The organism is Thermobacillus xylanilyticus, from assembly GCF_907165215.1.
GTDB classification, from domain to species: Bacteria; Bacillota; Bacilli; order Paenibacillales; family Paenibacillaceae; genus Thermobacillus; species Thermobacillus xylanilyticus.
In genome coordinates, this window is the sequence record NZ_CAJRAY010000091.1 from 1,767 (window position 1) to 49,228 (window position 47,462).

At 62.6% G+C, this 47,462-nt stretch carries 44 protein-coding genes; 34 read left to right on the forward strand and 10 right to left on the reverse strand.

Annotation, left to right across the window (positions count from 1 at the left end):
* The 4 genes from KJQ12_RS17070 to tnpA all read left to right on the forward strand — a co-directional run.
* The coding region (locus KJQ12_RS17070; RefSeq protein WP_244860664.1) for a His/Gly/Thr/Pro-type tRNA ligase C-terminal domain-containing protein at positions 1 to 356 on the forward strand (356 nt) is incomplete at its 5' end.
* A 57-nt stretch (positions 357 to 413) separates the two neighbouring features.
* Complete coding sequence (aspS, locus tag KJQ12_RS17075) at positions 414 to 2,237, forward strand: aspartate--tRNA ligase (protein WP_213486341.1); 1,824 nt, start codon at positions 414 to 416, stop codon at positions 2,235 to 2,237.
* Between the two features lie 18 nt (positions 2,238 to 2,255).
* Positions 2,256 to 3,011 (forward strand): tRNA threonylcarbamoyladenosine dehydratase, encoded by a 756-nt coding sequence (locus KJQ12_RS17080; protein ID WP_015255347.1) that lies wholly within the window; start codon positions 2,256 to 2,258, stop codon positions 3,009 to 3,011.
* A gap of 183 nt (positions 3,012 to 3,194) precedes the next feature.
* Positions 3,195 to 3,665 carry an IS200/IS605 family transposase gene (gene tnpA / locus KJQ12_RS17085; RefSeq protein WP_213486343.1) on the forward strand — a complete coding sequence of 157 codons (471 nt, stop codon included), beginning with the start codon at positions 3,195 to 3,197 and terminating at the stop codon, positions 3,663 to 3,665.
* Between the two features lie 171 nt (positions 3,666 to 3,836).
* Here tnpA and KJQ12_RS17090 read toward each other — a convergent pair whose 3' ends face one another.
* Complete coding sequence (locus KJQ12_RS17090; RefSeq protein ID WP_213486345.1) at positions 3,837 to 4,394, reverse strand: GNAT family N-acetyltransferase; 558 nt, start codon at positions 4,392 to 4,394, stop codon at positions 3,837 to 3,839.
* Between the two features lie 284 nt (positions 4,395 to 4,678).
* On the opposite strand from KJQ12_RS17090, the gene KJQ12_RS17095 reads away from it, so the two are divergent.
* Together KJQ12_RS17095 and KJQ12_RS17100 are read left to right on the forward strand one after the other, a co-directional pair.
* The gene (locus KJQ12_RS17095) at positions 4,679 to 5,995 is read left to right on the forward strand and encodes a replication-associated recombination protein A (protein WP_213486348.1); all 1,317 of its coding nucleotides are present in this window, start codon (positions 4,679 to 4,681) and stop codon (positions 5,993 to 5,995) included.
* 237 nt (positions 5,996 to 6,232) lie between these two features.
* Positions 6,233 to 7,585 carry a hemolysin family protein gene (locus KJQ12_RS17100; RefSeq protein WP_213486350.1) on the forward strand — a complete coding sequence of 451 codons (1,353 nt, stop codon included), beginning with the start codon at positions 6,233 to 6,235 and terminating at the stop codon, positions 7,583 to 7,585.
* 90 nt (positions 7,586 to 7,675) lie between these two features.
* Here the strand turns inward: KJQ12_RS17100 and mnmA are convergent, their stop codons facing one another.
* Complete coding sequence (mnmA, locus tag KJQ12_RS17105; RefSeq protein ID WP_425315988.1) at positions 7,676 to 8,812, reverse strand: tRNA 2-thiouridine(34) synthase MnmA; 1,137 nt, start codon at positions 8,810 to 8,812, stop codon at positions 7,676 to 7,678.
* 165 nt (positions 8,813 to 8,977) lie between these two features.
* Here mnmA and cymR point away from each other — a divergent pair, with 165 nt between their 5' ends.
* The 15 genes from cymR (at position 8,978) to KJQ12_RS17180 (ending at position 25,064) form a co-directional block, all read left to right on the forward strand.
* Complete coding sequence (gene cymR, locus KJQ12_RS17110) at positions 8,978 to 9,397, forward strand: cysteine metabolism transcriptional regulator CymR (protein WP_213486352.1); 420 nt, start codon at positions 8,978 to 8,980, stop codon at positions 9,395 to 9,397.
* A gap of 45 nt (positions 9,398 to 9,442) precedes the next feature.
* On the forward strand, positions 9,443 to 10,594 hold the full coding sequence (locus tag KJQ12_RS17115; RefSeq protein WP_213486355.1) for a cysteine desulfurase family protein: 1,152 nt from the start codon (positions 9,443 to 9,445) through the stop codon (positions 10,592 to 10,594).
* 16 nt (positions 10,595 to 10,610) lie between these two features.
* Complete coding sequence (locus tag KJQ12_RS17120) at positions 10,611 to 11,144, forward strand: PRC-barrel domain-containing protein (protein ID WP_213486357.1); 534 nt, start codon at positions 10,611 to 10,613, stop codon at positions 11,142 to 11,144.
* Positions 11,145 to 11,161: 17 nt separating this feature from the next.
* Complete coding sequence (locus KJQ12_RS17125; RefSeq protein ID WP_015255339.1) at positions 11,162 to 11,362, forward strand: hypothetical protein; 201 nt, start codon at positions 11,162 to 11,164, stop codon at positions 11,360 to 11,362.
* 227 nt (positions 11,363 to 11,589) lie between these two features.
* Entirely contained in the window at positions 11,590 to 12,660 is a 1,071-nt protein-coding gene (locus KJQ12_RS17130) for an AI-2E family transporter (RefSeq protein ID WP_213486360.1), read from the forward strand.
* A 350-nt stretch (positions 12,661 to 13,010) separates the two neighbouring features.
* Positions 13,011 to 15,641 (forward strand): alanine--tRNA ligase, encoded by a 2,631-nt coding sequence (alaS, locus tag KJQ12_RS17135; RefSeq protein ID WP_213486362.1) that lies wholly within the window; start codon positions 13,011 to 13,013, stop codon positions 15,639 to 15,641.
* 43 nt (positions 15,642 to 15,684) lie between these two features.
* Positions 15,685 to 15,948, forward strand: a complete 264-nt coding sequence (locus KJQ12_RS17140) for an IreB family regulatory phosphoprotein (RefSeq protein ID WP_015255336.1) — start codon at positions 15,685 to 15,687, stop codon at positions 15,946 to 15,948.
* Between the two features lie 57 nt (positions 15,949 to 16,005).
* Complete coding sequence (gene ruvX / locus KJQ12_RS17145) at positions 16,006 to 16,422, forward strand: Holliday junction resolvase RuvX (protein ID WP_015255335.1); 417 nt, start codon at positions 16,006 to 16,008, stop codon at positions 16,420 to 16,422.
* A gap of 7 nt (positions 16,423 to 16,429) precedes the next feature.
* On the forward strand, positions 16,430 to 16,735 hold the full coding sequence (locus KJQ12_RS17150) for a DUF1292 domain-containing protein (protein WP_213486364.1): 306 nt from the start codon (positions 16,430 to 16,432) through the stop codon (positions 16,733 to 16,735).
* A complete protein-coding gene (locus KJQ12_RS17155; RefSeq protein WP_213486366.1) occupies positions 16,732 to 17,046 on the forward strand; it encodes a DUF1292 domain-containing protein in 315 nt (104 codons plus the stop codon). Before KJQ12_RS17150 ends, KJQ12_RS17155 begins: the two co-directional genes overlap by 4 nt.
* 64 nt (positions 17,047 to 17,110) lie before the next feature.
* A complete protein-coding gene (gene mltG, locus KJQ12_RS17160; RefSeq protein WP_244860665.1) occupies positions 17,111 to 18,244 on the forward strand; it encodes an endolytic transglycosylase MltG in 1,134 nt (377 codons plus the stop codon).
* 65 nt (positions 18,245 to 18,309) lie between these two features.
* Positions 18,310 to 19,299, forward strand: coding sequence for a peptidase U32 family protein (locus tag KJQ12_RS17165; protein ID WP_213486472.1), 990 nt, complete (start codon positions 18,310 to 18,312; stop codon positions 19,297 to 19,299).
* A gap of 24 nt (positions 19,300 to 19,323) precedes the next feature.
* Positions 19,324 to 20,643, forward strand: a complete 1,320-nt coding sequence (locus KJQ12_RS17170; protein ID WP_244860666.1) for a peptidase U32 family protein — start codon at positions 19,324 to 19,326, stop codon at positions 20,641 to 20,643.
* Positions 20,644 to 20,934: 291 nt separating this feature from the next.
* Entirely contained in the window at positions 20,935 to 23,124 is a 2,190-nt protein-coding gene (locus KJQ12_RS17175; protein ID WP_213486369.1) for a methyl-accepting chemotaxis protein, read from the forward strand.
* 125 nt (positions 23,125 to 23,249) lie between these two features.
* Complete coding sequence (locus KJQ12_RS17180; RefSeq protein WP_213486371.1) at positions 23,250 to 25,064, forward strand: peptidoglycan D,D-transpeptidase FtsI family protein; 1,815 nt, start codon at positions 23,250 to 23,252, stop codon at positions 25,062 to 25,064.
* A 24-nt stretch (positions 25,065 to 25,088) separates the two neighbouring features.
* Here the strand turns inward: KJQ12_RS17180 and KJQ12_RS17185 are convergent, their stop codons facing one another.
* On the reverse strand, positions 25,089 to 26,213 hold the full coding sequence (locus KJQ12_RS17185) for an AI-2E family transporter (protein WP_213486374.1): 1,125 nt from the start codon (positions 26,211 to 26,213) through the stop codon (positions 25,089 to 25,091).
* Positions 26,214 to 26,385: 172 nt separating this feature from the next.
* On the opposite strand from KJQ12_RS17185, the gene KJQ12_RS17190 reads away from it, so the two are divergent.
* A complete protein-coding gene (locus KJQ12_RS17190; protein WP_213486376.1) occupies positions 26,386 to 27,801 on the forward strand; it encodes a polysaccharide deacetylase family protein in 1,416 nt (471 codons plus the stop codon).
* Between the two features lie 76 nt (positions 27,802 to 27,877).
* Here the strand turns inward: KJQ12_RS17190 and ilvD are convergent, their stop codons facing one another.
* Together ilvD and KJQ12_RS17200 are read right to left on the reverse strand one after the other, a co-directional pair.
* Positions 27,878 to 29,548, reverse strand: a complete 1,671-nt coding sequence (ilvD, locus tag KJQ12_RS17195) for a dihydroxy-acid dehydratase (RefSeq protein ID WP_213486474.1) — start codon at positions 29,546 to 29,548, stop codon at positions 27,878 to 27,880.
* A gap of 484 nt (positions 29,549 to 30,032) precedes the next feature.
* A complete protein-coding gene (locus KJQ12_RS17200; RefSeq protein ID WP_213486378.1) occupies positions 30,033 to 31,226 on the reverse strand; it encodes a GNAT family N-acetyltransferase in 1,194 nt (397 codons plus the stop codon).
* 182 nt (positions 31,227 to 31,408) lie between these two features.
* Between KJQ12_RS17200 and KJQ12_RS17205 the strand changes: the two genes are divergently transcribed.
* From KJQ12_RS17205 to KJQ12_RS17230, 6 genes are read left to right on the forward strand one after another with little or no spacing between them, the layout of a single operon-like run.
* Entirely contained in the window at positions 31,409 to 31,714 is a 306-nt protein-coding gene (locus KJQ12_RS17205; RefSeq protein ID WP_213486381.1) for an urease subunit gamma, read from the forward strand.
* 51 nt (positions 31,715 to 31,765) lie between these two features.
* The gene (locus KJQ12_RS17210) at positions 31,766 to 32,134 is read left to right on the forward strand and encodes an urease subunit beta (RefSeq protein WP_213486393.1); all 369 of its coding nucleotides are present in this window, start codon (positions 31,766 to 31,768) and stop codon (positions 32,132 to 32,134) included.
* Entirely contained in the window at positions 32,131 to 33,843 is a 1,713-nt protein-coding gene (gene ureC, locus KJQ12_RS17215; protein WP_213486394.1) for an urease subunit alpha, read from the forward strand. The genes KJQ12_RS17210 and ureC overlap by 4 nt, the downstream gene beginning before the upstream one ends.
* A gap of 15 nt (positions 33,844 to 33,858) precedes the next feature.
* Positions 33,859 to 34,617, forward strand: coding sequence for an urease accessory protein UreF (locus KJQ12_RS17220; RefSeq protein ID WP_213486396.1), 759 nt, complete (start codon positions 33,859 to 33,861; stop codon positions 34,615 to 34,617).
* A 42-nt stretch (positions 34,618 to 34,659) separates the two neighbouring features.
* Positions 34,660 to 35,346 carry an urease accessory protein UreG gene (gene ureG, locus KJQ12_RS17225; protein WP_213486398.1) on the forward strand — a complete coding sequence of 229 codons (687 nt, stop codon included), beginning with the start codon at positions 34,660 to 34,662 and terminating at the stop codon, positions 35,344 to 35,346.
* Complete coding sequence (locus KJQ12_RS17230; protein WP_213486400.1) at positions 35,318 to 36,247, forward strand: urease accessory protein UreD; 930 nt, start codon at positions 35,318 to 35,320, stop codon at positions 36,245 to 36,247. The genes ureG and KJQ12_RS17230 overlap by 29 nt, the downstream gene beginning before the upstream one ends.
* Positions 36,248 to 36,898: 651 nt before the next feature.
* Here the strand turns inward: KJQ12_RS17230 and KJQ12_RS17235 are convergent.
* From KJQ12_RS17235 to KJQ12_RS17245, 3 genes are read right to left on the reverse strand one after another with little or no spacing between them, the layout of a single operon-like run.
* On the reverse strand, positions 36,899 to 38,101 hold the full coding sequence (locus KJQ12_RS17235; protein ID WP_213486402.1) for a response regulator transcription factor: 1,203 nt from the start codon (positions 38,099 to 38,101) through the stop codon (positions 36,899 to 36,901).
* Positions 38,102 to 38,135: 34 nt separating this feature from the next.
* Complete coding sequence (locus KJQ12_RS17240; RefSeq protein ID WP_213486404.1) at positions 38,136 to 39,455, reverse strand: ABC transporter substrate-binding protein; 1,320 nt, start codon at positions 39,453 to 39,455, stop codon at positions 38,136 to 38,138.
* A gap of 1 nt (position 39,456) precedes the next feature.
* Positions 39,457 to 41,235: a sensor histidine kinase gene (locus tag KJQ12_RS17245; RefSeq protein ID WP_213486406.1), complete on the reverse strand. Its 1,779-nt coding sequence runs from the start codon at positions 41,233 to 41,235 to the stop codon at positions 39,457 to 39,459.
* Positions 41,236 to 41,463: 228 nt separating this feature from the next.
* Between KJQ12_RS17245 and KJQ12_RS17250 the strand changes: the two genes are divergently transcribed.
* On the forward strand, positions 41,464 to 41,874 hold the full coding sequence (locus tag KJQ12_RS17250; RefSeq protein WP_213486408.1) for a hypothetical protein: 411 nt from the start codon (positions 41,464 to 41,466) through the stop codon (positions 41,872 to 41,874).
* Positions 41,875 to 41,902: 28 nt separating this feature from the next.
* Here KJQ12_RS17250 and KJQ12_RS17255 read toward each other — a convergent pair whose 3' ends face one another.
* Complete coding sequence (locus tag KJQ12_RS17255; protein ID WP_213486410.1) at positions 41,903 to 42,673, reverse strand: fumarylacetoacetate hydrolase family protein; 771 nt, start codon at positions 42,671 to 42,673, stop codon at positions 41,903 to 41,905.
* Positions 42,674 to 43,281: 608 nt separating this feature from the next.
* Between KJQ12_RS17255 and KJQ12_RS17260 the strand changes: the two genes are divergently transcribed.
* Genes KJQ12_RS17260 through KJQ12_RS17270 form a run of 3 tightly spaced genes read left to right on the forward strand, consistent with a single transcriptional unit; the run spans position 43,282 to position 45,831 of the window.
* Entirely contained in the window at positions 43,282 to 44,061 is a 780-nt protein-coding gene (locus KJQ12_RS17260; RefSeq protein ID WP_213486412.1) for an ABC transporter ATP-binding protein, read from the forward strand.
* A gap of 13 nt (positions 44,062 to 44,074) precedes the next feature.
* Positions 44,075 to 45,079, forward strand: coding sequence for an ABC transporter substrate-binding protein (locus KJQ12_RS17265; RefSeq protein ID WP_213486414.1), 1,005 nt, complete (start codon positions 44,075 to 44,077; stop codon positions 45,077 to 45,079).
* A complete protein-coding gene (locus KJQ12_RS17270; RefSeq protein WP_213486416.1) occupies positions 45,076 to 45,831 on the forward strand; it encodes an ABC transporter permease in 756 nt (251 codons plus the stop codon). Before KJQ12_RS17265 ends, KJQ12_RS17270 begins: the two co-directional genes overlap by 4 nt.
* A 143-nt stretch (positions 45,832 to 45,974) precedes the next feature.
* Here KJQ12_RS17270 and KJQ12_RS17275 read toward each other — a convergent pair whose 3' ends face one another.
* Positions 45,975 to 46,430 (reverse strand): winged helix-turn-helix transcriptional regulator, encoded by a 456-nt coding sequence (locus KJQ12_RS17275; RefSeq protein WP_213486417.1) that lies wholly within the window; start codon positions 46,428 to 46,430, stop codon positions 45,975 to 45,977.
* A 142-nt stretch (positions 46,431 to 46,572) separates the two neighbouring features.
* Between KJQ12_RS17275 and KJQ12_RS17280 the strand changes: the two genes are divergently transcribed.
* Positions 46,573 to 47,097: a DUF4242 domain-containing protein gene (locus KJQ12_RS17280; RefSeq protein ID WP_213486420.1), complete on the forward strand. Its 525-nt coding sequence runs from the start codon at positions 46,573 to 46,575 to the stop codon at positions 47,095 to 47,097.
* A 49-nt stretch (positions 47,098 to 47,146) separates the two neighbouring features.
* Positions 47,147 to 47,462 (forward strand): acyl-CoA dehydrogenase family protein (locus KJQ12_RS17285; protein WP_213486421.1); only part of this gene is annotated, 316 nt, incomplete at its 3' end.

A 47,462-nucleotide genomic window follows, 5' to 3' on the forward strand; every position in this document is an offset into this window, starting at 1 on the left:
GCGTCGGCCTCGGCATCGGGCTCGAGCGGACCGTGCTGCTGCTCGAGCAGCAGCAGGAAGCGGCCGGCGAGACGATCGACGTCTATCTCATCGGGCTCGGCGATGCGGCGGAGCGGGAGACGGTCCGGCTGCTGCACGCGCTGCGCCAGGCGGGGCTCAAGGCGGAGCGCGACTACGCCGGCCGCAAGATGAAGGCGCAGCTCAAGGCGGCGGACCGGCTGAACGCCCGGTACGCGGCCATTCTCGGCGACGACGAGCTGGCGCGCGGCGAGATCGCGCTGAAAGCGATGGCGACCGGCGAGCAGCGGTTCGTGAAGCTGGACGAGCTGGCGTCCGCCGTGCGCGAAGCATTGTAATTCCGACCGTCGCAAGACGGGTTAAACCATCAAACCATGCAAAGGGAGTCGAAGAAAATGACGCTCAGAACCCATGAATGCGGCACGCTGACGAAAGCGGACGTTGGCAAAGAGGTGACGCTCAGCGGCTGGGTGCAGCGCTACCGCGACCTCGGCGGCGTCCTGTTCATCGACCTGCGCGACCGGACCGGCATCGTGCAGATCGTGTTCAATCCCGCCTTCTCGCAGGAAGCGCATGCGATCGCCGACCGCGTGCGCAGCGAGTATGTGCTCAACGTGCGGGGCGAAGTGGTGCACCGCGATCCGGAGACGTACAACCCGAACATTCCGACGGGCGAGATCGAGGTGCGCGTGAAGCACATCGAAATTCTGAACCCGGCGAAGACGCCGCCGTTTCCGATCGAGGACGGCATTGACGTCGACGAGTCGGTGCGGCTGAAATACCGCTACCTCGACCTGCGCCGGCCGGAAATGCAGCGGACGCTGATGCTGCGCTCGAAGGCGGCCAAGGTGTTCCGCGATTACCTCGACGCCAACGGATTCATCGAGATCGAAACGCCGATTCTGACGAAGAGCACGCCGGAAGGGGCGCGCGACTATCTCGTGCCGAGCCGGCTGCATCCGGAAGAATTCTACGCGCTGCCGCAGTCGCCGCAGATCTATAAGCAGCTCCTGATGGTCGGCGGGCTTGAGCGGTATTATCAAATCGCCCGCTGCTTCCGCGACGAGGACCTGCGTGCGGACCGGCAGCCGGAGTTCACCCAGGTCGACATCGAGACGTCGTTCCTGTCGCGCGATGAGCTGCTCGATCTGATGGAAGAGCTGGTCGTCAAGCTGTTCAAGGAGACGATCGGCGTCGATATTCCGCGTCCGTTCCAACGCCTCTCCTACCAGGAAGCGATGGACAAATACGGTTCCGACAAGCCGGATCTCCGGTTCGGCCTTGAAATGGTCGACATCACGGACATTGTGAGCGGCAGCGACGTGAAAGTGTTCGCTTCGGTGGCCGCGTCGGGCGGCGTCGTCAAGGCGCTGAACGCGAAAGGCTGCGCGAACTGGAGCCGCAAGGAGCTCGACGATCTGCAGCCGTTCGCGGCCCGCTACGGCGGCAAAGGGCTGGCCTGGGTGACGGTGAAGGAAGGCGAATGGCGCGGTCCGATCGTGAAATTTTTCAAACCGGAAGAAATCGCGGCGCTTACGGAGCGGCTCGGCGTGGAAGAAGGCGACCTGCTCCTGTTCTCCGCCGACAAGAAGAAGGTTGTCGCCGACGTGCTCGGCAATCTGCGCCTGATGGTCGGCAAACGGCTCGGCCTGATCGACGAGTCCGCTTTCAAGTTCGCCTGGATCGTCGACTTCCCGCTGCTCTCGTGGGACGAGGAAGCGAAGCGGTATGTGGCGCTGCACCATCCGTTCACGCGGCCGAAGGACGAGGATCTGCCGCTGTTCGACAGCGATCCCGGTGCAATCCGCGCGCAAGCCTACGATCTCGTGCTAAACGGCTATGAAGTCGGCGGCGGTTCGATGCGGATCTACAAGCGGGAAGTGCAGGAGAAAATGTTCAAGGCGCTCGGCTTCACGATGGAGGAGGCGCGCGAGAAGTTCGGCTTCCTGCTTGACGCGTTCGAATACGGCACCCCGCCGCACGGCGGCATCGCCTTCGGCCTCGACCGGCTGGTCATGCTGCTGGCGGGCCGGACGAACCTGCGCGAGACGATCGCGTTCCCGAAGACGGCGAACGCGTCCGATCCGATGATGGATGCGCCGTCGCGCGTCGAGCGCGAGCAGCTCGCGGAGCTGCACATCCGCACGGTGCCGAAGCCGGGCGCGAAGCCGCAGCAGCAATCGCAGCAGCAGGAAGCGCTGCAGCCGCAGGCCGAGTAAGGGAGGACGCCGCAGAATATGCTTCACCAATTTTCCCGCACCGAACTGGCTATCGGACCGGAAGGGCTCGAGGTGATGAAGCGGAGCACGGTCGCCGTGCTCGGCATCGGCGGCGTCGGATCGATCGCTGCCGAGGCGCTGGCCCGCACGGGTGTCGGCCGGGTCATCATGATTGACAAGGACGTCGTCGACATCACGAACGTGAACCGTCAGGTGCATGCCCTGACGACAACGATCGGGCAGCCGAAGGCCGAGCTGATGCGCGACCGGATCAAGCAGATCAATCCGGAGTGCGACGCGATTGCGCTGCGGATGTTCTACACGGAAGAGACGAGCGAGGAACTGTTCAAGTACGATCTCGATTACGTGCTGGACTGCTCGGACACGATCACCTACAAGATCCTGCTGATCAAGGAGTGCCTGAAGCGGAACATTCCGATCATCTCGAGCATGGGCGCGGCGAACCGGATGGATCCGACGAAGTTCCAGGTTGCGGACATCTCGAAAACCCACATGGACCCGATGGCGCGGGTCATCCGCACGAAACTGCGGGAAGCCGGCATCCGCAAAGGCGTCAAGGTCGTCTTCTCGACCGAGCCGCCGATCAAGCCGCGCCGCGACGTGACGGAGAAGATTGTCCCGGAGAACGCGCCGAACATCCGCAAGGCGCAGCAGCCGCCGGCGAGCAATGCCTTCGTTCCGCCGGTTGCCGGACTCATCATGGTCAGCGTCGCCGTGCGCGACCTGCTCGCCGCCGGCGGCGTGCGGGTCTAGAATCATAAAAACCAATCGGCCGCCCGGCTTACGCGCCGGCGGCCGATCTTTTTGTAAACGAAAACCCCCAGTTCGACTGGGGGTTCAGGAAAGCTTAGAGCTATGAGTGGCCATCCCTTGAACTTCAATGATAACATGGAAGCTGGTCTGCCAACCGCTACCATATATCTAGGAGGACAAGGGATGGACAAAAGCAGTCTAGCACACAACAAATGGAACTGTAAATATCATATCGTATTTGCCCCAAAGTACCGTAGACAGGTGATCTATGGGAAATTAAAGAGGGAGATCGGAAAGATTCTTCGAGAGTTGTGTGAACGAATAGGTGTGGAGATCATCGAAGCAGAAGCATGCCCGGATCATATTCACATGCTGGTGAGCATTCCGCCCAAGCTCAGTGTGTCCGAATTTATGGGGTATTTAAAGGGAAAAAGTTCCCTCATGATCTTCGATAAATTCGCAAACATGAAGTACCGGTATGGAAACCGGCAATTTTGGTGCAGAGGGTACTATGTGGATACCGTGGGCCGTAACAAAAAGGTGATTGAGGAATACATTCGCAATCAGCTAACAGAGGATAAGAACTACGAACAACTCACGATGAAAGAACTCTTTGACCCGTTTACGGGTGAGTCGGTAAAAAAGGGCAAATAAAAGAGCCCCTTTAGGGGCTGCCTGAGATGATACGCGGTTGGCAGACTTTCAATGCGCCTTTGAGGCGCTTGCTTGCACCATGCCCTTATAGGGCTGATGGAAGCCACCGGCTAAGCCGGTGGTTATGACTGCCTGCGATGTCAAATTCCCTCCTTCGCTTCGGCAATCAGCTCAACAGGCGCCGCCCACGGCGGTCAGCACCGGCGGCAGCTTGATGTTGTACTTTTCCGGATGCGCCACCACATCCCGCACGTCCATGACGACGGGGATGACATCATCGCCTTTGTAGAACGTTTTCGGTCCGAGCTGAGTCATCGGGGGATGGTACAAAATCTTGATCGCGCGGCAGAACAGCGGCTCGAGCAGGGTGACGAACCAGCGAATGCCGTGCTCCCTGGCGACCAGGACGGCGGCCGCCACCAGATCATCGACATATTTGCCGCGGTGTTCCGGAAGCACCGCGTATTTGTCGATCTCCGCCACCTTCCGGCGATCGCTGACAAGTTCCGGCATCCGGCTCATGTCCGCGACCGTTTCGAAGGCACTGACTCCCGGCAGGAACGGCTTGAATTCGGCGGTGCCGACGGGCTGGCCTTCGGGTGTCAGGACGAGCCAACGCTCCAGCACGGACGGCGAAAATTCGAAATCATATCCCTTCTCTCGCCATGCGGTCATCCAGATGAAGTTGTAGTACGCCAGATCCTGTTCCGTCGTGACGCGCTTGAGCATACGGTCCTCCCCTTTCATTTCTTTGTAAGCCATTAATTGACTGAATTTACTTTCAACGACATTCTATCAAATCCGTCCAGCGTACCAAATCAAACCATAAGCCTATTTCCCTTGGTTCAAGAGGACGAGGATAAATCGAAATTCGCCGTCGAACATTGTCAATGACTGTAAGAAAAATTGTTTGTCGACATTCTCGGACGGGAAAAATGACCCGCGGGCGGCAAGGTGGCGAACACATGTGCGAATATGCTATCATCAACGTAAGCGAGGGTGGGATGACGGACATGGATTTGTTCACCTATCAAGACGAACAAACGCCCCGCGCCCGGCTGCTTGCGGACCGGATGCGTCCCGAGACGCTGGACGATTATGTCGGGCAAGAACATATTCTCGGTCCCGGCAAGCTGCTGCGCAGGGCGATCGAGGCTGACCAGGTGACGTCGATTCTGCTGTACGGCCCGCCGGGCTGCGGCAAAACGACGCTCGCCCATATCATTTCGAAGCGGACGCAGGGCGAGTTCGTCCGGCTGAACGCCGTGGACGCGTCGGTCAAGGACGTGCGGGACGTCATCGACCGGGCGCGGGAGCTGAAGGCGCTGTACGGGAAGAAGACGATCCTGTTCCTCGACGAGGTGCACCGGTTCAACACGGCTCGTCAGGACGCGCTCTTGCCCGCGGTGGAGCAGGGCATCATCGTGTTCATCGGCGCAACGACCGAGAATCCGTTTCACCATGTGAACGGCGCGCTGCTCTCGCGTTCGACGCTGTTCCGCCTTGAACCGCTGACGACGGAGCATGTGATGACGGCGCTGCGCCGCGCGCTGGCCGACCGCGAGCGCGGGCTCGGCTTCATGAAGCTTCAGGTCGACGATGAAGCGCTGGAGCATATCGCGCGGACGGCCGGAGGCGACATCCGGCGGGCGCTCAATGCGCTCGAACTGGCGGCGGTTACAACTTCGTCCCGGCCGGACGGCACCGTGCACATCACGCTCGAGGTGGCGGAAGAATCGATCCGCCAGCCGACGGTGAAGGCGGATCCTTCGACGCAGTACGATGTGCTCTCGGCGTTCCACAAAAGCATCCGCGGTTCGAGCGATGCCGCCTTGTTCTGGTTCCTGTACGCGGTGGAGAAGCTCGGCATGGATCCGATGGTGTTTCTCCGCCGGCTGATTGTGGCGTGCAGCGAGGACATCGGCCTGGCCAATCCGCAGGCGATGGTGCAGGCGGTGACGGCGATGGACGCCTACCACAAGATCGGCTGGCCGGAGGCGAAGTACAACATTGCGCAAGCGATTCTGTTCGCGGTCGAAAGTCCGAAGTCGAACGCAACCGCTGCAGCCATCAGCCGCGTCATGAACGCGATCGAATCGGCCGGAACGATGGAGGTGCCGCTGCACTTGCGCGACGCGCACTACAAGGGAGCGGAGAAACTCGGACACGTCGGCTACAAATATCCGCACGACTACCCGGGGCATTATGTCGAGCAGCAGTATCTGCCTGACCGGCTCGACGGCAAAATTTTCTATGAGGCGACAACCCAGGGTATGGAGGAAAAAATACACATCAACCAGCAGAAAAGGCGCAAATCGGGCAGATCGTGACTTCACGGCGGAAAATGGTCAATTCCGCCCGGCAAAGGTTCATAAAGGTCAACCTTAATCGAATAAGGATAACTAAAGCGCGGTCGCAGACATTTGACGCGCGGGGGCAATATGGCATAAACTTTTGATATAAGCATTCTTTATAAATAGGCTGTCGCAGGACGCCATCATTTTTCAGAGGAGGTGCACCTGTCCCGCACGGCTTCCGCCCGGCGGAACGGCGGGATCAGGGAATCGGTGGGCAGTGACCCGTTACCCATATGGCTAAGTCTTTTGCTGGTCGTATTCCTGGTGTTCATGAACGGATTCTTCGTGGCGGCGGAATTCGCGATGGTGAAAGTCCGCGGCAGCAGGATCGACACGCTCGTGCAGGAAGGACACAAGCGCGCCAAGCTGGCCGAGAATTTGACCAGTAATCTGGACGCATATTTGTCCGCGTGCCAGCTCGGGATTACGCTTGCGTCGCTGGGGCTCGGCTGGATCGGCGAGCCGGCGGTGGCCGATCTGCTGGAGCCGGTGCTGCACGCTGCGGGCGTTGAGAACGACGTCATCTTGCATACGATTTCATTCGCGATCGCGTTCTCGATCATCACGTTCCTGCATATCGTGCTGGGCGAACTGGCGCCGAAGACGCTGGCCATCCGCAAGGCGGAGGGCGTCACGCTGTGGGCGGCGGGGCCGATGATCGCGTTCCACAAGCTGATGTACCCGTTCATCTGGTTCCTGAACGGCACCGCGAACCGCATGCTGCGCCTGATCGGCATCGCCCCGGCGTCGGAGCACGAGTCGGCGCACACGGAGGAAGAGATCCGGATTCTGATGAAGGAGTCCCACAAGAGCGGTCTGATCGACAACACCGAACTGACGCTCGTGGACAACATCTTCGAATTCGCGGAGACGACGGCCCGGGAGATCATGATTCCGCGCACCGAAATGAACGTCCTGTACGCGAACCTGTCGTTCGAGGAGAACAAGGCGATCGCGCTGCAGGAAATGCACACCCGGTATCCGGTCTGCGAGAACGACAAGGACAACATCATCGGTTTTGTCCACATCAAGGACATCCTGCGGGCTGACGGGAAGAAGCCGCAGAGCATCCTGGAGATACTGCGTCCGATTACGACCGTGCCGGAATCGATGCAGATCAGCCATTTGCTCAAATTGATGCAGAAGAAGAAGACGCAGATCGCGATTCTGATTGACGAGTACGGCGGAACGTCGGGACTTGTCACGCTTGAGGACATCATGGAAGAGATCGTCGGCGAGATTCAGGACGAGTTCGACGAGGAGCGGCCGGACATCGAGCGCAAGGACGAGACGACGTACTCGATCAACGGGCTTCTGCTCATCGAGGAAGTGAACAGCTTCTTCAACCTCGACATTGAGTCCGACGACTACGATACGATCGGCGGATGGATCTATTCGCAGATCGAGATTCCGCCGAAGCGCGGCCAAGGCGTATTCTACAAGGATACGCACAAGTTCGTGATCGAAGAGACGGATCATCTGCGCATCTCGCGCATCACCGTCCGGATCATCCGGGACAACGAGAACAGCGAGGGACTGCTGACGGCCGAGAAGACGGGCTGATGCGGCTCCCTCGTCAACGAGGAAACCTCCGGGACTGCGCCGCTGGCGCATGACCGGAGGTTTCGGTGCTTTGCGGATGGTCTCCGCGGATTATCGGACGGCGCCCGGGGCCAAAGCCGCCGGATCGTTCTTGTGCACGCGCTCGATCGTGCCGCCGCCGAGGCATTCGTCGCCGTCGTAGAAGACGACGGCCTGGCCGGGCGTGACCGCGCGCTGCGGCGAGTCGAAGACGACTTCGGCAGTGCCGTCCTCGTGCAGCGTCACCGTGACGCCCTGGTCCGGCTGGCGGTAGCGGAATTTCGCCGTGCAGCGGAACGGTCCCTCCGGCTTGTGCGGCGGAATCCAGTTCACGCCGCTCGCCGTCAGCCCGTTCGAGTACAGGGCGGGGTGACGGTCGCCCTGCACGACGAGCAGCTCGTTGCGCTCCAGATCCTTGTCCGCGACGAACCAGGGCTCGCCCGTGCCCGTGCCGCCGATGCCGAGTCCCTGCCGCTGGCCGAGCGTGTAGTACATCAGGCCGTCATGCCGGCCCATGACCTTGCCGGTCGTCAGATCGACGATGTTGCCCGGCCGGGCGGGCAGATAGTTGCTGAGGAACTCCCTGAAATTGCGCTCGCCGATGAAGCAGATGCCGGTGCTGTCCTTCTTGCCGGCCGTGGCCAGTCCGGCTTCCGCCGCAATGCGCCGCACTTCGGGCTTCTTCAGATGGCCGATCGGGAACATGGCCTTCCCGAGCTGCCGCTGGCTCAGCGCGTGGAGGAAGTAGGTCTGGTCCTTGTTCGGATCGGCGCCGCGCAGAAGGCGCACGCTTCCCCCGGCCCGGTCAATCTGCGCGTAGTGGCCCGTCGCCAGGAAGTCCGCGCCAAGCTCGAGCGCCTTCTCCAGAAACTCGCCGAATTTGATTTCGCGGTTGCACATGACGTCGGGATTCGGCGTCCGGCCGCGTTCGTATTCCGCGAGGAAATACGCGAATACTTTATCATAGTAAGGTTTCTCGAAATTGACCGTGTACATCGGAATGCCGATCTGGCTGCAGACGCGCCGCACGTCTTCCGCGTCCTCGTCCGCCGTGCAGCGGCCGAATTCGTCCGTGTCGTCCCAGTTTTTCATGAACACGCCGACGACGTCGTACCCCTGCTGCTTGAGCAGCAGCGCGGCGACGGACGAGTCGACGCCGCCCGACATGCCGACGACGACGCGCGTCTTGGATGGATCTTTCGTCATCATTTGTATCACCGCCTGTTTGCACATTGTAACACAAATGCGAAAATATTTTCACCGTTCCGGCAGCAATCTGGAACACAATCCGACCGAATTGTGATACCATATGGTGATGATAGGAATACCGCGAATTGATTTTGGGACAGAATGGTAAAGCGGGGTGCCAAAACAGTGAAAATTTCGACGAAAGGCCGCTACGGTCTGACGATCATGATGGAACTTGCAGCAAAATACGGCGAAGGGCCTCAGTCTTTGAAGAGCATTGCCGAACGCAACAGCTTGTCCGAACATTATCTGGAGCAGCTCGTCGCGCCGCTGCGCAACGCCGGTCTCGTCAAGAGCATTCGCGGCGCTTACGGCGGTTACGTGTTGTCGAAGGAACCGGAGCAGATCACGTCCGGAGACGTCATCCGCATTCTGGAAGGGCCGATCTCGCCCGTTGACTTCACGGAAGAAGACGATCCGGCAAAGCGGGACCTATGGCTCCGCATCCGCGATGCGATCGCGAATGTGCTGGACTCCACGACGCTGGCCGATCTGATCGCGTATCAGGGCGAACGCGAACAGGACAGCTACATGTTCTACATTTGATTCGCTCAGGGCGCATCACCGGAACAGGAAACGGAGCTTGACGGAATGAAAGGCATCTATCTGGACCACGCCGCATCCGCGCCGCTGCTGCCCGAGGTGGCCGAGGCCATGCTGGACGTCATGCGCGACGGACCGGGGAATCCTTCGAGTCTGCACGCATTCGGGCGCGCCGCGCGGGCGCGGCTGACCGATGCACGGGACCGCATCGCCGCGAAGCTGAACTGCAAGCCGTCAGAAATCGTCTTTACTTCAGGGGGGACCGAGAGCGACAACGCCGCGGTCATCGGCGCTTCGCGCGCGCTCAGGCGCCGGGGGAAGACGCATATCGTCGTATCGGCGATCGAGCACCACGCCGTCCTCCACGCGGCGGATGCGCTCGAGCGCGAAGGATTCGCCGTGACGCGCGTTCTGCCGGATTCGACCGGCTACATCGATCCGGCGGCGGTGGAAGAGGCGCTCCGGCCGGAGACGGGGCTCGTCAGCGTCATGTGGGCGAACAACGAAGTCGGCACGATCCAGCCGATCCATCAGATCGGCGGGCGCCTCAAGGAACGCGGCATCGTCTTCCATGTCGACGCCGTGCAGGCGCTCGGCGCGGTGCCGATCGACCTTCAGGAGACGCCGGCCGGCCTCGTCAGCTTCTCGGCGCACAAGCTGGGCGGCCCGCAAGGGATCGGCGCCCTCTACATCGCCGCCGGTACGCCGTTTGAATCGCTGATCCACGGCGGTTCCCAGGAGCGGAAGCGCCGGGCCGGCACCGAGAACGTGGCCGCCGCCTGGGGATTCGCGCGCGCGGTCGAGCTGGCGGTCGAACGGATGGATCAGAAATCCCGGCGCCTGGCGGCGCTCCGGGACCGGCTCGAAGCGCTCCTGATCGGCAAGCTCGGCCCTGCGGGCGCCATCGTGAACGGCCGCATCGGAAGCCGGCTGCCGCATGTGACGAACATCAGCTTCGTCGGCGCGGATACGGAGACGCTGCTCATGGCGCTCGACCTCGAAGGCATCGCCGCGGCCAGCGGCTCCGCCTGCTCTTCAGGATCGCTCGAGCGGTCGCATGTGCTGAAAGCGATGGGGCTGCCGGAAGAGCGCCTGAAGTCGGCCGTGCGTTTCAGCTTCGGCCCTTCGAACACGATGGAAGAAATCGAGACAGCCGCAGAAAAAATTGCAACCATAGCAGATCGCCTGCGTAATAAATGAAAGGGGCGCAATCCCCGTGCTAAGCGCGCAGCGTTTGATCGGTCTGCCGGTCATTGACGAGAAGACCGGCCATCGGACGGGCAAGGTGCTCGATCTGTGGTTTGACGAGCACTGGTCGCTCCGCGGATTTCTTCTGAAAGCCAGACGGTGGTGGTTCAAAAGGTATTACGACGCCGCGCTCTGGGAGAGCGTCACGGCCTGCGGCAGCGACGCGATCCTCATCTCGGACAAAAGCGCCGTCAAACGGCTGGAAGCGGCCGAGATCGGCCGAACGTTCCATACCGGGCAGATCCGGCTGAAAGATCTTCCGGTCATCACCGATGAAGGCAGGCAGCTCGGACGCGTATCGGATGTTTATTTTCAAGGATTTCAGGGTACACCAATTACAGGCTTTGAATTGACGGACGGCTTTGTCTCGGATCTGATCGAAGGGCGCAAGCGGCTCAAGATTCCCGCGGACCCCGAATTGTTGAAACTCGGGGAGAACGCGATACTCGTCCCCGCCCGATGCGAACATGACCTGGAGGCCTTCGTCACGGAATCGGGATAGCAGGGAGCAATGCAAGTATGAGATGTCCAAATTGCAATTCCAAAGACATCGGGAAGATCGGTTCGCACCAGTACTACTGCTGGGGATGCTTCATCGAACTGACGGTCAACGGCGACAAAATGTCGGTATTCCAGGTGGAAGAAGACGGCACGCTCAGTTCGCTCGATGACCTGTTCTTCGATGAACCGACGGTCGAGCAGCAGATGCACGCCAATTGAAGTGCCGGCTTCACAAGCCGGCGGCAGGACGAGGCGGTCCGCGCAAGATGCGGGCCGCCTTGCTGTTTTGTGCGATGAGGGAGGCTGCCGGTCTGCCTGATCCGCCTGCGCTGTCCCGATCCGGACAAACCGCCCGCGGACAAGGAGGATGAATGTCCCACCCGCTACATATAATGTACTGTGTCTTGCGGTGGGCCCGTCCCCGCGGCGGGAAGGAGGTGGCCGGAATGAATCCATGGGCGGCCAGCCGGCTGTTCAGAGGGCTCGTCTATACGATCCTCATATTGGCCGTTCTGCTGCTGCTCCAGCAGCTCAAGCCCGTGCTGCTTCAGGTTTACGGATTTCTGAAGGCGGTTCTTGCGCCGTTCATCATCGCGATGATCATCTCTTACGTGCTCAATCCGGTCGTTACGCTGCTTGCCGAGCGGCGGGTGCCGCGTTCGGTTGCGGTGCTGCTCATCTATGCGGTGTTCGCCGCGGCGGTGACGGTCATTCTGCTCAACGCGATTCCGATGATCGCCGAGCAGGTCGAGCAGTTGAACCGGCACGCGCCCGAACTGACGATGCGGGCCCAGAATCTGATGGACCAGCTGAACAACCATTCGTTCCTGCCGGAGAGCGTGCGCAATGCGATCAACAAGTCGCTGATCGACCTCGAGAAAAGGATGGCCGAGGCGGCGCTGTCGTTCATGAACAACATCGGGTCGATGCTGAACGCCGTTTTCGTCGCGTTCATCATCCCGTTCCTCGCGTTCTACATTTTGAAAGATCTCGACGCGTTCGAGCGCGCGATCATCAATTACGTGCCGCGTTCGCGGCGGCAGGGGCTCATCCGGCTGTTCAAGGACATCGACGAGGCGCTCGGCAACTACATCCGCGGCCAGTTCATCGTCTGCGCGATCGTCGGCCTGCTGGCCTATACCGGCTACTGGCTGATCGGGCTGCCGTATCCGCTGCTGCTCGCCACATTCGTCGCGGTCACGAACGTGATTCCGTATCTCGGCCCGTTCATCGGGGCGGCGCCCGCGCTGCTGGTCGCCTCGACCGTATCGCTGAAAATGGTGCTCTTCACCGTGCTTGTCAACACGCTCTGCCAGATCATCGAGGGCAACGTCATTTCACCGCAGGTCGTCGGGCGTTCGCTGCACATGCATCCGCTCACGATTATCTTCGCGCTGCTCGCCGGCGGCGAGATCGCGGGGCTCATCGGCATGATTCTGGCCGTGCCGGCATTCGCCGCGGCGAAGGTCGTCCTGCAGCATCTGTTCGCCTATTACATCCGCAGGAAAACGATTTGACACAACGCGCGCGGCAATACTATAATACGTTGGGAATATGCCTATATCGGACAAAACCAGGATGAAACAGGAGTAAGCCGTGACCGGCCGGACAGAGAGGGAGCCCCGCGCGAAAGTCGAAAGGCGCGGCTGGAAGGGCCCCGGGCATCAGGGCGGCCGAAGCTCGTTTCGGAGTGCGGAGGGAAAATCCGCCGGCAGGACCCGTTATCGTCCGGCGAGGCGACCGGTGTGCCCGCGGGAAGGGAGCCGGTAACCAGGGTGGTACCGCGAATCATGAATTCGTCCCTGCTTGATGCAAGGACGTTTTTTATTATCTTGAGAAACCGAAAGACGGAGGCGTAACGACAGTCATGAAAGCCAGTGAAATCCGTTCGAAATGGCTTGCGTTCTTCGCAAGCAAAGGCCACGCGATCGAGCCGAGCGCGTCGCTCGTGCCGCACAACGATCCTTCCCTGCTCTGGATCAACGCGGGGATGGCGCCGCTCAAGCCTTACTTCGACGGCCGCGTGAAGCCGGCCAACCCGCGCATCGCGAACGCGCAGAAATGCATCCGCACGAACGACATCGAGAACGTCGGCAAGACGCGGCGGCACCACACCTTTTTCGAAATGCTGGGCAACTTCTCGATCGGCGACTACTTCAAGGAAGAAGCGATCACCTGGGCGTGGGAATTCCTGACGAGCCCCGAGTGGATCGGCTTCGAACCGGACAGGCTGTCGGTGACCGTCCACCCGGAGGACACGGAAGCGTTTGAGCTGTGGAACAAGAAGATCGGCATTCCGGCGGAACGCATCTACAAGACGGAGGACAACTTCTGGGACATCGGCGAAGGGCCGTGCGGACCGTGTACGGAAATTTTCTACGACCGCGGGGAAAAATACGGCGACCTGTCCGATCCCGAGTGCTATCCGGGCGGGGAGAACGAGCGGTTCCTCGAAGTGTGGAACCTCGTGTTCTCGCAGTACAACCACAATCCGGACGGAAGCTACACGCCGCTGCCGAACAAGAACATCGACACCGGCGCGGGGCTTGAGCGGTTCGCGTCGATCCTGCAGGATGTCGACTCCAACTTCGACACCGACCTGTTCCGGCCGATCATCGACCGGACGTGCGAAATCGCCGGCGTCCGCTACCAGGAGCGGGAGGAAACGGACGTCGCGCTCAAGGTGATCGCCGACCATATCCGGACGGTCGTGTTCTCCGTCGGCGACGGCGTCCTGCCGTCCAACGAAGGACGGGGCTACGTTATCCGCCGGCTGCTCCGGCGCGCCGTCCGCTACGGCCGGAAGCTCGGCGTCGAGCGGCCGTTCCTGTATGAGCTGACAGCGGTCGTCGGCGACATCATGGGGTCGCACTACCCCGAAGTCGTCGAGAAGCGGGCGTTCATCGAGCGCGTCATCCGGACCGAGGAAGAGCGGTTCCACGAGACGCTCGAAGGCGGCCTCGCGAAGCTGGCCGAAGTCGCCGAAGCGGCGCGCGGACAAGGCGGCGTCATTTCGGGCGAGGATGCGTTCAAGCTGTATGACACGTTCGGTTTCCCGCTCGATCTGACGGAAGACTATGCGGCGGAGAACGGCCTCACCGTCGACCGCGAAGGATTCGAAGCCGCGATGGAACGGCAGCGGGAGCGGGCGCGCGCGGCGCGCCAGGAGACCGGCGGCATGCAGGTGCAGGGCGGACCGCTCGACGATTACGCCGAGCCGAGCGAATTCGTCGGTTATGACGCGGTCGCCGTGGAGGCGAAGGTGGCCGCGATCGTCGCAGACGGGCAAATGGTCGACCTGGCGGGCGAAGGCACCGAATGCCTCGTCATCCTCGACCGTACGCCGTTCTACGCGGAAAGCGGCGGCCAGGTGAGCGACCGGGGCGAAATCACGGGCAAACAGGTCCGCGCCGTGGTGCAGGACGTATCGAAGGCGCCGCGCGGCCAGCACGTTCACCACGTGAAGGTGCAAAGCGGTGTGCTGCGCGTCGGCGACGTCATCGAAGCGGCTGTCGCGAAGGCCGATCGCGAAGCGATCACGAAGAACCATACGGCGACGCACCTCCTGCACAAGGCGCTGAAGGAAGTGCTGGGCGGGCATGCGAACCAGGCCGGCTCGCTCGTCGAGGCGGATCGGCTGCGGTTCGACTTCACCCATTTCAGCGCGGTCACCCAGGAGGAACTGGACGACATCGAGCGCCGCGTCAACGAACAGATCTGGCTCGGCACGGACGTCGAGATTTCGTATCACGCGCTGGCCGAAGCGAAGGCGATGGGCGCGATGGCGCTGTTCGGCGAGAAATACGGCGAGATCGTGCGCGTCGTCAAGATCGGCGACTACAGCATCGAACTGTGCGGCGGCATCCACGTGCAGAATACGGCCCAGATCGGCCTGTTCAAGATCGTCTCGGAGAGCGGCATCGGCTCCGGCGTCCGCCGGATCGAAGCGGTGACGGGCCGGAAGGCGTACGAGTACATGGATCACCAGATCGCCGTGCTGCGCCAGTCGGCCGGGCTGCTTAAGGTCAGCGTCCAGGACGTGCCGAAGCGGATCGAGGGTCTGCAGGCGCAGATCAAGGACTTGTCGCGCGAGATCGAATCGCTGCAGGCGAAGCTCGGCCGGATCGAGGCAGGCTCGCTCGCGGGCGAGGCGCGCGAAGTGGGCGGCGTGAAGCTGATCGCGGCCCGGGTGAGCGCCGGCGGCATGGACGCGCTGCGCGGCATCGCCGACGAACTGAAGGCGAAGCTCGGCTCCGGCATCATCGTGCTGGGCGCGGAGCAGGACGGCAAGGTGAACTTCGTCATCGCCGTCTCGCCGGATCTGGTCGGTCAAGGGTTCCACGCCGGCAAGCTGATCAAGGAAGTGGCGGCGGTCTGCGGCGGCGGAGGCGGCGGCCGTCCGGATATGGCGCAGGCCGGCGGCAAGGATCCGTCGAAGCTTGACGAAGCGCTGAAGCGTGCGGAGGAACTGGTTCTGGCCCAAGCAAATGTGATATGATGGAAATATGAATCTGGTCTCACCCGAAAGGGAGGTGCCGGCGATGAGTTCATCCATGGACAAGACGATGAAATTCAACGTCAAGGCGGAAGAGGTCGAGACGAGTGCCGAAGACATTCTGCTGGCGGTGTACGACGCGCTGGTCGAGAAGGAGTACAACCCGATCAACCAGATCGTCGGATACCTGCTTTCCGGCGATCCGGCATACATCCCCCGGCACAAGAACGCAAGAAGCCTGATCCGCAAGAAGGAACGGGACGAATTGATCGAAGAGCTTGTCCGGTACTATCTGAGCCGGCGCAGGTAAGGACCATGGGAACGAACTGAGCCTCATCCTGCGGCGGATAAAGGAGTCAGCGGCGCATTGCGGATTATGGGATTGGACCTCGGCGACCGGAGAATCGGCGTCGCCGTGAGCGATGAGCTGGGATGGACGGCGCAGGGTGTCGGCGTCGTGGAAAGACATCGGGACGGCCGGGAACTGGAAGAAATCGAACGGCTCGTCCGCGAACGGGAGGTCAGCGAGATCGTCGTCGGCCTGCCGCGCAACATGGACGGATCGATCGGGCCGCGTGGCGAAATCTGCATCGCATTTGCGGATATGCTGCGCGGAAAACTACAGTTGCCCGTCCACCTATGGGATGAAAGGCTGACGACGGCAGCGGCCGAACGGACGCTGCTTGAAGCGGACGTCAGCCGCAGAAAACGCAGGCAGGTTGTGGACAAATTGGCGGCAACGCTGATTTTGCAGCATTATCTCGATTCCAAAGCGGGCAGGTGAGAAAACGATGGCCGATGACGGAAAGCTGACCGAAGAGCCGGAAATCATCTATATTCCGGATGAAGAAGGCAACGAGGAAGAGTTCGAAGTCATCATGAAGTTCGAACTCGACGATTCCGACAAGAAGTACATGATGCTCGTGCCGGTCGACGCGCCGGACGGCGAGGAAGAGGAAGTGTACGCCTTCCGGTACGAGGAAGACGGCGACGACCTGAAGCTGTACACGATCGAAGACGAGGAAGAATGGAACATGGTGGAAGAGACGTTCAATACGCTGCTGGCCGAGCTGGAAGAGGGCAAGACGGACGCATGATGCGGATCGAACGGCTGAACCGGCTCAAGGAGACCTACGGCAGGGAGATTGAACTGATCGACGGCGAAGGCGGGACGGAAACGTTCGAGCTGCTCGCCGAATACAGGGTCGGGGACGCGGTGTATGCCGCGCTGCAGACGCCTGAAATGCGCCGGGATGACGAGGTCGCCTTCTTCCGTGTCGAAACGCGGGATGACGGCTCGTTCGAGCTGGCGGACATCGAAGATGAAAACGAGTGGGAAGCGGCCGCGGAAGGTTACGACGAGCTGATATTCGAGGAAAGCGCAGGCGACCGCGGCTCGCTCGAATAGGGATGCCGAGGGACGGGGAAGCTCGTCCCTCTGCGCTGTTGAACAGGAGGATCGGGGGAAAGACATGTCGGATCACATCCAAGCCGAACCGACCGGCACGGACGGCCGCGTCCGGATGCCGATACCGAAATGGCGGATTACGATGTGGGTCATCCTGGCGCTGCTGTTGCTCATGGCGGCGGGGATCGGCGGCGCCGCGCTCTACGTTTGGAACGGTCTGAAGCCGACCGCCGCGGGAGAGCCGGTGCGGATCGAAATTCCGAGCGGCACGTCCGCTTTCCGGACGGCCGAATTGCTGGAGGACCACGGCATCATCCGCAGCGCATTTCTGTTCAAATATTATTTGCGCTACAAGGATCAGGGGGATCATTTTCAGGCCGGTGTGTACGAGATGACGCCGGGCATGACGAACGACGAGATCATCGCGATGCTGAACGAAGGGCGCACCGTGAAGCCCGAGACGTTCCGCTTCACGATTCCGGAAGGCTATACGATCGAGAAGATTGCGGACAAGCTGGCGGCCGAGGGACTGATCGACAAGTCCGCCTTCCTCGCGCTGGCCGATTCCGCCGAGGCGCGGGGCTGGTCGTCCGCGGCCGCGTCCGTGCCGGATGACAAGAAGCTGCTCCATCCGCTGGAAGGCTATCTGTTCCCCGAAACCTATGAGATGGAGGCGGGCAGCACCGAAGCCGACATTCTGAAGCGGATGATGGTCGAGCTCGACCGGAAGCTGGCCCAGCTGCCCGAAGACTGGCAGGACGTCCTGGACGAGCGGAACATGACGCTGCACGAGCTGCTGACCATCGCGTCGCTGATTGAACGCGAAGTCGCCGTTGCGGAGGAACAGCCGATCGTCGCCAGCGTCATCTACAACCGGCTGAAGGAAGGCATGCCGCTGCAGATCGACGCCACCGTGCAATACGCGCTCGGCGAGACGAAAGAACGGGTTCTCGAAGAGGATCTCGAGGTCGACAGCCCGTATAACACGTACAAAATTCCCGCCCTTCCGCCTGGACCGATCGCGAGCCCGAGCCTGTCGGCGATCCGCGCGGCACTCGAGCCGGAAGAGACGGATTACCTCTATTACGTGACGAAAAAAGACGGCTCGCGGACGCACCTGTTCGCCAGAACGTTCAAGGAGCACCAGGAGAACATCCGCAAAAGCAATGCAGCCGCGGCCCAAGGAGGCGGCGGGTGATGGCGGCTGCGGAAGCCCGAAAGCCGGAGCCGTCGGCGAAGGCGATCCATGGGCAGAATTCGCTGATGAAAGCCCGAAAGCCGGAGCTGCTGGCAACGGCATCATCCCCGGCTGAGCTGGAGCGGCTGGCGAATGCCGGAGCGGACGCCCTGCTCGTCGGTGGACCGCCGTTCGCCGCCCGTGCCGCCGGTCCGTTCGACCTCGCGATGATCCGCGACGCTGCACGGCTGCTTCATCCGCAGGGCAAACGGCTGTACGTGCTCGTGAACAATCTGCTGGACAATGCGGCGCTCGAGGCGCTGCCGGAATACATCCGCGGGCTGGCGGAAGCGGGGGTTGACGCCGTCGAATGCGGCGATCCCGCCGTGCTGATGACGGTCCGCGAAGAGGCGCCGGGGATCGGCGTTCACTGGAACGCCGAAATGACGGCGACGAACGCCCGCGCGGCGGAATTCTGGGGCAGGCGCGGCGCTTCCCGCGCCGTGCTCGCCCGGGAGCTGAACGGGGAAGAGATTCTGGCGTTCAAGGCGAAGACGTCGCTTGAAGTGCAGGTTCAGGTGCACGGCATGACGAACATCTACCACTCGAAGCGGCGGCTTGTGGAGAGCTACCTGGAGCACAGTGCGAATACCGGCCGCTCGTTCGTGCTGCGCGGAAGGGACGGATCGGACGCCGGGGGGAGCGCAGGCCTTCCCGGAGCGGCCGACGCGGCGCAGGGACTCTATCTGATCGAGACGGAGCGTCCGGACAGCCGGCTGCCGATCTTCGAGGACGAAGCCGGCACGCATATCATGAGTCCGGACGACATCTGCCTGCTCGAGGTCGTGCACGAACTGCTCGAAGGCGGCATCGACGCGTTCAAAATTGAAGGGCTGCTGAAGACGCCTGAATACAACGAGGCGGCCGTCCGGGCTTACCGCACCGCGATCGATGAATGGCTGCGCGATCCCGCGGGATACGAGTTCCGCGAGGAGTGGCTCGAGCCGGTCCGGGCGCTTCAGGATCCGCGGCGCGAGCTGACGTTCGGTTTTTACTACAAGGAACAGGTTTACTAGATCAAGAGCAAGGAGGCGGCGCTGATGGCTGCCATGACAATGCCGGCCGCCAAGGGCAGAAGGGTACGGCTGGAGCGACCGGAGCCGTTGGCGAAGGCGGACGGTCAAAAGCCGATAGCGGCGGCGAAAGTCCGGAAGCCGGAGCTGCTGGCGCCGGCCGGGAGTCTGGAGAAGCTGAAGTTCGCCGTGCATTACGGCGCGGATGCGGTCTATATCGGCGGACAGAAATACGGGCTGCGCTCGAACGCCGACAACTTCACGCTCGAACAGATGAAAGAGGGCGTCGCGTTCGCGCGGGGCTACGGCGCCAAAGTGTTCTGCGCGGTCAACATTTATGCGCACGATGAGGATCTGGACGGGTTGGAGGAATACTTAAGAGGGCTCGAGGAAGCGGGCATCGCCGCAATCATCGCCGCCGATCCGGTCGTCATCGAGACCGCGCAGCGCGTCGCGCCCGGCCTCGAGGTGCATCTCAGCACGCAGCAGTCGGTGCTGAACTGGCGCACCGTCCAGTTCTGGAAGGAGGAAGGGCTGCCGCGCGTCGTGCTGGCCCGGGAGACGAGCCTGGAGCAAATTCTGGAGATCAAGCGGCGCGTCGACATCGAGCTGGAAGTGTTCGTCCACGGCGCGATGTGCTCATCGTTCAGCGGCCGCTGCGTGCTGTCGAACCATTTCACCGACCGGGATTCGAACCGCGGCGGGTGCTGCCAGTCCTGCCGCTGGCAGTATGACCTGTACTTCGGCGAAGACGAGCCGGTCTTGTCCGGGGAAGGCGACCGGTTCACGATGGGCTCCAAAGATTTGTGCATGATCGCGCATTTGCCGGAGCTCATCGAAGCAGGCATCGACAGCTTCAAGATTGAAGGGCGGATGAAAAGCCTGCATTACGCGGCGACGGTCACGGGTGTCTACCGCCAGGCGATCGACGCCTATTTCGCCGATCCCGCCGGCTACCGGCTGAAGCCGGAATGGCTGGAAGAGATTTATAAGGCGGCGAACCGGCCGCTGACCACCGGCTTCTTCTTCGGCGAGCCCGACGCGGACGACCATATCTACGGGCCGGAGCCGAAGGGCGCGCCGTATGACTTTGCGGGGGTCGTCCTGGACTACGACGAACGGACCGGCATCGCGGTCGTCGAGCAGCGGAGCCCGTTCCGTCCGGGGCAGGAAGTCGAATTTTTCGGTCCGGGCGGCAGGCTGTTCCGGCAGACGCTCGTCGAATTGGAAGACGAGTCCGGCGCGCGGATCGACGTCGCCCGCCATCCGCTGCAGCGTGTGCGGATCCGCACGGAGCAGCCGGTTCGGGCGATGGATCTGATGCGCAAGCGGATCGCCGGCGCATGAGCGGGAGGAACCATAGGGAAAGACGGCATCCGGGCGGATAAGCCCGGATTTTTTTTGCGATCCGGGCCTAACGAAGGATGCCGTCCTTTCCGATAATAGAAATATATGCGTACAAATACATACGAAGCCGGAAGCATGACCGGCGGCAATCGTGACATTCACGGCATAGGAAAGGCAAACGGCAGAGGGGAGGCGGCAGGACCAATCCGTTGGTGCTCCGAAGCATAAAGGAAGACGCATGAAAACACAGCGCGACTGAAAACGATTAAGGCGATTTGGGTGGTGGACATCATGAAATGGACATGGAAACCGAAAAAACGGAATGGTCAGAACGACGCATCCGATTCATCGACGAAAAGCCGGAATGCGGCCGATCTCACCAAGGTAACCGAAGCCGTATCGAAAATCGGCGCCGGCCTGAACAAGGCAAGACTGACCCGTTCCGTAGGCGTGAAGCTGTTCGCCATTATTTTTGTCAGCATTCTGGTCTGCGTCTACGCCGTCGGGCTCTATTCGTACAATACAGCGAAGGACATCATCAAGAACAAGGTGATGGACGCGTCGAAAACGGCGATCTCCCAGACGGCGGGCAAGCTGAATCTGCAGCTGTCCAGCATCGAGAACCTGGCCATGTCCGTCGTGCTTGACCAGACGCTTCAGTTGAATTCCCGGGAGCTCGCTTATGCGGCGAATCTGACCGACTTTGAGCGTTACCAGAATGTGCAGGGAATCGAGACGAGCTTCAACAACTTCCTGTTCGGCAACAGCAAATTTATAACGGGAGGCGCGCTGCTTCCGCTGAAGAAGGAGCTGTCTGCCATCCTGAGCGCAACGAGCCGTCTCGATGTCGAGAAGGCGATTGAATCCGACTGGTACAAGCGCGGGCTCGAGTTGGACGGCTCGACGTACTGGATTCCGACGATGAAGAACGGTCTGAACGGCAACGGCAGCAAGATGACGTTCGGCCTCGCCAAGGTGATCCGCTCCACGGCGACCAATGAGCCGATCTACCTGATGGTGCTGGAATATGACTATCAGGTGGTCATGGAGCAATTCGCCGACGTCTCGCTCGGCGACGGCAGCGCGGTTCGCATCGTCGATGCGGACGGGACGATTCTGTTCGGCCCGGATGAAGAAGTCGGCCAGAATCTGGGCATTGAGCTCGGCCAGTCTACGCAGGCGGATGCCGTCACCGCCGAACTGAACGGCGATGCGGTGCTCGCGCCCTATCAGACGCTCATCACCGGCTGGACGCTGGTCGGCACCGTGCCGGTCGGCGAGCTGGTCAAGGATGCCGGCAAGATCCGCAACGTCATGTACGGCATGCTGGGAATCGCGGCGCTTCTCGCCGCGGGCATCGGCCTGCTCGTCATCTGGATGATCGCGATGCCGCTGGCGAAATTGCGCAACCTGATGAACGAAGGGGAGAAAGGCAACCTGACCGTCCGCTCGAACATCAGGAAGCGCGACGAAATCGGCCAGCTCGCGCTCAGCTTCAACCAGATGATGGAGCAGATCACGGCGCTGGTGAACCGGACGAACGAGTCGGCGGCGCAGGTGCTGCGGACGGCGGAAACGCTGTCGGAAGCGTCGCGCAAGACGGCGCTCTCCGCCAAGGAAATCGCCGTCGCCACCGAGGAAATCGCGAACGGCGCCACGAGCCTCGCGGTCGAGGCGGAGCGCGGCAGCGAACTGACGGAGCAGATGGGCGCGAAGATGCAGGAGGTCAACGAAGCGCGCGATCAAATGGCCTCGTCGGCCGTCGAGGTCGAACGGGCGAGCGAACAGGGCACGCGCTATATGGCTTCGCTCATCGAGAAGACCGGCATGACCGAAGAAATGACGCGCAACATGGTCGAGAAGGTCGACAGGCTGAAAGAAAGCACGCGGTCGATCCGGCAAATTCTCGACGTGCTCAACAATATTACGAAGCAGACGAACATCCTGTCGCTCAACGCGACGATCGAAGCGGCGCGGGCCGGCGTTGCCGGCAAAGGCTTCATGGTCGTCGCGGACGAGATCCGCAAGCTGGCGGACCAGTCCCGCGAATCGATCGATGTCGTCGCCTCGATCACGGAGTCGATCCAGAGCGAGATCGAAGCCACCGTCGGCGTGCTGGGTGAAGCCTATCCGATCTTCCAGGAGCAGATCGAATCGGTCAAGGAAGCGAATCAGATCTTCCTGTCCGTTCAGGCGCAGATGAACGCCTTCACGGCGCATCTGGAAACGGTGAACGATTCGGTCGCCCAGCTCGGCCAGACGCAAAGCGTGCTCTCCGAAGCGATGAGCAACGTCAGCGCGGTGGCGCAGCAATCGTCGGCGACGAGCGAGGAAGTGGCATCGCTCAGCAACGAGCAGCTCAACATCAGCGAGAATCTGGTCACGCTGTCGAACGAGCTGGAGAAGGTGTCCAATCATCTGAAGGAGACGCTCTCCCATTTCCGGACAGACGATTGGAAAAATCAGAACGGCAATGCATAAGATGCGTCAAGGCCGGTTCCGCGGCATGTCCCGCGGAACCGGTTTTTTTCATGCAACAGCCGCCTCTGCAGGGCATAGGGAGCGTGCATGACGGCTACACTGGCGAATGGAAGGAGGCGGGGGATATGAAGCAAGATCGCACCGAACGCCGGATTCGCCGGATCGGCCTGCTGGGCGTCGCCGCGACGATCGCGGCCGCGGTTCTTGTCTGCAGGCTGGCGTGGCTGCAGGTGCTGCCCGGGGTGCTGCCCGCCGCCGCGGATGTGACCGAACGGGCCGTCGTGAGCCGGTTCGACCGGCTGGTCGCCGATACGGGACGCGGGCGCATCGTCGACAAGTCCGGCGTGTCGCTGGTCGGGCTGCCTTACCCCGCCCTGGCCGCGTTTCCGGTGAGCGGACCGCGGGGAGCGGCAGGACAATACGCGCAGCTGGCGGAAGCGGTCGGCATGCCGCCGGATGAGCTGCGGAGCTGGCTGGAAAGCCTGGCCGAGCCGGCGTTCCTCATGGACCGGGAAGGCCGCGCGCCGCTTCCGCTTCACGGGCAGTCGGCGAGCATGGCGGAGAAAGCGGGGCTCGCCGGCGTCTATGTGTTGCCCTATACGCCGCGGGATTCGTCCATTCTGGGAGCGCAGCATGTCGTCGGTTTCGTCAGCCAGGATCCCGGCCGGCTTGCCGAGCTTTACGCGGAGGAAGCGGCGCGGGGCGAAATGCCGCTGGACGCGAAGATCGGCGGCATGGGGCTCGAGCGTTCGCTGGAGAAGCTGCTGCGCGGTTCGGGGCCCGTCATCGCCCAGCGCAGACGGAACGCGGGCGGCGACCCGGTGCCGGGATCGCTGCGAATCGTGCAGGGGCGGAGCGGCTACTATCCGCTGACCGTCCGGACGACGCTGGACGGCCGGCTCCAGCGGGAGCTGTCCGCGCTGGCGGACCGGGCGGGCCTTGAGGAAGGCGCGATTGTCGTGCTGGACGCGGCGACCGGCGACATCGCGGCGATGGTCTCCCGGCCGGCATACGATCCGCTGCGGATCGCGCCCGGCCTGCCCGGTACGGAGAACCACGCGCTCCGCGCCGCCGCGCCGGGCTCGATCTTCAAGCTCGTCACGCTGGCGGCGGCGCTCGACGCGGGCGTCGTACATCCCAAGGAGCGTTTCCGCTGCGACGGCGAATACGGGCGCTACGGGCTCTCCTGCTGGAAGGAAGGCGGGCACGGCGTGCTGACGCTGGAAGAGGCGTTCGCCCAGTCGTGCAACGTCGCGTTCGCGCAAATCGCCGAACGGCTTGCGCCGGAGCAGCTGGCGGCGGCGGCCGACCGGCTCGGCTTCGGCCGGCCGCTCGTCCGCCCGATCCGCTGGCCGGGGGCCGGCGGCGAGGTCCGGCCGCTCCCCGAGGAAGAGAGCGGCCGCGTGTTCGCCGGCCGGCCGGACGCGCGGGACGGCGGTCTGCTCGTCCAGACCGCCATCGGCCAGCGCGATGCGGCCGCCACGCCGCTGCAGGCGGCCGCGGCCGTCGTCGCCCTGCTGCACGGGGGCCGGGTGCCCGCGCCCCGCATCGTGGCGGACATCCGTTATGCTTCCGGCGGCCGGATGGCCGCGTTCGGAACCGCCGAATCGCCGTCGCGTTTCGGGCGCGTCTCGCCGCGCACGGCCGCCTTCCTGCTTCACGGCATGGAGGCGGTCGTCCGGGAGGGGACGGGGCGCGCCCTGCGGGATGCGGCGTGGCCGCTCGCGGGCAAGAGCGGAACGGCCCAGGCGATGAAGGACGGCCGGCCGGTCAACCATCAATGGTTCGCGGGCTTCGGGCCGGTCGGCCGGCCGCGGTACGCCGCCGCCGTCGTGGCGCTGAACCGCCCGGAAGGCAGCGAACATCAGGCGGTCCTGCTGTTCCGGCAAGTGATGGATATCCTCGCGGCGCATGAAGAAAGCTCCGCTTCCGTACGCTAACGGAGGCGGAGCTTTTTTGCCGGGTCAGGTTGCGTTGGGCGAGCCTGCGGGCGGATCCGCGGGCGGATTGTCGTAATCGAGCGGCGGCCGGATCCAGCGGCGCAGATAGCCCTGCGCGTGCAGCTGCTTGATCAGGATGACGAGCACCGGCGACAGGATGACGCCGGCCACGCCGAAGAGCGACAGCGAGACCAGCATGCAGACGAGCATCGTGTAGGCGGATACGCCGAGCGTTCCGCCCGTGATCTTCGGCTCGAGAATCTGGCGGGTCAGCAGGACGACGCCGAGGATGACGGTCAGCCAGATCGCAAGCTGCGTCTGCCCGACGATGAACAGGTAGATGATCCATGGCGCGAATACGGTCGTGACGCCGAGCAGCGGCAGAATGTCCGCGATGGCCGACAGCGCAGCGATCGTGAAGGCATTGTTCACGCCGAGCAGCATCAGGGCGGTCAGAATGACCACGAAGGTGATCGAGACGAGGATGAACTGCGATTTCAGATACCCGACGATGCCGGCCAGCACGTTGTCTTTCAGGAAGTAGAACGCCGTCTTGAACGTGTTGGGCGTTTTTTCGCGGGCCAGCTTCTTCCACATGTCGATCTCGATGCTCAGAAAATACGCGAGAATGATGCCGATGCCGAAATTGAACACGAACGTGCTGAGGGACGAGAGAAAGTTGACGAATCCGACCAGAATCTGCGTCGCGACCCGCTGCCCCCAGCCCGTAATCGAATTGATGATGCTCTGCGACTGCTGCACGACGCCTTCCGGGAGCAGGTCGATCCGGCTTTGGAGCCAGGCGATCCAGTAGGTCGCTTCTTCCGTGAAGATCGTCTGGTAATCGGGCAGCCGGTCGACGAATTCCATAATCTCGTAAGTGAGCAGCACGCCCGCGCCGATAAATGCCCCGAGGATGACCAATGTGAAGAACAGGACGCTGATGGCGGAAGCGATCGCTTTCTTGATGCCGATCCGGTTCAGCCGTTTCGCCAGCGGCTCGATGCAGGCGAAGATCAGGAAGGACATGAAGACGGGAGCGGCGATTTTGTACAGAAAACTGAAGACGTACATGATGACCCATACGGTAAGCGCGATGAGTGCGATATCGAACGCCGTCCGCCAGTAGCGTTTGTAGAACGTGATCATATCGACTCCCCTTCGAAAGATTGGTGGCGCAAAAAAGGGACATCCTGATTTTACTATAGTTTTGGAGAAGCCGCCTATTTTTTTAGCAATTGTGATACAATAAACAAGATGAAGATGACGCCGGAAGCGAAACCGGCGCGGCGTTCATTTGGGATGGTGGGGAAACGTTCGCATGGAGAATGTGCTGCTGTGGGGATTCTACTTCCTGACGTTCTATGCTTTTCTGCCAGGGTTCATCAGCCGGACGTTCGGATTCCGCGTGTTCAAGCGCGGACGAGCCCGCGAAGAGATCGCGCTTACATTCGACGACGGGCCGGACCCGGTGTACACGCCGCGCCTTCTGGACTTGCTGCGCAAATACGGGGCCAAGGCCACGTTCTTCGTCGTCGGCGTCCACGCCGAGCAGCACCCCGAACTGCTCAGGCGGATGGCGGAGGAAGGACATGACATCGGCATTCATAATTATGTGCACAAGACGAACTGGCTCATGCGCCCCGGCACGGTGAAGAAACAGATCGCCCGCACGAGCGGAATAATCGAACAGGCGACGGGTGTGAAGCCGGTTTACTATCGTCCGCCGTGGGGCATCGTCAATCTGTTCGATTTCGCGAATCTCGGCTATCTGCAGATCATTCTGTGGTCGGCCATGTTCGGCGACTGGCGGAAGCGCGTCGGCGCCGAGCGGCTGACGGCGCGGATGATGAAGAAGCTGAGCCCGGGCGAAGTGCTGCTCCTGCACGACTGCGGCAGAACGTTCGGAGCGGACGAAGACGCGCCGGAACAGATGCTGCAGGCGCTGGAAGTGTATTTGCAGCGGGGAAGCGAGCGGGGCTATCGATTTGTGACGATCGGGGAGATGATCGCCGTGACGGATAAGAACCGCGCCCGCGAGAAGGCCGGGCGGAAGCCGGGATGGTTCAAACGGACGGTGACGGCATGCTGGATGGCATGGGAGCGCTGCTTCAACGTGCTGTTCCGGATTGTCGATGTCGGCGACGGCTCGCTGCTTCATTACCGCATCCGCCCGTATCGCGGCGGCGAGCTCGTGCTGGACGACGGCGCCGTCATCCGGCCGAACGACAAGATCGTCGAACTGCATTTCGATAATGCGAAGCTTCGGCAATTGCTGGAGAATTCGCGTTCGCTCATGAAAGTCGCGATCTTCCTGATCCGCGAGACGGAGAAGGCGCTGCCGGCGCTGGCGCGGCATCTGGAGAGCAGAGCGGATCTCCGCGACGTCAAGGGGCTGTACGGCATCAGCATGATCCACCGCGGCCCGGAGGCGTTCGGGTTCAGCGTGCTGGATCTGCCCCGGGGGGCGTTCCGGTTCTTCACGACCCGGTATCTCCGGCTGCTGATCCGGGTGCTGCACCCGAGCGGAGGGGAACTGCTGAGAGACAAGAATGCGCAGTTCTACCCGCGCATCATGGCGATATCTTTGACCGAGTTCCTGAGACGATACGGCAGCGCGTCCGGCCGTCCGCAGCCGGATGCGTCCGACGCGCTCGATCCGGCCGCGGCGAGCGCGTTGCCGGCCGACGGCCCGGCGGCAGCCGTCCTGACGGGCGGCAAGACGCTGCAGCAGTAATCGCGGCAAAAAGAAGGGGCTGTTCCCGGATCCCGCACCATGGGGGATCTGACGGAACAGCCCTTTTCTCTGTTCATTAGATTTTGAGCACGGCGCCCATGCTGGCGTTCGTGACAAGATGCGAATACCGCGCGAGGTAGCCGCCCGAAATCTTCGACTGGAAGCCGGGCCATTCCTTGCGCCGCTTCTCCATCTCTTCGTCGCTGATCAGCACGTTCATCGTGCGGTTGTTCAGGTCAAGCTCGATGATGTCGCCGTCGCGGACGAACGCGATCGGGCCGCCCTCCGCCGCTTCCGGCGAGACGTGGCCGATGCTGATGCCTCGGGACGCGCCGGAGAACCGTCCGTCCGTCACGAGGCCGACCTTGGCGCCGAGGCCCATGCCGACGATCTGCGAAGTGGGCGCCAGCATCTCCGGCATGCCGGGGCCGCCCTTCGGCCCTTCGTAACGGATGATGACGACATGACCTTCCTTCACCTTGCCGGACGCGATGCCGGCGAGCGCTTCATCCTGCGAATCGAAGCAGATGGCCGGGCCTTTGTGGTAGCCGCCGACCGAAGGGTCGACCGCGCCGACTTTGATGACCGCGCCTTCCGGCGCCAGGTTGCCGAACAGGATGGCGAGGCCGCCGCGCTCGCTGTGGGGATTGTCCAGCGGACGGATCACGTTCTTGTCCTTGATCTCGCAGCCTTCGACGTTCTCGCGGAGCGTCTTGCCGGTGACCGTAATGCATTCTCCGTGGATCGCGCCGGGCTTCTTGAGCAGCTCGTTCAGGATGGCCGATACGCCGCCGGCTTCATGCACGTCTTCGATGTGGTAATCCGATGCGGGCGCGATCTTCGCGAGATGCGGCACGCGCTCCGCCACTTCGTTGATGCGCGAAATCGGGTAGTCGATGCCCGCTTCGCGCGCGATCGCGAGCGTGTGCAGCACGGTGTTCGTCGAGCCGCCCATCGCCATGTCGAGGGCGAACGCATTGTCGATCGCTTCCTTGGTGACGATGTCGCGAGGCTTGATGTCGCGTTTGATCAGCTCCATCAGCTGGCGCGCCGATTGCTTCACGAACTCTCGGCGTTCCGGCGAGACGGCCAGGATCGTGCCGTTGCCGGGCAGCGCGAGGCCGAGCGCTTCGGCGAGGCAGTTCATCGAGTTCGCGGTGAACATGCCGGAGCAGGAGCCGCACGACGGGCAGCCGTACATTTCGAGTTCCCGCAGGCCCTTCTCGTCGATTTTGCCGGATTGGTAGGCGCCGACGCCTTCGAACACGCTCGACAGCGAGATCGACCGGCCGTCGGACGTCTTGCCGGCCTTCATCGGACCGCCGCTGACGAAGATCGTCGGGATGTTGATGCGCAGCGCCGCCATCATCATGCCCGGCGTAATCTTGTCGCAGTTCGGAATGCACACCATGCCGTCGAACCAGTGGGCGTTCACGACCGTCTCGACCGAGTCGGCGATGAGCTCCCGGCTGGCGAGGGAGTAGCGCATGCCGATATGGCCCATCGCGATGCCGTCGTCCACACCGATCGTGTTGAACTCGAACGGGACGCCGCCGGCTTCGCGGATCGCTTCCTTGACCAGCTTGCCGAATTCCTGCAGATGGACGTGGCCCGGAATGATGTCGATGTACGAGTTGCAGACCGCGATGAACGGCTTGTCGAAGTCTTCTTCCTTGACCCCCGCGGCGCGCAGCAAGCTGCGGTGCGGGGCGCGGTCGAAGCCGCGCTTGATCATGTCGGATCTCATTTTGCCTGTGGTCAACTGCGATTTCCCCTTTCCGATTCTGAGACGGATCCGTGCAAAACGCCGGGAACTATCTAATTTAGTGTACCATATCCGCCGTTTGCTTGACCAGTAAAACAGGGCGGGCGGACGCGGGGCTGCGGCGGACTCGCGGATGCTGCATGAGTGGCGCGGGGGCAGATGTGGTGCAAAAATGCACCAGATTGGGCCGATTGGGCTTGAGGGTTGGCCGTTGTGGTGCAAAAATGCACCAGATTGGGCCGATTGCGCTTGGGGGTTGGCCGATATGGTGCAAAAATGCACCAGATTGGCCGGCAGTCCTCGAGAGTTGGCCGATGTGGTGCAAAAATGCACCAGATTGAGCCGGCAGCCCACGAGGGTTGGCCGATGTGGTGCAAAAATGCACCAGATTGAGCCCGTCGCCGCGCGGGCCGCAAACAAAACGAAGCGGGAACTCCTCGCCTCGTTTCGATGCCCATATCTTTTTTTAGAAGAAATCGATCAGATCCGTCGGTGTCATCGGGACGCGCGCTTCAAGCGCTTCCGCGGCTGCCGCTTCGCCGGTGAGCAAGCCGTCCTCATACAGATGCACGGGGCGCAGGTCGCCGAGGAGCACCGCCGACAGCGCGCGGATGTGGCACGCCAGCGACGGCGCGTCCGCACCGTCAGAACCGGCATGCGCCGGCGTCAGGCTCCCGCGTCCGTCCGCGTCGATGGCGAGCAGGAATTCGCCGTCGTTCCAGGGTGCGGACTCGTCCGCGATGCGAAGCTTGATCCGGGTCGGACCGGCGCCCGGAAGGAACGCATATTCCCGGACGAATCGCTGCGCGTCGACGATGCGGCCCATGACGTGCGGCTTCCGCATCTGCGTGATCCGGGGATCGTTCAGGAGAAAAGGCAGCCGGTCGTTCGCCGAACGCTTCAGCTCCACCTTGTCCGCCATGGAATCGTGGTTTGCGATGAACGCGAGCATGCCGTCCCGCGCTTCGCGGCTCAGGCAAACCCACTCCGCGATGTGCATGAGCCGGTCCTTCAGCGTGAACAGCATGTATCCCTGCGGTTCCCCGGATGCATCCACGTAGCAGTAGCAGAGGCGTTCGTGCGCGAGCACCCGATGCTCCCACCACTCCGCCTCGCGGTCAAGCATGGTGTTGAACCGCGCGGCATACCGCCCGTACAGCCCCCTGAGCAGTTCCAGTTCCTCCATCGGCTGCTCGATCCGCCGCATGGCGCCGCGCATCGCAAATCCTTCGCACTTCGCCGGCGGAAACTCGAGCGTGACGGCGTCCGCGACGACTTCCCATCCGAACTTGCGGTAAAACGGGATGTAGAACGGGTGCAGGAACGATACGGCCACGCCTTCTTCGCGCATTGCGCCCAAGGCGTGCTGCAGCAGCTGCCGGATGAGCCCCTGCCTGCGGTATTCCGGCCATGTGGCGACGCCCGCAACGCCGCCCATCGGGATGCTGCGTCCGTTCAGCCAGATCCGCATCGGAAGGACGGCGGCCTTGGCGGCCAGCCGCCCGTCGATGAAATACCCCCAGACATGGTCCGGATTCAGCGTCCTGCGGCGCTGCTCCCATACTTCCGGCGTGAGGCTGAACTGAAACGCGAAAGCGGACAGCTTGATGCTCTCGTCCTTTTCTTCTGCCGTCAAACGGCGGATGCCCTGGTCCTTCATCCTTAACCTCCTCCTACTGCAGAACCTGCATATCAGCAACGTACCATGTTCTCCCAAGATAGGGCAAGACAATTAAATTAAATGTAATAAAAACTAACATTAAATTGCGAAATCTAAGTTTTATCGTTATAATCATGTTAGGAAACCGAACATTTAACTGGATGGCAGGGAGAGATGTACGCATGCTGCTGACGGAGAGGGAGAAGGAGCGGCTGATGATCACCGTTGCTGCCGATCTCGCAAGGCGCAGACTGGCGCGCGGCGTCAAGCTGAACTATCCGGAAAGCGTGGCGCTCATCACGTCCGAAATCCTCGAGGGCGCACGCGACGGCAAGACGGTCGCCGAGCTGATGGCGTACGGCACTCGCATCCTGCGCCGGGATCAGGTGATGGAGGGCGTGCCGGAGATGATTCAGGAAGTGCAGATCGAGGCGACATTTCCGGACGGCACCAAGCTGGTCACCGTCCACCATCCGATCGCCGAATAACCCGGCCGGGCGGCGATCCGTCCGGCAAATGAGGAAGGAGAGATGCCGCACATGATACCAGGCGAATACCGGACGGCGGAAGGCGAAATCGAGCTGAACGCGGGAAGGCCGCGCAAGGAGATGATCGTCGTCAATACGGGCGACCGTCCCGTGCAGGTCGGTTCGCATTTTCATTTCTTCGAAGTGAACCGCGCCCTGGTCTTCGACCGCGAAGCGGCGTTCGGCATGCGGCTGGACATTCCGGCCGGAACGGCGGTCCGGTTCGAGCCGGGCGAAGAGAAGCCGGTCGTCCTGACCGTGATCGGCGGCGCCCGCATTGTCTTCGGCCTGAACGGGCTGACGCGGGGCGAGGCAGCTCCCGGCGCCGTGCCCTCAGAGGTGCGGGAGCGGCTTGAAGCGTGGAAGGGGGGACCGCGGTGAGCCGGATGGACCGCGAAAGCTACGCCGGCATGTTCGGCCCGACGACGGGCGATGCGATCCGGCTGGCGGATACGGAGCTGTGGGCCGAGATCGAACGGGACTACACCGTCTACGGCGACGAGTGCAAGTTCGGCGGCGGCAAGGTGATCCGCGACGGCATGGGGCAGTCGAGCCGGGCGCGGCGCGATGACGGCGTGCTCGACACGATCATCACGAACGCGGTCATCATCGACCATTGGGGCATCGTGAAAGCCGACATCGGCATCAAGGACGGCCTGATCGTCGGGATCGGCAAAGGCGGCAACCCCGACCTGATGGACGGCGTCGACCCGAACCTGATCGTCGGCGCTTCCACCGAAGTGATCGCGGGCGAAGGCCGCATCGTCACCGCGGGCGGCATCGATTCGCATGTGCATTTCATCAGCCCGCAGCAGATCGAGACGGCGCTCGCCTCCGGCATTACGACGATGATCGGCGGCGGCACCGGGCCGGCCACCGGCACGAACGCGACGACGTGCACGCCGGGCGCCTGGCACATCGCCCGCATGCTGGAGGCGGCCGAGGCGTTCCCGATGAACCTCGGCTTCACCGGCAAAGGGAACGCCTCGTTCGTCGAGCCGCTCATCGAGCAGATCGAAGCGGGCGCGATCGGGCTGAAGCTGCACGAGGACTGGGGGACGACGCCGGCGGCGATCGATGCGTGCCTGCGCGCGGCGGATCTGCACGATGTGCAGGTCGCGATCCACACCGACACGCTGAACGAATCGGGGTTCGTGGAGGATACGCTGGCCGCGATCGCCGGCCGTACGATCCACACGTACCATACGGAGGGCGCGGGCGGCGGCCATGCGCCGGACATCATCCGCGCGGCATCTTTCCCGAACGTGCTGCCGTCGTCGACGAATCCGACCCGGCCGTTCACGGTGAACACGATCGACGAGCATCTCGACATGCTGATGGTCTGCCACCATCTCGACAGCCGGATTCCCGAGGATGTCGCCTTCGCCGATTCGCGCATCCGGCCGGAGACGATCGCGGCGGAAGACATTCTCCACGACCTCGGCGTGTTCAGCATGATCAGCTCCGACTCGCAGGCGATGGGGCGGGTCGGGGAAGTCATCCTCCGCACCTGGCAGACCGCGGACAAAATGAAACGCCAGCGCGGACCGCTTGCCCCGGATACGGAGAGCGACAACTTCCGCATCCGGCGCTACATCGCGAAATACACGATCAATCCGGCGATCACGCACGGCATCGCGCATCTGGTCGGTTCCGTCGAGCCGGGCAAGTTCGCCGATCTCGTCATCTGGAATCCGATGTTCTTCGGCGTGAAGCCGGATCTCGTGCTGAAGGGCGGGGCCATCGCCTGGGCGCAGATGGGCGATCCGAACGCGTCGATTCCGACGCCGCAGCCGGTATTCGGCCGGCCGATGTTCGCCGCGTTCGGCAAGGCGCGCGCCGCGACATCGATCACGTTCGTGTCGCAGGCGGCCTATACCCAAGGCATCGCGGAGAAGCTGGGCCTGACGAAGCGGGTGGAGCCGGTGAAGGGCTGCCGGAACATCGGCAAGAAGGATATGGTGCTGAACGACGCGACGCCGCGGATCGAAGTCGATCCCGAGACGTACAAGGTGACCGTCGACGGGGAGCCGTGCACGTGCGAGCCGGCTGCCGTGCTGCCGATGGCGCAGCGGTATTTCCTGTTCTGAGACGGCAAGGAGGTGATGGCTGTGGCGGATGCTCCGGATCGTCCGGCAGGCGTCGGAGCGTTGCCGGCATCCGGGAAGACGCGGGCCCGGGCGGACGTGTCGTGGCTGATGCTGCAGCAGCTGCTCGATTCCGCGCTGCCGATCGGCGGGTTCTCGCATTCGTTCGGCCTGGAAACGATGGTGCAGGAAGGCCGGATCCGGACGCCGGACGATCTTGAGCGCTACGCGGAGACGATGCTGCTGCAGAGCTGGGCGACGCTCGACGCAATGGTCGTGAAGGCGGTGTATGCATGTCCGCGGGACGACTGGGAGCGGGCGTGGCGCATCGAGCGGCTCGTCCATCTCCAGCGGGCGGCGGCGGAGTCGCGGACGGCGGTCGAGAAGATGGGGCGCCGGCTGCTCCGCCTCGCGGCCAGCGTCCATCCGGGAATCGATCTGTCGCCGCTGGAAGAGGCCTTCCGGAGCGGCCGCTGCCTGGCCACGCATCCGCTCGTCTTCGGGTTTCTGTGCCGACGCCTCGGTTTTCCGCTTCATCAGGCGGTGCAGGGGTTTTTGTACGGCAGTCTTGTGACTTGCGTGAACAGCGCGCTGCGGCTCATGGCGATCGGCCAGACGGAAGGGCAGGCGATCATCGCCCGGCTCATCCCGCTTATCGCCGAAGCCGCGGAGCAAACTCATGATCTCGCGCCCGAAGACGCGTACGGCAATACGCCGCTCGCGGAGCTGATGGCGATGCGTCATGAGACGCTGTATTCCCGGCTGTTCATGTCGTAGCGATGGCGCCGAATCATCATTTACTGAGAGGAAGGGATTTCCATGTGTCAAGGACAGGGGCATCATCACCATCATGACTGGGAGACGCCGGCCGTGCCGGCGGACCGCCCGATGCGGATCGGCATCGGCGGGCCTGTAGGTTCGGGCAAGACGGCGCTCGTCGAGCGCATTGCGAAGGCGATGCGGGACCGCTACAGCATCGCCGTCATCACGAACGATATCTATACGGCGGAAGACGCGCGCATTCTCGTGAAAACCGGCTGCCTGCCCGAGGAGCGGATCATCGGCATCGAGACGGGCGGCTGCCCGCACACGGCGATCCGGGAGGACGCCTCGATGAACTTCGAGGCGATCGAGGATCTGGAAAGCCGGTTCCCGGACCTGGATTTCATCCTGATCGAGAGCGGCGGCGACAATCTGGCGGCGGCGTTCAGTCCGGAACTGGCGGACCGGTTCATCTATATCATCGACGTGGCGCAGGGCGAAAAAATTCCCCGCAAAGGCGGTCCGGGCATCATGCGTTCCGACCTGCTCGTCATCAACAAGATCGACCTTGCCGAGCATGTCGGCGCGAGCCTCAGGGTGATGGAGGAAGATACGCGGCGTATGCGGGGCGGACGGCCCTATGTGTTCACCAATCTGCTGTACGGCGGCGAAGGGCTCCAGACGGTCGTGAACTGGCTGGAACATGAGCTGCAGCATGCCCGCGGCATCCAGCATACGCATTGACGGCGCGGCGCTCGCTGCGGGGAGGCCGCATGCGGCGGGGGCGCCGGACGCCGGGCTGCCGCCGGCGCCGGCCTCCGTGCAGGCGCGCCTCGAGGCCGCCTTCGCCGTCCGGGGCGGACGCACCGCTCTTGTCTCGAGGATGCATACCGCGCCGCTCAAAATCGCGAAGGCATTCGGCCGCCCGCACGAACTGGCCGTCATCGTCATGGACGCGTCGCCCGGCATGCTCGCCGGCGACCGTTACGAGATGGCGTGGACGGCGGAGACGGGCGCGCGCGTCTGCCTGACGAATCAGGGACACACGCGCATCCATCCGTCCGCGCCCGGCCGCGGCGCGGTGCTGACGCAGCGGTTCGCGCTGCATGAAGGCGCGTGTATTCAGTCGATGATGGAACCGCTCATGCTGTACCGGGACGCCGAGTTCGCCTCGCGCACCGAGGTCGATCTTGCGCCGGGCGCCGTCTGGCTGTCTTCCGAGATCATCTGCCCGGGCCGCACCGGGCGCGGGGAGAAGTTCGCGTTCCGCAGATACGATGCGGCGCTGTCCGTCCGATACGGCGGGGAGCTGATCTTCCGCAGCCGGCAGCTCGTCGAGCCGGCGAAGCAGCGGATCGCCGCGCCGGGCGCCTGGGAAGACTGCACGCATGTCGGGTTGCTGTACTGCTTCTCCGACCGTCTGGACGGCGGCCATCTGGATGCGGTGCGCGAGGCGGTCGAACGCGCGGCCGGGGCCATGCCCGGCGAGTGCATCGCCGGCGCCTCCCGCACCTGGCGGCACGGCATCGTCGTCATGGCCGCCGGAGGCGCGGCGTGGCGGCTGCAGCGGGTGCTGGAGGCGTCGTGGCGCGCGCTGCGGCGCACGCTCCTCGGTCTGCCCGAGGCGGTGTGGCGGGATAATTGAAACGGGCTTCCGCTTGAGGGACAATCTTCAAGCGGAGGCCCGTTTGTGCGGAGGCAATGCGCGGAGCGCCTCCATTCTGGTGCAGAAATGCACCAGATGCGGGAGGGCAGGCATGGAGTGCCTTCATCTGGTGCAGAAATGCACCAGATGCGGGAGGGTTGGCGCGAAATACCCCATTCTGGTGCAGAAATGCACCAGATGCTGGAGGGCATGCGCGGAGCTCCCCCATTCTGGTGCAGAAATGCACCAGATGCGGAGGGCAGGCGCGGAGCGCCTCCATTCTGGTGCAGAAATGCACCAGATGCGGAGGGCAGGCGCGGAGCGCCTCCATTCTGGTGCAGAAATGCACCAGATGCGGGAGGGCAGGCATGGAGTACCCCCATTCTGGTGCAGAAATGCACCAGATGCGGGAGGGTTGGCGCGAAATCCCCCTATTCTGGTGCAGAAATGCACCAGATGCGGGAGGGCATGCGCGGAGTGCCCCCATTCTGGTGCAGAAATGCACCAGATGTGGGAGAGCATGCATGGAGTGCACCCATTCTGGTGCAGAAATGCACCAGATCCGTAGGGACGGCACGTGGACCTCCGTCTGCGAACCCGTGCGCCGCAACCGACCACCCCGGTTACAAGGAGCGGATGTGTGAACAGGCGTCAGGCCTGCGCATATTTTTCTCTGTACTCGTAAGGGCTCATGTTCTCGTGGTTTTTGAACACCCGGCTGAAATGCGCGGAATCGGCGTAGCCGACCCGGCTGCCGACCTCGTAAATTTTCAGCTTCGTCGTGCGGAGCAGCTCCTTCGCCTTCTCCATCCGGATGCGGAGCAGCGCCTGCGTGAATGTGGTGCCCGTCTCGTTCTTGAACAGGGTGCTGAGGTAGTTCGGATTGAGATACAATCGTTCGGCGAGGCCGGACAGCGTAATGTCCTGATCGTATTCCGTCTCCAGAATGTGAATCGTCTGGCGGATCAGATGGTGCATCTCGCCGCGCGGCTCAAGCATGCCGTCCGTTCCTTGTTCCGTCCCGTCGCCCGCGATCGGCACGGCCGGACGGTCGATGCCGAGCTGCTTCAGGCTGCGCCAGTAGAGGCCGCTCACTTCCGACAGCTGTTTCGCCACGCCGCCGATCCCGGCCCGGATCGTCCGCCTTAAGGTGGCGCGGACCGCGTCCGCGCAGCGCGAGGCGATGTCCTCCGGCGAAGCGTGGCCGTCCTTCAGGAACAGGACGCAGGTCAGATGGCTGCCTTCGACGAACACGAGAGGAACGCCGAAGCCGCTCAGCACATCGCCCAGCACGTTCTTGACGGCGAAGCGGATCGTGCCGCCTTCTTCCGCGTCCTCGATGACGAAGCTGAGGACGCCGACGGCGTCGTATTCCGGGAACATCCACTCGTCGTAGTAGGGGAGGGGCAGTTCGTAGAGCAGATCCTGCACCCTTTTCTCCAGCAGGGCCATTTCCCGCAGCCGGCTGATCCGCTCCGCTTCCTTGCGTCCCCGTACCGTATCGGCGGCCTTGGCGATCGCTTCGCGAAGCGCCTGCACGGATACCGGCTTGAGCAAATATTCGGAGACGTTCGAGCGGATCGCCGCCCGGGCGTACTCGAATTCCGCGTAGCCGGTGAGCATGAAAATGATAATGTCGGGATAACGTTCGCGGATGCGGGACGCCAGCTCCACTCCGTCCATGCCGGGCATCCGGATGTCGGTGATGACCAGGTCGAACGATTCGTCCAGCATGCGCAGCGCCTCTTCGCCTTCTTCCGCTTCTTCCACTTCGTAACTGTCGTCGAATCGGCGCACCGTGTCCGCCATCATCTGACGGACGCCGGATTCGTCATCCACGATCAGAATCCGCATCGGTCAATCCTCCTTCTGTCGTCGTGCCGGCGGCTTATCGCGCCGCAAGTTCCGTGCGGATCTGCCGCATGGCGTCTTCCCACGCCCGGTCGCCGCTCAGCAGTCCGTTCTCGACTTTCTGCAGCGCCGATTCCATGATCTCCTCGACCAGCGGCTGTTGGGCGCCCGCGTAGACCGGCCGGACCGCAAGCGCAGCCTCGCTCAGCAGCTGGCCTACCGGAGCGCCCATGAAAAACCCGTCCCGTTTATTCCTAATATCGGTATAGTCGTACAAAGTTGTGAGCGACGGAAAAATATTTTGCTCCCGGAAAAGTTCGAGCTGCCGCTGTTCATCGGTCAGCCAGCGGATCAGTTCCCAGGCCTTGTCCGGATGGCGGCTCTCCCGCGGAACGGCGAAGAACCATCCGCCCCAGTTCGCCGCTCCGCCGGGCAGCCGCGTCATGTTCCATTGGCGGACCGCGCCGGGAGAGTTCTCCGTCACGTAGCTGAGCATCCAGGCGGGTGCGAGCAGCGTCGCGAAATGTCCCTGCTCCATGCCGACGGCCCACTCGGTCGAGCCCGTCTGCAGGCCGGCGGACAGGCCGTTCACCTTCGCGGCGACGGCGTAGCCCCAGGCTTCGCGCACCGCCGGGTTGGTGTCGCCGATGAAGGCGCCGGTCTCGGGGTCGAAGTACTGCACCTCGGCCTGGCCGAGGATGGCGCGGTAGAGCGTGCCGATGTTGTCGATCATCGGTTTGCCCGTCCGGTTGCGGAGTGAGATGCCGCTCTTCAGGAACGAATCCCAGTCCGGCAGCGATTCGGCCAGTTCGCCCCGGTCCAGCGGCAACCCGGCCTGCCCGTACAGGCTGACGCGGAACAGCATCGTCATCGGCCCGATGGACGCGGGCAGGGCGTAGATGAACGAGCCGTCCGGGCTGGCCGCCTGCTGCCAGTTCCACGCCAGATACCGCCCGTCGAGCGGTTCGGACGCGAGCTCCCGCAGATTGTAGAAGTAGGACGGGAACCGTTTGAAGCGCTCCATGTAGCTGAGGTCGATCATGACGACATCCGGCGCGCCGTAGCCGGCTGCAAACGCGGTCTGGAGATTGGCGTGCAGATCCTGGGAGTCGAACCGGACGACCTCGACCTGCACGTCGTCATGCTCCTCGTTATACTGTGAAATGAACGGCTCGTAGCCGGAACCGGGCCACAGCCAGATGACGAGCGAGTCCGGCCCCTGGTCCGCGCTGCGGGCGCCGTGGCTGACGATCATGCCGCCCTCCGCGCATGAGGCGAGGACGAGCAGCGCGGCCAGCGCGAGAAGCGGCCATGTCCGGCGCGGTCCGCCGCGTCTGGGTTGTCCATGCGGTGTCATCTCACGGCACCTCCTTGCCGCTGCCGGCGTCCGGATCGATCGGAATGCGGATCGTCACGCGCAGGCCGCCCCATTCGTTGCCGGACAAGGTGATCCCGTAGCTGCGGCCATAGATGTATTGGATTCTCTCCTGCAGATTCGGCAGACCGATGCCGGTGTGCAGCGGCTTGTTCCGCTGCGGCGCGTCTTCGGACAGAATCTCCTTCATCTCGCGTTCGCTCATGCCGATGCCGTTGTCGTCCACGGTCAGCACCATGTCCCGCCCGTCGCGCTGAATGCGGATGCGGATTTTCCATTGATCCCGCTTGACGCCTTCCAGCCCGTGGGTCATCGCGTTCTCGACGATCGGCTGCAGGAGCAGCTTCATGCACCGGCAATCGAGCAGTTCCTCGTCGATGTCCAGCTCGACATCGAGCCGCTCGCCGTAGCGGTATTTCTGCAGGGTGATGTACCGTCTGAGCTGGGCGACGTCCTCGCGGACCGTCGTCATCTCCGAGCCCGGCTGTATGCTGTAGCGCAAGAGCTCGCTGAGCAGCTGCACCATCTCGGCGGCCGCCGCGGCGTCGCGCTTGCCTTCCAGCGTCCAGTAGATCGTGTTCAGCGTATTGTACAGGAAGTGCGGGCGGAACTGGGCGCGCAGCGCGACGAACTGCGCCTGCCGCTCGCTGACCTGCTTGTCCGTCAGATCGCGGATCGTCTGCTGCAGCCGCGCGAGCATGCGGTTGAAGCTGTCGTACAGCCCCGACACTTCCGCATTCCAGAGCTGGCGCTTCACCGGCAGCAGATGGCCTTCGTCGATCCGCTCGATCCGTTTCGCCAGGAAGCGGATCGGTCTGACGAGCGTCCAGGAATAGAAGGTGATGAACAGAATGCCGACGGACAGGCCGATGAAGCTGATCCAGAGGATGGTGCGCTGCAGGCGCGACACGCCCTCGTACACTTCGCTGCGGTCGATGTAGGCCAGCACCGTCCAGCCGCTGTATTCGGAATACGCATAGGAGATGTAGGCGGGCCCGTCTTCCGTGTTCAGCGTAATCATGTCGCTCGGCACTTTGCGCACCTGCTCCAGCAGCACGCTCGGCGCAGGCGTGCCCACGTCGTCCCATACGGTCGAATAGACGACGCGGCCGAACGAGTCGACGACCTGGACTTTGCCGTTCTTGCCGAGATTCATCTGGCCGATCGTCTTCTCCAGCGTGATCGCGGGATAGGCGAACACGATCATGCCGATGTTCTCGAGCGTCTCGATATTGTTGAGGCTCCGCGCACCGATCACGGCCGGCTGGGCGCCGCCCACCCAGACGAGTCCGGAGAACCAGAGCATGCGTCCCTTGTATTGCTCCATTTCGTCGTACCAGGGCTGTTTCTGCACGGTTTCCAGCGACCGCCAGAGGAAGTCCATCGAAGCGTTGGCCAGGTAGCTGGATCCGTAGCGGTCAAGGATCATGATATTCGATTCGTGTCCGCTCGTCCGGTTGCTCGCGTTCATGACGCGGATCAGCTCTTCGTTGTAGCTCCCCGGATTCGTGCGGGCGGACAAATGTTTCTGCACGACCTCGTTGAACGCCAGCACCTGCGTCATTTTGTCATATTCGATCAGATTGGCGTCCAGCTTGCCGCTCAGATGGGTGATGGAGTCCAGCAGCAGCCTGGCGGTCTGATTCAACGACGAGCGCGACGTCTGCACGTAGGTCACCGTTGCCGTCGCCGACATGACGAAGAGCAGAATCGCCGTGAAACCGATCGTGAGCTGCGCCAGAATGGACGGTTTGCGTTTCAATGCCATTCTCCCTTTCGGCTGCGGAAAGCCTGATGACAGGCGGGCCGGAGAATGCTTGCGGCTGTTGCATCACTTCCATTATAGTGAACCTGTATAAGGCTGCCAGACCATGGCGATTCGAAATCTTGGAGATTTTTCAGTTTTTTTGACGACATTTAAGGTTTTCAGCACCATCGTTGCCCGAATCTGCCCGGGATATTCGAGCGGCTCACGGAAGGAATGAACACCATGCGACAGGATTCCTGGATTTCGGTTGATGTCAAACAAGTCGAACACCTGGAGCTTCCCGAAGGCTTCCTGCCGCTGCTTGTCGGCACGGTGCTCCGATTCTACGGCGAACGTCTCTGCTTCGGGGGCTATCCGGCCGACCGGCCGTTCTTCCTGGCGGCCTATTTCCTGCCGACGGCGACGATCTATACGTCCTTGCTGGTCGATCCGGAGCAGCTTCTCGGGGATATGCACGATGACGCGATCGAATACGGCCGGGATGAGCCGATGGTGGCGGACAGCGGCTTCGTGCTCAGCGCGACGGTGACGAACGAGCTGGTCGCGGAGCCGGGGCTGATCGGCTGCCGGACGGTGGTCGTGCTCGACTCCCACTTCGAGGGCGCGCAGGTGCTGAAGGGCGTCAGGCCGTAAGCCACGCCGCGCCCGGGGCGGTGTCCGGTCACGCCGGCGCCGCGACCGGATTCGTCAGCTCGCCGAGCCCGTCGACCGCGCAGGTAACGACATCGCCCGCGCCGACCCAGTCGGCGCCCGCCGGCGTGCCGGTCAGGATGACGTCGCCGGGCATGAGGGTCATGAAGCCGCTGATGCAGGCGATCAGCCGGTCGATCGGCATGATGATGTCCGCCATCGCGCCGTCCTGCTTCGGCACGCCGTTCACCGAGGCGCGGATGCGCGCCGAGCGCCAGTCGAACGCCGTGTCGATGACCGGCCCGAGCGGACAGAACGTGTCGCACGCCTTGCCAATCGTCCAATGCCCCTCGGGGTGGAACAGGTCCAGCGCGCTGACATCGTTCGCGACGGTGCAGCCGAAGATGACGCCGTCCGCATCCTCCGGACGAATCCGGCGTGCGGTCCGCCCGATGACGACCGCCACCTCGGACTCGAACTTCACCCGATTCGCCCCGTTCGGCAGCATGATCGGATCGCCGGGACCGATCACGGTGCCGAGCGGTTTGAAGAACAGGATCGGCATGTCGGGTTCGGGCGGTTTCGGCTCGCCCGGCGCGGTGAAGTTTTTGCCGATGCCGATGATATGGCGCGGCATGACCGGCGCGAGCAGGCGGACGTCCGCAAGCCCGAACCGGCGGCCGGTGAACGCGGGCGGGTCGAACAGTCCGCCGGACAGTTCCCTGAGCAGGCCTTCTTCCAGGACGCCGAAGCGGGCGGGGGACGCCGGCTCCGCCAATGGCACGAATCGCGCGATTTTCATGGTCTGCACCTCTCCTCTCTGACGCTTCGAGATCCTTGTGTTTTTTTACGAATGACCCATTAACATACAGGACCGTTAGTTTCGCCTCATATCTCCGCGTTACAACCGCTTCTGTAGCGTGGTATCCGCGTTACAGCCGCTCCTTCTCGGCTCCGCGCGCTTCTGTAGCGTGGTATCCACGTTACAGCCGCTCCTTCTCGGCTCTGCGCGCTTCTGTAACGTGGTATCCGCGTTACAGCCGCTCCTTCTCGGCTCTGCGCGCTTCTGTAGCGTGGTATCCACGTTACAGCCGCTCCTGCCCGGCTCCGCGCGCCTCATCAATTGGTCAGACGTTTTCTTCCGATCAAAAAATCATTCCGCCGTTTCGCCAACCTTCATCTTGAGCACGATTCCGCCGCTCCGTCTCTCCTGTGAACGCTTTCGCCCATGTCTCTACTCTACCAGAACGCGCGCCCGCAACCAAATTCGAAAGAGCGCCGTCCGCAAATTTTTGATTGTAAAAATTAATCAAGTATATTAAAATAACCTTTAAGCCTACTAATTATATTGGATTAATGAAATTTAAGTGCTGACAAGACGACTTGAAGCACGCACAAGGGAGGAAGGATGTGGACCCGATATTTCAGGTCGAACGCGTCGGCAAAAGCTACAAGAACGCAAAAGTGTCCGAGAAAGTGCTGCATGACGTGACGTTCGGGGTGGAGCGGGGCGAAATCGTCGCGATTCTCGGGCCGAGCGGCTGCGGGAAGAGCACGCTGCTCAATCTGCTCGGCGGGTTCGAGCGGCCGGACGAAGGAACCGTGCTGTTCGAGGGCAAGCCGGTCGACGGTCCGTCGCGCAACTGTGTCATGATTTTTCAACAATATGGGCTGCTGCCGTGGCGCACCGTCCGCAAAAATGTGGAGATCGGGCTCGAGCGGACCGGCCTGACCGCCGGCGAGCGCAGGCGGAGGGCGGAGGAATATATCGAGCGGGTCGGACTGTCCGACCGGATCGACCATTTCCCGCACCAGCTCTCGGGCGGCATGCAGCAGCGCGTCGCGCTGGCGCGCGCGCTCGCCGTAAGGCCCAAAGTGCTCCTGATGGACGAGCCGTTCGGCGCGCTGGACACGTTCAACCGCTACGCGCTGCAGAACGAGCTGCTGCGCCTGCAGGAAAGCGAGAAGCAAACCGTCGTGCTGGTCACGCACGACATCGACGAGGCCGTGTTTCTCGCGGACCGGATTCTCGTCATGGTCTCCGGGCCCGGCCGCATCCGCCGGGAGATCCGCATTCCGGATTACAAGCCGCGCGACCGGGGCAGTCCGCAATTCCAGCATTACCGCAAGGTCATTTACGATCTGTTCCATCTGTCGGGACAGGAAATCCAGACGGAGTTTGCCATCTAGGAGGGGTTACGCGATGCCGCAACGTCCGCTTTTTCGGACTTTGGCCATTTTCATATTGATGCTGTCCACGATTACCGCCTGCAGCGGCGCGAAAGAGAACCGCCCGTCGTCGGCCGGCGCGGCCGGAACCGGCGGATCGGGCGAAAAGCCCGTCATCAAGATCGGCTATCTGCCGATTACGCATGCCGCGCCGCTCTATATCGCGGACGCGTTCGAAGAGGAAAGCGACTGGCCGTTTACGCTCGAACTGATCAAGTTCGGCTCTTGGCCGGATCTGATGCACGCGCTGAACACGGGCAACATCGACGGCGCATCCGTGCTGATCGAGCTCGCGATGAAGGCGAAGGAGCAGGGGATCGGGCTGAAAGCCGTGGCGCTGGGCCACAAGGACGGCAATGTGCTCGTCGTCGCGAACGACATCGGAAAGACCGAGGACCTGAAGGGCAAGCCGTTCGCGATTCCGAGCCGGTTCTCGACGCACAACATTCTGCTGTACCAGATGCTCAAGAACGCCGGCATGGCCTATTCGGATGTGCAGGCGGTGGAGCTGGCGCCGGCGGAAATGCCCGCGGCGCTGTCCGAGGGAAGAATCGCGGGATACGTCGTCGCCGAGCCGTTCGGCGCCATCTCAGTCGTCGCCGGCAAGGGCAAGGTGCTCTACCAGTCGGGGGAGATTTGGGAAAACTCGGTGGATTGCGGTCTCGTGCTGCGGGACGCCTTCATCGGGAAGGACCGGGAGCTGGCGCAGGCATTCGTAAACGCGTATCTGGAAGCCGGGCGGAAGGCCGAGCACAAGAGCGAGGACGAACGCGCGGTGCTGAAAAAATACATGAACGTCGACGACAAGGTGCTGGAGTTGTCGCTGCAATGGATCGCCTACGACGAACTGCGGCTGGACGAGGAGTCCTACGAGCGGCTGCGCGTCTATCTCAGGGAGATGGGGCTGTCCGAGAATCCGCCGACGTTCGGAGATTTCGTCGACAATTCGTTCATTGACGCGGCGGCGGGAGCGTCATGAAGCGGGCGGGATACGTCGCGCTGGGCGTTCTGCTCTTGATCGCCGTCTGGCAGACCGTATTCGTCATCGGCGGCTACGACGCGTCGCTGTTCCCGCCGCCGGGCAGCGTCGCCCGGGGCATCGCCGAGCTCGTCACGGACGGCACGCTCGCCGGGCATATGCGCATCAGCCTCTTCCGGTTCGCCGCGGGATACGTGACCGCGTCCGCCGCGGCGGTCGGCCTCGGGCTGCTGCTGGGGCAGCTTCCGCGCGTATGGAAGACGATCGATCCGATCGTGCAGGTGATCCGTCCCGTATCCCCGATCGCCTGGTCGCCGTTCATCGTGCTCTGGTTCGGGATCGGCAACACGCCCGCGATCGTCATCATTTTTCTCGCGGCGTTCTTCCCGGTTCTGCTGTCGACCGTGTCCGGCATGCGCAAGGTCGATCCGATCCATGTGAAGCTGGCGCGCAATCTCGAGATGAAGCGCTCGGCGTTCGTCACCCGGATCGTGCTGCCGTCCGCGTTCCCGACGATCGCGAACGGGCTGCACATCGCGATCGGCACGTCGTGGATTTTCCTCGTGTCCGGCGAGATGGTCGGCGCGCAGTCCGGACTCGGCTACCTGATCGTGGACAGCCGCAACACGCTCCGGCTCGACCTCGTCATGTCCGGCATCGTCTGCATCGGCCTGTTCGGCCTGCTGCTGGACCGGCTCGTCGGTCTGTTCGAGTCCTGGGTCGGCCGGCATTGGGGCGCGTCCGGCCGTTAGGCGCATGTCGACCGTCAGAATCGCGTCCGGATGTCAGGCTCGCGTCCGGCCTTCAGACCCGCGTCCGGCAGACAGGCTCGCGACCGGCCTTCAGATCCGCGTCCGGCTGACAGGCTCGCGTCCTTCAGGCTCGCATCCGGCCGTCAGGCTTCGGAAGCTTCCGCGAGATCGGCCTCTTCGATCGGCACCGCCGCAACGTCTCCGACGTTCGTGCCGCAATGCTCGCAGTAGTAGGCGATTTGCACCTCATGGCCGCATTCGGCGTGCACGAGCTTTTTGTAGCAGCGCTTCAGATGGTGCCGGCCCCACAGGATGAGGGCGTTGAAGACGGGCTCGAGCGCCTTGCCGCTCTCCGTCAGCGTGTAATGGTAGCGGGGCGGATGCGCGGAATACAGCTCCGCGGCGAGCAGCCCGGCCTCTTCGAGGCAGCGGAGCCGTTCGGACAAGAGCCGCGAGGACAGCCCCTGAAGGTTGCGCTTGATCTGGTTGAAAGAGTGGCTGCCGGCGAAAATTTCGTGCAGGATGAGCAGCGTCCAGCGGTCTCCGATCAGATTCAGTGTCTGGGCGATATTGCAAGGCAAATTGTATCGTTCGTTCATACGGGGGCCCCTTTCAAAACCGGTATCTCCCTATCAGTATAACACAAACTTTATTAGGTTGTAATAATATACTTGATGTAATATAATAACCTCTGGCGGCTTTTGCATAAAGCTGCACATTCCATGCACAGGAGTGATCGTCATGACCTTGTTTCTGGTCGAATCGGTGCTCGGGGCGGTCGATCGGACGAAATTCCAGGCGGTCGTCAGCGAATTGCAATCGGCGGCGGAGGCGCGCGGCGTGCGCTTGATCGAAGTGCAGGCCGCGGCGGATCATACGCGGGCGTTCTTCATTCTGGAAGGCGAGAGCCGGACGGAGGTGGCCGAAGCGTTCCGCGGGGCGAACGTGCCGATCGCGCTCATCAAGCCGGTCCGGCTGATCGGCAAGGACGTCCGCAGCGACGTGGACGCCCGGGACGTGAACTATCTGGTCGAGTGGAACATACCGGAAGGATTGACGATGGAGCAGTATCTCGAACGGAAGAAGACGAACAGCGTGTATTACTCCGAAGTTCCCGAGGTTGAATTTTCCCGGACGTATGTGTGCGAGGATATGACGAAATGTCTCTGTTTCTACAAAGCACCCGATGAGTCGGCGGTGAAGCGGGCGAGGGAAGCGGTGCGGACGCCGATAGACTCCATTACGAAGCTGTCCGCCGACGCGTAAGCGACCCGCGCGCCACCAGCCGGCTCACCGGCGATGGGGGAGTTGTGACATGATCGGGCAAGATCGTCTCAGCCGGATCGACGGGATTGCGGACCGGCATCTGAAGCCGCACGTGAAGCGAATTGACGAGGAAGCTTTCTATCCCGGCGATTATTTGCGGGAACTGGGCCGACAAGGCCTGCTGCCGGAACCCGGCCTGGACGAGCGGGACGCCGTCCGGGCGGGCGTGCCCGTCGTGCGGGCAACGGCGCGGCGCTGCGTGACGACCGGCTTCGTCCTCTGGTGCCATCTGGCGGCCATGACCTATGTCCGCAGCGGCGGGAGCGACGGGCTCCGCCGATCGGTGCTGCCGCGGCTCGCGGACA

Coding starts and splice junctions, on each gene's coding strand:
- aspS (WP_213486341.1), top strand. CDS start 414: ATGACGCTCAGAACCCATGAATGCGGCACGCTGACGAAAGCGGACGTT.
- KJQ12_RS17080 (WP_015255347.1), top strand. CDS start 2,256: ATGCTTCACCAATTTTCCCGCACCGAACTGGCTATCGGACCGGAAGGG.
- tnpA (WP_213486343.1), top strand. CDS start 3,195: ATGGACAAAAGCAGTCTAGCACACAACAAATGGAACTGTAAATATCAT.
- KJQ12_RS17090 (WP_213486345.1), bottom strand. CDS start 4,394: ATGCTCAAGCGCGTCACGACGGAACAGGATCTGGCGTACTACAACTTC.
- KJQ12_RS17095 (WP_213486348.1), top strand. CDS start 4,679: ATGGATTTGTTCACCTATCAAGACGAACAAACGCCCCGCGCCCGGCTG.
- mnmA (WP_425315988.1), bottom strand. CDS start 8,812: ATGATGACGAAAGATCCATCCAAGACGCGCGTCGTCGTCGGCATGTCG.
- KJQ12_RS17115 (WP_213486355.1), top strand. CDS start 9,443: ATGAAAGGCATCTATCTGGACCACGCCGCATCCGCGCCGCTGCTGCCC.
- KJQ12_RS17125 (WP_015255339.1), top strand. CDS start 11,162: ATGAGATGTCCAAATTGCAATTCCAAAGACATCGGGAAGATCGGTTCG.
- KJQ12_RS17130 (WP_213486360.1), top strand. CDS start 11,590: ATGAATCCATGGGCGGCCAGCCGGCTGTTCAGAGGGCTCGTCTATACG.
- alaS (WP_213486362.1), top strand. CDS start 13,011: ATGAAAGCCAGTGAAATCCGTTCGAAATGGCTTGCGTTCTTCGCAAGC.
- KJQ12_RS17140 (WP_015255336.1), top strand. CDS start 15,685: ATGAGTTCATCCATGGACAAGACGATGAAATTCAACGTCAAGGCGGAA.
- KJQ12_RS17150 (WP_213486364.1), top strand. CDS start 16,430: ATGGCCGATGACGGAAAGCTGACCGAAGAGCCGGAAATCATCTATATT.
- KJQ12_RS17155 (WP_213486366.1), top strand. CDS start 16,732: ATGATGCGGATCGAACGGCTGAACCGGCTCAAGGAGACCTACGGCAGG.
- mltG (WP_244860665.1), top strand. CDS start 17,111: ATGTCGGATCACATCCAAGCCGAACCGACCGGCACGGACGGCCGCGTC.
- KJQ12_RS17165 (WP_213486472.1), top strand. CDS start 18,310: ATGAAAGCCCGAAAGCCGGAGCTGCTGGCAACGGCATCATCCCCGGCT.
- KJQ12_RS17170 (WP_244860666.1), top strand. CDS start 19,324: ATGGCTGCCATGACAATGCCGGCCGCCAAGGGCAGAAGGGTACGGCTG.
- KJQ12_RS17175 (WP_213486369.1), top strand. CDS start 20,935: ATGAAATGGACATGGAAACCGAAAAAACGGAATGGTCAGAACGACGCA.
- KJQ12_RS17180 (WP_213486371.1), top strand. CDS start 23,250: ATGAAGCAAGATCGCACCGAACGCCGGATTCGCCGGATCGGCCTGCTG.
- KJQ12_RS17185 (WP_213486374.1), bottom strand. CDS start 26,213: ATGATCACGTTCTACAAACGCTACTGGCGGACGGCGTTCGATATCGCA.
- KJQ12_RS17190 (WP_213486376.1), top strand. CDS start 26,386: ATGGAGAATGTGCTGCTGTGGGGATTCTACTTCCTGACGTTCTATGCT.
- ilvD (WP_213486474.1), bottom strand. CDS start 29,548: ATGAGATCCGACATGATCAAGCGCGGCTTCGACCGCGCCCCGCACCGC.
- KJQ12_RS17200 (WP_213486378.1), bottom strand. CDS start 31,226: ATGAAGGACCAGGGCATCCGCCGTTTGACGGCAGAAGAAAAGGACGAG.
- KJQ12_RS17205 (WP_213486381.1), top strand. CDS start 31,409: ATGCTGCTGACGGAGAGGGAGAAGGAGCGGCTGATGATCACCGTTGCT.
- KJQ12_RS17210 (WP_213486393.1), top strand. CDS start 31,766: ATGATACCAGGCGAATACCGGACGGCGGAAGGCGAAATCGAGCTGAAC.
- KJQ12_RS17220 (WP_213486396.1), top strand. CDS start 33,859: ATGGCTGTGGCGGATGCTCCGGATCGTCCGGCAGGCGTCGGAGCGTTG.
- ureG (WP_213486398.1), top strand. CDS start 34,660: ATGTGTCAAGGACAGGGGCATCATCACCATCATGACTGGGAGACGCCG.
- KJQ12_RS17230 (WP_213486400.1), top strand. CDS start 35,318: ATGCCCGCGGCATCCAGCATACGCATTGACGGCGCGGCGCTCGCTGCG.
- KJQ12_RS17235 (WP_213486402.1), bottom strand. CDS start 38,101: ATGCGGATTCTGATCGTGGATGACGAATCCGGCGTCCGTCAGATGATG.
- KJQ12_RS17240 (WP_213486404.1), bottom strand. CDS start 39,455: ATGACACCGCATGGACAACCCAGACGCGGCGGACCGCGCCGGACATGG.
- KJQ12_RS17250 (WP_213486408.1), top strand. CDS start 41,464: ATGCGACAGGATTCCTGGATTTCGGTTGATGTCAAACAAGTCGAACAC.
- KJQ12_RS17255 (WP_213486410.1), bottom strand. CDS start 42,673: ATGAAAATCGCGCGATTCGTGCCATTGGCGGAGCCGGCGTCCCCCGCC.
- KJQ12_RS17265 (WP_213486414.1), top strand. CDS start 44,075: ATGCCGCAACGTCCGCTTTTTCGGACTTTGGCCATTTTCATATTGATG.
- KJQ12_RS17270 (WP_213486416.1), top strand. CDS start 45,076: ATGAAGCGGGCGGGATACGTCGCGCTGGGCGTTCTGCTCTTGATCGCC.
- KJQ12_RS17275 (WP_213486417.1), bottom strand. CDS start 46,430: ATGAACGAACGATACAATTTGCCTTGCAATATCGCCCAGACACTGAAT.
- KJQ12_RS17280 (WP_213486420.1), top strand. CDS start 46,573: ATGACCTTGTTTCTGGTCGAATCGGTGCTCGGGGCGGTCGATCGGACG.